Genomic DNA, 56,840 nt, shown 5'->3' on the forward strand with positions numbered 1-56,840 from the left:
GGCCCTCACCGCGTCCTCGCCGACGGCGCCCCGCGTCTCCACCGTGAGCGACGAGTCCCGGTACCCGATGCCCAGCTGACGGGTCGCGCCGCCGCGCCGCACCGCGCCGCGGTGGACGGCGGTCGACAGGTCCAGCATCTGCGCGGCGATCGGGCGCCGCTCCTCCTCGTAGCTGTCCAGGAGCGCGGCCGGGGCCTCGCCCTTCAGGACCGCGCCGAGCTTCCAGCCCAGGTTGTAGGCGTCCTGGACGCTGGTGTTCAGCCCCTGGCCGCCCGCGGGCGAGTGCACGTGGGCCGCGTCGCCGGCGAGGAAGACCCGGCCCGCGCGGAAACGGTCGGCCAGGGCCGCCCGCGGCCGGAAGTCGGAGACCCAGCGGACCTCCGTCACGTCCTCGGCGGCGATGTGCGAGCGCTCCGCGACGACCTTGCGGACGCCGTCCGCGGAGGTGACCACGTCCGCGCCCTCCGGGAACCGCGCCATCACCTGGAAGTCCTCGGTACCGGCCAGGGGGCAGACGGCGAGGAGGTCGGCGCCGTCGCGCGGCGGGAAGACGTGCCAGTTGTCGCGGTCCAGGCCCCGGACGCGGACGTCCGCCACCAGTGTCGGGCTCGGGTCGACGGTCTCGCCGGTCATGCCCACGCCCAGCGCGCGGCGCACCGCCGACCGGCCGCCGTCCGCGGCGACCAGGTAGCGGGCGCGCACCGCGGCGCCCGAGGAGAGGTGCGCGGTGACGCCGTCCTCGTCCTGCGTGACACCGGCGACCTCGTGACGGAAGGCGATCCCGCCGCCCAGTTCCGCGAGCCGCGCGGCCAGGATCTCCTGCGTGCGCCACTGCGGCACCATCCACGCCCTGTTGTACGGCGAGTCCTCGCTGGGCCCGGCCGGGTCGAACATGTGGTGCTCGCCGACCCGCTCGCCGTTCCGCCAGACCATGCCGACGGGGTAGGGGCCGCCCGCCGCGTGGAGGGCGTCGACGATGCCCAGGTCGTCGAAGACCTCCATGGTGCGCGGCTGGAAGCCCTTGCCCCGTGAGCCCGGGAACAGCTCCCCGGCGCCCTCCAGGACCAGCGCGTCCACCCCGCGCCGGGCCAGGTCGACACCGAGGGTGAGACCGGTGGGGCCCGCGCCGACGATCAGAACGCCCGTGTCCAGGACGTGCGCATCCACGACATTCACGGCAACTCTCCTTAACGTTGTTAAGTCCCGTTCGGGTCCGAGGATGGGCTTAACGCCGTTAAGCTGTCAAGTGTGAGTACGGAACGACGCGCCCCCCTCGACCGCCGACGGGTCGCGGACACGGCGCTGAAGCTGCTGAACGAGGTCGGTCTGGACGGCCTGACCCTGCGCGGCATCGCCAGGGAGCTGGACGTCAAGGCGCCCGCTCTCTACTGGCACTTCAAGGACAAGCAGGCCCTGCTCGACGAGATGGCCACCGAGATGTACCGGCGGATGGTCGACGGGACCCCCCTCGACCCGGCCGACACCTGGCGCCGGCGGCTGCTCAAGGCCAACCGCGGCCTGCGCGTCTCGCTGCTCGCCTACCGGGACGGCGCCAAGGTGTTCAGCGGTTCACGCTTCACCGGCGCGGTGCACGCGGAGCAGATGGAGGGGACCCTGCGGCTGTTCACCGCCGCCGGGTTCACCCTCGCGCAGGCGGTGCGGGCCACCACGACGACCTACCAGTTCACGCTCGGCTTCGTCACCGAGGAACAGGGCACCGAGCCCCTGCCCGGCGAGCGCCGGGAGGGCTTCGACGTGGAGGAACGCGCCCGCCTGCTGGCCGACTACCCCTTGACGGCCGCGGCGGGCGCGGAGATCTTCACGGACTACGACCGGCACTACGAGGAGTCGCTGGCCCTGGTGATCGCGGGCGTCGCGGCCACCTACGGCCTCGACTGAACCGCCCCGGCCGCCCCGCCCGCCTTCGCCCGCTGTGCCGCGCGGTACCGGCGCACCGCCCTCGTGACCAGGGGCGGCAGCAGGTCCAGGGCGAGGCGCCGGGCGCGGTCCCGCCCGGTCGACGGCCGGGTCGCCCGCGCCGCCGGACGCGCCTGCGGGGCGGGTCCGGGCACCGGCGCGGCCTCCGGCCGACCCGCCCCGATCGACGGGACCGGCGCCGGGTGGCGCGAGGCGGGCAGCGAGGGCGGCCGCAGCCCCTTGCCCCGGGCGCGGGTCCGCACCAGCCGGTGCCCGGCGGCCCGCTCCACGGTCACGGCGATGTCGTCGCGCCCGCGCAGCGCCGCCAGCAGCTCCTCTCGCACGGGCTCCGGGTCGCCCCAGGTGCCGTACAGCTTCTGGCTGCTCAGGCAGACCGGGCGCAGCCCGCGGTTGAGCACGGCCTCCCAGGCCGCGACGGCGACGCCCGGGGTGTGCTCGCTGCGGAAGTCGTCCAGGACGACGATGCCGTCGGGCCCCAGCAGCTCCCTGGCCGCGCCGATGTCGCCCTCGACGTGCTCGTACAGGTGCGAGGCGTCGATGTGGACGAAGCGGCAGCTGCCCGGCGCCACCTCGTCGACGACCGCGGAGCTGGGCGCCTGGACGATGGTCGGCAGGGTGTCGTGGAAGGCCAGGTAGTTCCGTTCGAAGGCCTGGCGGGTGAGCGAGGCGTACGACTTCGCCGCCTCGGCCCGGTTGGCCGCGTCCGGGGGCTCGGCCCCGAAGAGGTCGCAGACGGTGAGCGTCTCGCCGTCCCGCAGCCGGTGCCCGAGCAGGATCGCGCTCTTGCCCAGGTAGGCGCCCAGTTCCAGCAGGTCGCCGCGGGTGTCCAGCCGCTCCTGCCGCTCCAGGAACCAGGAGAACAGCACATGGTCGAGCGGCCAGAACCAGCCGGGGACGTCGTTCAGCTCACCGGGGTACTCGTGCGTGAGGTGCGCAGTGGCCATGAGGCGAGGATGCATCCTCGACGCCGGAAAGGGAGTCGGCACACGCGATCCGACGGTCAGAAAATCGCACGTATCGCCCAATGTGTCCGGGGCGGCACCCTGCGCAGCACGCTCAGGAAGCCCTCATCAGGAAGCCCGCAGGAAGGCCGAGTGGGCGGCCCTGCCGAGGAAGGTGAACCGGGTGCCGTCCTTCAGTGGTCGCCGTCGACGACGATCACGCCGTAGGAGCGGTCGGAGACGGCCGCACGGGGGGCGGGGGCCTCGGAGAGCCAGACTAGGGACGTCCGGCACCCGAAGCGCGGCTCCCGGAGGGGACCACGGGGCGAACTTCTGCGGAACGCCGGACGGCCGGGCGACGGACGCTCCCGGAGTTCACCGGGGGGTCACGCGCATGTCGCCGATGTTCATCCGCGGCGCCTTCCGGCGCTCACGGTGCTCTCATAGCCTGCACCGACGTGCGCCGCGCGGCGCCGCGGCTGCGAGCGCGCGCGACGCGGCACCTCGTCCCCCCGGCCCGGCCCACAGCGCCGGGCCCGCGCGTCCAACCCGGGAGTGACCACCCATCGCCGCCGAGCCCCTGACCGCCACCGAGCCCGTCCGCCCCGCCGCCCCCGGCACCGACGGGGCGCACCCGCCGCGCCCCCGCGGGGAGCACCGGTACGACGTCGACCTCGTCCGGGTCCTGGCCTCGGTCGGGGTCATCGTCTGCCACGCCGCCGGCGAACTGATGAAGGCCGTCGACCGCGACCCCGCCCGGGGCGGGCCCGTCTTCTGGACCGCGCTCACCGGGGACGCGCTGAGCCGCTGCGCCGTGCCGCTGTTCTTCGCGATCGCCGGCTGGGTCGTCCTCAGCGGGGCCCCGCCCCGCGACGGCGGGCAGGTCCGCAAACGGCTCACCCGCATCCTCGTGCCGCTCGCCGTGTGGACCGCCGGCTACCTGCTGTGGGACCGGGCCCGGGACGCCGACACCGAACCCACCGCCCAGCTCGCCCGGGACGCGGTGTTCGCCTCCGTACGGCCCGCCTTCCACCTCTGGTACCTGTACGCCTACGTCCCGGTGATCCTGCTGCTGTCGGTGGCCGTGCTGGTCAGGAACGGCAAACGGCCCTGGGGCGCGGGCGCCGCGCTGCTCGGCCTGGCTCTCGCCCCGACCCTCCTGGGCGATCTCGGACGCCTCTTCGACGTGCGCGTGCCCCCCTTCGCCTGGCAGTTCGGCGTCTACCAGATCGCGTACGCCGTCGCCGGGGCCGTCCTGCTGTCGCTGCCCGGGTCCGCGGTCGCGGGACGGGGCCGACGACTGCTGTGGCTGGCCGGCGGGCTGTGCGCGTGGGCTGCGGTCGCCCTCTACGAGCACCGGGTGCACTTCCCGAGCCCGTACGCCTCCGTGGTGGTGGCGCTGCTCGCCGGGACCCTGCTGATGGCGCTCGTCCGGATCAGGGTGCCCGAGCGGTTCCGGCCGCTCCTCGGCAGGCTCGCCGGGGCCTCCTTCGGCGCCTACCTGGTCCACCTGCTCTTCCTGGAGGCGCTCGCCCCTCGGCTGGTGTCGGCGGACGCGGGCTGGGCGGGCGCCGTGGGCGCACTCGCCGGTCTGACGGCCGTCACGGTCGTGCTGTCGTTCGCCGCCGCGTTGCTGTGGACGCGGCTGCGGCTGGGCCGCTGGCTGGGCTGAGCCGACTCGGGCAAGCGCGGTCCGGTGCGTGCGGGTCCGCCTGAGGCCGTACCGCGTTTGCGGTACGGCCCGCCGGACAGACCCGATCCCCCGCCGGAGCGGCGGGGGATCGGGCGTGCGGCGGGGGTCGGGCGGGCGCGGTCCGGCCCGGTCACTTCCCCCCGGTGCCGCGCCGTACCGCCCTGCGCACCACGCGCCTGGCCCGCCGCACCTGGAGCTTCGCGCGCAGCTGCGGGCGGCTGCCGGGCAGGCCCAGCTCGGTCAGCCGCAGCTCCGGGAAGTAGTAGCCGGGGGTGTCGCAGAGGTGGGCGCGCAGCCACTCCTCCGTGGGGCTGCGCAGCTCCGGGTACGTCTTGGGCTGCATGCAGAAGCCGATCGCCCGGACCAGCGGCGACAGGGACGCGGGCGCCGCGCCGACCAGCGCCGGGTCGGCGGGGCCCTCCAGGTCGGGCACCAGGTGGTCCACGACGGCCAGGGGGACGCGGTTGCTGTTCGGGTACGGCGTGAGCCGCTCCATCACCAGCGCCGTCCCGACCCGGGCGACGGGCACCCGGTAGTAGGCCGAGGCCGTCACCATCGCCGTGGAGAAGCAGCCGACGACGAGTTCCGGGGCGCAGTGGTCGTACAGGGTCTCGGCCAGCAGGGGCGCGTCCAGCACGGTGAGCCGCACGCCCGCGTCCGCCGCGGCCTTGCTCAGGGCCGCCGTGTAGCCGGCGGGCGCCGTCGGGTGCGGCTTGAAGACCACGGAGCGGTGCCCGGCCCGTGCGGCCCCGGTCAGCATGCGCACGTGGAGGTCCTCCTCCTCCCGCGCGGTCAGGATGTTGATCGCCGCCAGGTACTGGCCGAGCAGCACGGCCGTCGGCTTCTCCCCCACCACGGGGGCCAGTTCGGGGCCGTCGGCCGCTTCCCGGGAGATCTCGTCGAGCACCGCGCGGAACGCCGCGTCGGGCACGATCTCCGGCTCGACGCCGTACTCCGAGAGCAGCAGCGGCCTCAGACCCGGGATCAGGTCGAGGTGGAGCAGGCGGCGGATGCGGCGCGCGAGGGCCAGCGGCAGCTTCTCCCGGGTGGGGCCGTAGCTCATCAGGCCGTCGGCGTACACGTCGAGGCTCGCCTCGGAGAAGATCGCCGCCAGCGCGCGGGCCGGGTTGACCTGGATCGACTCGACGGCCAGCTCGATCAGGTCCCGCTCGCCGATGCCCCAGGCCAGCCGGAAGGCCTTCTGCCACAGGGACACGTCGTTGCCCCTGGGGCCCCAGGCGCTGGGGTGGTGCGGGCGGATCGCCTCGTTCCAGCTGATCACGGAGTCGAACCGGCTGGATATTCGCCCGTACCCGTGCATCTCGTCCAGGCGCAGGGCGGTCTCCGGTATCGCCGCGTTGTTGGACACCAACAGGACGCGCCGCACCTCCTCGCGCGGCCCGAACAGGCCCGCGTCGAGCGCCGCGGCGAGGGTGGCCGCACCGTAGAGGGTGGAGACCTGGAATATCTGGGTCTTGTGGGGCATGGATCAGGCAGCCTTCCGCCCGTCACGCAGGCGGCCGAGCAACCTGCTGCGAGTCCTGTCGATGGTCCGGAGGGTCTCCTCCAGCACGTGCTGGGGCATGCGGTGCAGCGCGTCCCGCGCCTCCCGGCGCAACCGCTGCGCCGCCGAGGTCTCGTACTCGCCCACCTTGCCGAGGTGGAAGGCGATCATGGCGCAGTAGGTCCGCACGGCCTTGGGGAGGAAACGCTCCGCCTCCGGGTCCGCCAGCAGGTCCGCCAGCAGCATGTCGTAGGCCGGGATGAAGTCCAGCTGCCGGGAGTCCTTTATCTGGGTGAGCGAGGTGGCCACGCCCCGCCGGTAGAACACCCCGTGCAGCCCCACCGACGCGTACGTCGCGGCCTTCAGGTGCAGGCGCCAGATCCACAACCGGTCCTCGGCGGTGCGCAGTTCGGTCGCGAAGCGCATGCCGCCGTCCTCGAAGAGGTGGCGGCGGTAGATCCCGGCCCAGACGAAGGGGTAGTCGACCATCGTCTCCATGTGCGGCGGCGCGATGCCGTCGCGCGGGTCCATCACGACGTTGCGTGCGGGGGCCGGGGGCCGCCGGATCACCCGCTCGGTGCCGGTGGCCTGCACATGGTCGGTGCGCGCGAAGTCGCAGCCCAACTCCTCGACCCAGCGCACCAGTTCGGCCAGGTATCCCGGTCCGTACCAGTCGTCGCCGTCGAGGAAGGTGACGAAGTCGCCGCGGGCCGCGTCGATTCCGCTGTTGCGTGCCTGGGCGATGCCCCGGTTCGTCTCGTGCCGGATCACCCGGGTGTCGGTGCGCCGGTCCGCCCAGCGTTCGATCTGCCACGACGTGGAATCCGTGGAGCAGTCGTCGACGAGCAGAAATTCGAAGTCCGGGTCCGCGTTGTTGGCGAGACTTCTCAGAGTGCTCTCGGCGAAGGATTCCACATTGTGCATGGGAACGACGACGGACAGTTTCGGCACGCGGGCCTCTCACGTTCGATGACGGCGAAGATGAAGGGGGATCCAGGGAACACGGGGAAGAGACGAGAGGAGATTGGAACAGGCTAGCGAGGTGCCCGGACCCGAAGGTGACCCAACGGGCTCGAAAAGGCGAACTCCGTTCGCAGCCGAAGTGAATTCTCTGCGGCCGCCCGTCACCGCCCGATCGAGCGCCGGATCGACCGGGCCCGGCGCACCACCCGGCGAGCGGTGGAGTTGTGCGGCAGGAACCCCAGCCGGGCCGGGATGCCGCCCGGCAGGCCCAGGGAGGTGAGCCTGCGCTTCTTGAAGTACCGCCAGGTGCCGGCGTCCAGACGCGCGCGCAGATACGCCTCCGCCGCCGGGCGCAGCTCCGGCAAAACCTTCGGCTGCATCGCGAACCCGACGGCCCGCACCAGGGCGGCGAGCGCCTCGGCGGCCACGTCCCGCCGCCCCCCGGCGACGGCGGCCGGGTCCGACAGGTCCGGCAGCAGCGCGTCCACCAGGGTGGCGGGCACCCGGTTGCTGTTCTCGTACGGCGTCAGCCGGTCGAGCAGCGTCTCGGTGCCGACCCGGGCGACCGGCAGGCCGTACAGCGCGGACGCGGTGAGCAGGGCCGTGGAGAAGCAGCCCACGACCAGCGCCGGACGCATCCGCTGGAACAGCACCTCGGCCAGCACCGGCGTCTCCACCACGGTGAGGCCGACCCCCAGCCGCGCGGCCTCAGCCTCCAGGACCCGGGTGAAGCGGGCCGGGGCCGTGGGGTGCGTCTTGAACACCACGCGCGTGTGCCCGAGCGCGGCGACGCCGGTCAGCATCCGCACGTGCAGGTCTTCCTCCTCCTCGGCGGAGAGGATGCCCAGCGCCGACAGGTACTGGCCCAGCAGCACCGCGGGCCGCTCCACGTCCGGCAGCCCGGCGCCGGTGTCCGCGGTCTCGGCCAGCACCTTGGTGAACGCCGGGGACGGCACCACCTCGGGCTCGACGCCGAACTCCGTCAGCAGCAGCGGCGCCAGCCCCGGCACCAGGTCCAGGTGGAGCAGCCGCTCCACGCGCGTGCCGACCAGCGGGGCCAGCTTGGTGCGGGTGGGCCCGTAGCTCATCAGGCCGTCCGCGTAGACGGTCAGGGGCGCGTCGGTGAAGATCTGCGCCACGCCGAGCGCCGGCTGCACGTGGACCGACTCCACGGTCAGTGCCACCTCGTCGTCGCCGAGCCCCCAGGCCAGCCGCAGGTGCCGCTCCCACAGCGGCACGTCCCCGGCCCGCGGCGACCAGTCGCCGGGGTGGAAGGGGTAGATCGCCTCGTTCCACGACACCACGTCGTCGAACCGGTCCCGCAGCCGCTCGAATCCCGGAGCGGCGTCCAGGGAGGGTGTCGTCTCGGGCGTCGCCGCGTTGTTGGTGACCAGCAGGATCCGCCGGTCGGCCGCGTCGAAGCAGCCCGCGTCCAGGGCCGCGGCGAGCGTGGCCGTGCCGTACAGCGTCGACGCCAGGAAGATCTGTGTGGTCATGCCGCCGCCCCCTCGGCCGGCCCGCCCGAGGCGGCGCGGCGGCGCAGCCGGCGCAACCGCGTGGCGCGCTCGGCGTCCATCGTGTCCAGCACCTCGTCGAGCACCTCCTGCGGCATCCGCCGCAGCGCCGCCGCGCTCCGCTCCTTCAGTATCCGGGCCACGGCGGGCTCGAACCGCGCGAGGGAACCGAGGTGGTGGGAGATGATCGCGCAGTACGTGCGGACCGCCTTCGGCACCAGCCGCGCGGCGTCCGCGTCCCCGGCCGCGCCCGCGAGCACCTCGTCGAAGGCGCGGATGAAGTCGAGTTGGCGCACATCGCCGATCTGGGTGAGCGAGGACGCCACCCCGCGCCGGTAGAAGACACCGAGCAGCCCGGTCACCGCGAAGGACTCCGCCTCCCGGTGCAGCTTCCAGATCCACGGCCGGTCCTCGGCCGTGCGCAGCCCGTCGGTGAAGTGCAGCAGGCCGCGCTCGGCCAGCCGGCGGTGATAGACCCCCGCCCACGCGTAGGCGTAGTCGACGGAGGTGGTGCGGTGCGCGGGCAGGATCGCGTCGCGCGGACGCAGGGCCGTGTTGCGGCGGCCGTGCGGGACCCGGTGCAGGGTGCGGTTGCGTCCCGTGCACTGCACGTGGTCGGTGCGCACGAAGTCGACGTCCAGCTTCTCGATCGCCGCCACCAGGGCCGCGCAGTGGCCCGGCGCCAGCCAGTCGTCGCCGTCCAGGAAGGCGAGGTACTCGCCGCGCGCCCGGTCGATGCCGGTGTTGCGGGCCGTCGCCAGACCGCCGTTGCGCTCGTGTATGACCAGCACCGCCCCCGGCAGCTCGCGCTCCGCGTGCGCGAGGAGGTCCGCGGTCCCGTCGGTGGAGCAGTCGTCGACGAGAATGAACTCGAAGTCGTCCCGCGCGTTGGCGCGCAGACTCCGCAGGGTGTCTGGGGCGTATTGCCGCACGTTGTAGAACGGCACGATGACGGAGAGCTTGGGCACGTGAGCGACGTTATGCGACGGTCCGGCATGAGGCTTTACCGGTTTCTTGACTCCCGGTGAACGCGGCGTGGCGAAGCGGTGAAGCGGATTCTTTTCCGGGGCCCGGGCGGGCCGATTCCCCATTCGGCGATGTGCTGTTCACCATTTGTTGGATTCCGGTTGGGCGGTTCCTAGGAATGGCTTCCTAGCGTCTGCGGCGTGCCAGCAAGTGCAACGAAGGCCCTCAGAGTCGCCGTCCTGGCGGACTCCGACACCCGGTGGAAATGGGGCGCGCTCACCGCGACCCGCGTCCGCCCCGGGGACACGGAGATCCACCTCGACGGCTACCTCCTGCGCGGCCGAGCCACCCCCACCGCCCGCCAGCTCCAGGAGGTCGGCGTCCGCGCGGACTCGCTCCGCGAGGTGACCGCCGTCGAGTTCCTGCGCGCCATGGCCGGCGCGCGGGGCGAGGACTCCTACGACGTCCTCGTCCTCGCCCTGGTCGGCGGCGGTGTCCAGGCGATGCTGCACGGGCTCGCCCGCGTCTGGCAGGACGTCGCCGAGCGGCCCGTTGTCGTCACCGGCTACGTCGGCGTTGTCTACGAGAAGCTCGCCGACGGCCTGCTGCTGCGCCACGGCGCCGACCTCGTGCTCGCCAACTCCCGCCAGGACGCGGACCGTTTCCGCGCCGTGTACGAGGGCGTCGGCGCCGACGCCGCCGCGGTGACCGAGGTCGCCCTGCCCTTCCTCGGCGGGGCCGCCTACGCCGGTGAACCGGGCGGGGGCGAGGGCCCCCGCACGGTGGTCTTCGCCGCGCAGCCCTCGGTGCCGGACAGCCGCAGGGACCGTACCTACCTCCTCGAACGGCTGATCCGGCACGCCCGCCTCCATCCCGAGCGCGAGGTGCTGCTCAAGCTGCGCTCCAAGCCCGGCGAACACACCACGCACATCGAGGAGCTGCCCTACCAGAAGCTGGTGCAGCGGGCCGATCCGCCGCCCAACTTCCGCCTGGTCTACGGGCACATGGGCGAGGTCCTGGACCGCACCGACCTGCTGGTCACCGTCAGCTCCACGGCCGCCCTCGAATCCCTGCACCGCCGGATCCCCACCGTCGTCCTCAGCGACCTAGGGGTGCGCGAGGCGCTCGGCAACCACCACTTCGTGGGCTCCGGCTGCCTCGCCTCCTGGGACCAGCTCGACGCCGGGCACCGCCCCGCCCCCGACCCCGAGTGGGTCGCCCGGCAGGGCGTGGCGGCGGACGGCGGCTACGAGACCGCCTTCGACGAGGCCCGGGAGCGCATCGCCGCCCTGCTGGCCCGGCCCGGCGGCCTGCCGCCGCTCGCCCCCTACTACAACCTCGTCACCGCGCCCGGCTACCTTCCCGGCATCCTCGCCCGCCACCACCTCGCCCCCGACGGCACCCCGCTGCCCGGAGCGCCGGCCGCCGACCGGGCGCCCGGCCCGGTGCGGCAGGTCGTGCGCCGCGCGGCCCGCGGCGCCTACCGGCACGGCGTCCAGCGGGTCGCCCCGGTGATCCGGCGGATGGGGGAGCTGTGACCGCCCCGGCACCCGGGCCGGACCCGACACCCGAGCCCCCCGCGGTCGCGCCCCCGCCCGCGGCACCCGCGACACCTGCGCAAGGAGCAGATCCCATGTCCCACCCGCAAGCCGGCCAGGGCGCTTCGGTGCGCCGGGTGCTCGCCGTGATCCCCGCCCGCGGCGGCTCCAAGGGAGTGCCCGCGAAGAACCTCGCCCCCGTCGGCGGCGTCCCGCTGGTGGTCCGCGCGGTGCGCGAGTGCCGGGCCGCCCGCCTCGTGACGGACGTCGTGGTCTCCACCGACGACCAGGCCATCGCCGCCGCGGCCCGCGAGGCCGGCGCCGAGGTCGTGCTGCGGCCCGCGGCCATCGCCGGGGACACGGCCACCTCCGAGGCCGCCGTGCTGCACGCCATGGACACCCACGAGGCCCTGCACGGCGCCGCCGTCGACGTGGTCCTGCTCGTCCAGTGCACCAGCCCCTTCCTGGTCCGCGAGGACGTCGACGGGGTGGCCGGCGCGGTCGTCGAGGACGGCGCGGACACGGCCGTCACCGTCGCCCCCTTCCACGGCTTCGTCTGGCGGGACGGCACCGACGAGACGGGCGGGGCCGACGGCGGCCACGGCGTCAACCACGACAAGGCGTACCGCCCCCGCCGCCAGGACCGCCCCCAGGACCTGCTGGAGACCGGCGCCGCCTACGCCATGGCCGCCCCCGGCTTCCGCCGGCACCAGCACCGCTTCTTCGGCCGCACCGAACTGGTCCGCACCGACCCGGCCCGCGTCCTGGAGATCGACGACCCGCACGACCTGGCCCGCGCCCGCGCCCTCGCGCCGCACTTCGACGCGGCCCGGCCGGGCGCCCTGCCGACCGCCGCCGACATCGACGCGGTCGTCCTCGACTTCGACGGCACCCAGACCGACGACCGGGTGCTGATCGACTCCGACGGACGGGAGTTCGTCTCCGTCCACCGCGGCGACGGACTCGGGATCGCCGCCCTGCGCCGCAGCGGCCTGACGATGCTGATCCTGTCCACGGAGGTGAACCCGGTCGTCGCCGCCCGCGCCCGCAAGCTCCGACTGCCCGTGCTGCACGGCATCGACCGCAAGGACCTCGCCCTCAAGCAGTGGTGCGAGGAACAGGGCATCGCGCCCGAACGCGTGCTCTACGTCGGCAACGACGTCAACGACCTCCCGTGCTTCGCCCTCGTCGGCTGGCCCGTGGCGGTCGCCGGCGCCCACGACGTCGTACGCGGCGCGGCCCGCGCGGTCACCACCGTCCCCGGCGGCGAGGGCGCCGTACGGGAGATCGCGACCTGGCTCCTGGGCCCCTCGCTGAACACCCCCGACCCGCTCGAAACCCCCACGCTCACCCAGTCCAAGTAAGGAACCCCCTGCCATGAGCACCAACTCCCGCATCCGCACCTTCGGCACCCGCGAGGCCGGCCCCGGCCGCCCCGTCTACATCACCGGCGAGATCGGCATCAACCACAACGGTGAGCTGGAGAACGCCTTCAAGCTGATCGACGCCGCCGCCGAGGCCGGCTGCGACGCCGTCAAGTTCCAGAAGCGCACCCCGGAGATCTGCACCCCGCGCGACCAGTGGGACATCGAGCGGGACACCCCCTGGGGCCGGATGACGTACATCGACTACCGCCACCGCGTGGAGTTCGGCGAGGACGAGTACCGCCAGATCGACGAGTACTGCAAGAGCAAGAACATCGACTGGTTCGCCTCCCCGTGGGACACCGAGGCCGTCGCCTTCCTGGAGAAGTTCGACGTCCCCGCCCACAAGGTCGCCTCCGCCTCCCTCACCGACGACGAGCTGCTGCGCGCCCTGCGCGCCACCGGCCGCACGATCATCCTGTCCACCGGCATGTCGACCCCGAAGCAGATCCGCCACGCGGTCGAGGTCCTGGGCAGCGACAACATCCTCATGTGCCACGCCACCTCCACCTACCCGGCGCAGGCCGAGGAGCTGAACCTCCGCGTCATCAACACCCTCCAGCAGGAGTTCCCGAACGTCCCGATCGGCTACTCCGGCCACGAGACCGGCCTGCAGACCACGCTGGCCGCCGTCGCCCTCGGCGCCACCTTCGTCGAGCGCCACATCACCCTCGACCGCGCCATGTGGGGCTCCGACCAGGCCGCCTCCGTCGAGCCCCAGGGCCTGACCCGCCTGGTGCGCGACATCCGCACCATCGAGGCCTCCCTCGGCGACGGCGTCAAGAAGGTCTACGACTCCGAGCTGGGCCCGATGAAGAAGCTGCGCCGCGTCACCGGCGTCGTCGCCGAGGCGGAGATCGCCGCCGCCGCCGGCGAGCCCGTCACCGTCTGACCACCGGCCACCGAGTCACTCACCACGGGACGGACCCACCGATGAGCCCCCGCGCCGGGAACGCCGGCCCCCGCACTCTCGCCTTCGTCGAGAGCCCGGTACAACTGCTGAACGTGCTGGAGTGGGCGCACACCCGCGCCCCCGGCGCGGAGCTCACCCTCGTGGTCCTCTCGCCCGTCGACCCGATGACCCGCGGCCAGCTGCGCCGCATGGCGGAACTGGCCCGCAAGGAGGGCCACGAGATCCGCTGGGAGGAGGCGCGCGGCGGTGCCACCGCGCCCTTCCGCACGGTCGGCGGCCTGACCGGCGCGCTGCGCCAGGCGGATCGGGTCGTCATGGGCGACCCGTTCTCCCGCTACGTGCAACTGCTCCTGACCATCACCCGCGCCCACGACCTGGTCGTCGTGGACGACGGCACCGCCACGATGGAGTTCGTCACCCAGCTGGCCCACGGCGAGCGCCTGGTGCGCTGGCACCGCAAGGGCAGCCGCCCCGGCCCCCGCGACCTGCTCTTCGCCCCGGTCTCCCGGTCGGCTCGCCGACGCCTCACCCCGACCCCCGGCCGGCAGGTCTCGGTCTTCTCCTCCATGCCCATCGAGGACGTCCCCGAAGGCGTCGGCGTCGCCGCGAACGACTTCGCCTGGACCAGGTCCCGCTTCGGACCGCCCCGCATCACCAAGGGCGCCGACATGGTCGGCACCTCGCTGGTGGAGACCGGCGTCGTCGACGCCGACCGCTACGTGGCGGCCGTACGCGCCCTGGCGAAGACCCACGGGGCCGCCCGCTACTTCGCCCACCGCCGCGAGAGCGCCGAGAAGCTGCACCGGCTGGCCGTGGAGACGGGCCTGCAGATCGTCCGCCCCGACCTCCCGCTGGAGCTGATCGCCCGCCGCGGCCCGATCGGCCGCACGATCCTCAGCTTCCCCTCCACCGTCGTCCACACCCTCCCGCTGGCCCTCGCCGGCACCGAGGTCCGGGTCGCCGTCTGCGACATCGACCCCGCCTGGCTCACCGAGTCGGCCTCACCGCGGGCCCGCGGATTCCTGAGCGGGGTCACCGGCTCGGCCCGGGACGTGCACCGGCTGCCGGCGGTGGTGAGCGCGGGATAGGCGGGTGCGGGCGGTCGCGGGGCGGAGGCGGCCCCGGGCGGCCGGCCCGGCCCGGCATACGGACGACTCCGGCGTGGCTCGGCCGTGGCGTGGTATGCGTGAGGGGAGCAAGTACACAGGAAGGACGGAGCCGGGTGCCGAGGCCGGAAACGGGCGAGCGTACCCACACCCGTTGAGAGCCATGCGCCGAGCGGCCAACTTTCTTCCCCTAACGGGCTGAAATTTTGTTGATCGAGGGGCAGTTGACTACCCCGGCGTCCTACCCTTCAGAGGGTGAACGTGTTGATGTCCCCAGAGTCCGAGGCCGACACTCCCGGTGAAGCCGCGCTGCCCGGCACCTTGCCGGACGCGCTGCGCGCGGAGCTCGTGGCCTTCCGCCGCGACCTCCACATGCACCCCGAGCTGGGCAATCAGGAGTTCCGCACCACCGCCGCGATCAAGGAGCGGCTGGAGCGGGCCGGTCTGAAGCCCCGCGTGCTGCCCATCGGCACCGGGCTCGTCTGCGACATCGGCACCGGCACCGAGTCGGGGCAGTGGTCCGGCGGGCCCCGCATGCTCGCCCTGCGGGCCGACATCGACGCCCTGCCCATCCCCGACACCAAGACCGAGTGCGCCTACCGCTCCCAGGTGCCGGACCGGGCCCACGCCTGCGGGCACGACGTGCACACCACCGTCGTCCTCGGCACCGGGCTCGTGCTCGCCGCCCTGCACGAGCGGGGCCTGCTGCCCCGGCCCGTGCGGCTGGTCTTCCAGCCGGCCGAGGAGGTGCTGCCCGGCGGCGCCGCCGACGCCATCGAGGGCGGTGCGCTGGACGGGGTGCGCCGCATCCTGGCCGTGCACTGCGACCCCCGGGTGGACGCCGGGAGGATCGGTCTCAGGGTCGGCCCCATCACCTCCGCCTGCGACCGCCTGGAGATCGCCCTGAACGGGCCCGGCGGCCACACCGCCCGCCCGCACCTGACTACCGACCTGGTCACCGCCGCCGCCCGGGTGGTCACCGACGTGCCCCCGCTCGTCGCCCGGCGCGTGGACAGCCGCAGCGGGCTCGCGCTGACCTGGGGACGGATCGAATCCGGCCATGCCCCGAACGTCATCCCGCAGCACGCCGAACTCGCCGGGACCGTGCGCTGCCTCGACCTGGACGCCTGGCGGCAGGCGCCCGACCTGGTGATGGGCGCCATCGACGAGATCGCCGACCTGTACCGGGCCAAGTCCGAGATCACCTACGTCCGCGGCGTGCCCCCGGTCGTCAACGAGGTCACCAGCACCGAGCTGCTCCAGGCCGCCATGGTCGCCCGGCGCGGCACCGACGCCGTGGAGGGCACCGAGCAGAGCCTGGGCGGCGAGGACTTCTCCTGGTACCTGGAGCACGTGCCCGGCGCCATGGCCCGCCTCGGCGTCCGCCCGCCCGGCGAGCGCACGGTGCGCGACCTCCACCAGGGCGACTTCGACGTGGACGAGCACGCCATCACGGTCGGCGTGGAGATGTTCACCGCGGCGGCGCTCATCGACGCCGTGCAGTAGGCGGTGAGGTGGGGGCCGCCGGGGGGGCGGTGCCACGGTAAGTCCCCCTTCGATCCGGTCGTTAACAGGGCGGTAACCGGCCAGCGGCACGAATGGATAACGGCGCCACGCAACCCCGTTCCCAGGAGGTTCTACGCGCGTTAATGTGCGCCGAACCGAGCGCCCGCTGCGGGGCTTTGGAGAATGGGGAACCTCAGATGCGTCGGATATCGAGACTGACCCGCGTCGCGGTGGGGGTCGCGTCGCTCGCACTCGCCGCCACGGCCTGCGGCGGCACCAGCGGGGAGAGCGGCGACGACGGCGGGGACGACAAGGGTCTCGCCCTCGCCTACGACGTCGGCGGCAAGGGCGACCAGTCCTTCAACGACGCCGCGTACGCCGGTCTGCAGCGGGCCCAGAAGGAGTTCGGCTACAAGACCGCCGACATCGAGCCCACCGACGGCGAGACGGACGCCGACAAGGAACAGCGTCTGACGTCCCTGGCCAAGCAGGGCTACAACCCGGTGATCGGCGTCGGCTTCGCCTACGGCCCGGCGATGAAGGCCGTCGCGGCCAAGTACCCGGACACCACCTTCGGCATCGTCGACTCCGTGGTCGAGGGCAAGAACGTCGCCTCCCTCGTCTTCGCCGAGAACGAGGCCTCCTACCTGGCCGGCGTCGCCGCGGCCAAGGCCACCAAGTCCAAGACCGTCGGCTTCGTGGGCGGTGTGGACGTCCCGCTGATCCACAAGTTCGAGGCCGGCTTCGAGCAGGGCGTCAAGGACACCGACCCCAAGGTCAAGGTGGTCTCGCAGTACCTCACGCAGACCGCGGAGGAGGGCGGCTTCTCCAGCCCCGACAAGGGCAAGGCCGCCGCCGAGGGCCAGATCGAGAAGAAGGCCGACGTCGTGTACGCGGCGGCCGGTCTCTCCGGCCAGGGCGTGATCGAGGCCGCCGCGAAGGCGAAGATCTGGGCGATCGGCGTCGACTCGGACCAGTACAAGCAGGAGGCCCTCGCGGCCTACAAGGACTCCATCCTGACCTCCGCCCTCAAGGACATCAACGGCGCGGTCTTCGCCCTGGCCAAGTCCGTCGAGGACGACAAGCCGCTGACCGGCACCCACACCTTCGACCTGAAGTCCGACGGCGTGGGCCTGTCCGACAGCAACCCGAAGTTCGCCGAGGTCCCCGGGGCCAAGGAGGCCGTGGAGAAGGCCAAGGCGGGCATCGTCGACGGCTCCGTCAAGGTCGCGACCGAGTAGCCGCACTCCCGCACACACCCGCACGAAGCGGACGGACACCTCCGGGTGCCCGTCCGCTTCCGCGTCCGGCGCCCGCCGCCGCCGGACGTCACCCTCCGCCACCCCCCGTTCGCGCCCGGCAAGCCCCGTACCTCCCTACGCGTCACCTTGCTCACGGGCGGATAACAAGGTGGACAGAAGGGGTTTTCAGGCAGGTCTACGCGCGTTAATCTGCGGCGAAGCCAGCGCCGCAGCCGAACCGTCCCCGGCGCTTGTACGACAGGAGCACCAGACATGCGCCGGATTTCCCGGATCACGGTCGCAGGCGCAGCGACCGCCTCCCTGGCCCTCGCCCTCGCCGCCTGCGGTGGTACCTCGACCGACTCCGGTTCGGAGTCCAAGGGGGACAAGGGCCTCGCCATCGCGTACGACGTCGGCGGCAAGGGCGACCAGTCCTTCAACGACGCCGCGTACGCCGGTCTGGCGCAGGCCAAGAAGGAGTTCGGCTACGAGACGGCCGACGTCGAGCCCACCGACGGCGAGACGGACGCCGACAAGGAGCAGCGGCTGTCCTCGCTGGCGAAGCAGGGCTACAACCCGGTCGTCGGCATCGGCTACGCCTACGCCTCCGCCATGAAGAACGTCGCGGAGAAGTACCCGGACACCACCTTCGGCATTGTCGACGACGCCACGATCGAGGCGAAGAACGTCGCGGACCTGGTCTTCAACGAGCAGGAGGCGTCCTACCTCGCCGGTGTCGCCGCCGCCAAGAGCACCAAGACCGACACGGTCGGCTTCGTGGGCGGTGTGGACGTCCCGCTGATCCACAAGTTCCAGGCCGGCTACGAGCAGGGCGTCAAGGACACCAACCCGAAGATCAAGGTCATCTCGCAGTACCTCACGCAGACCGCGGAGGAGGGCGGCTTCTCCAGCCCCGACAAGGGCAAGACCGCCGCCGAGGGCCAGATCGAGAAGAAGGCCGACGTCGTGTACGCGGCGGCCGGTCTCTCCGGCCAGGGTGTCATCGAGGCCGCCGCCGCCAACAAGGTCTGGGCGATCGGTGTCGACTCCGACCAGTACAAGCAGGAAGCCCTCGCGAAGTACAAGGACTCCATCCTGACCTCGGCCACCAAGGACGTCGCCAAGGCGGTGTACAGCCTTGCGAAGTCGGTCGAGGACGGCAAGCCGGAGACCGGTATCGTTCGGGGCGATCTGAAGTCCGGCGAGGTCGGTCTCTCGGACTCCAACCCGAAGTTCGCGGACGACGCCGAGCTCCAGGCAGCCATCAAGACGGCCAAGGAGAAGATCATCAGCGGCGAGATCAAGGTCAAGAGCAGCTGAACGGCTGAGTAGCACCAGCAACACCTCGAACAGCGTGTAACCGCGCCGGTTGCGCAGCGCGGCGGGGTACGAGGAGGGGCGGCCCGTCGGTCGCCCTCCTCGTACCCCGTCGCGTCGATGTGCCGCCGCCGCTTTGGATGCCGTAGGGGCGCTACGCGCGTAGACGGCCCCCGTCCCCAGGAGAGTGCGCCATCAACGCGTCCAGCAGCCCTCCGGCCGGAGCGGCGGTCAACGAACCGGTGACCGCCGTCGAACTCGCCGGGATCACCAAGCGTTTCCCCGGAGTCGTGGCCAACCACGACATCCACCTCACCGTCCGCAGGGGCACCGTCCACGCCCTCGTCGGAGAGAACGGCGCCGGCAAGTCGACGCTCATGAAGATCCTCTACGGCATGCAGAAGCCGGACGAGGGCACCATCGCGGTCGACGGCGAGAAGGTCTCCTTCTCCTCGCCCGCCGACGCCATCGTGCGCGGCATCGGCATGGTCCACCAGCACTTCATGCTCGCCGACAACCTCACGGTCCTGGAGAACGTGGTCCTCGGCAGCGAGAAGCTCCACGGCATCGGCGCCCGGGCCCGTCGCAGGATCAAGGAGATCTCCGAGCGGTACGGCCTCGGCGTGCGCCCCGACGTCCTCGTCGAGGAGCTGGGCGTCGCCGCCCGCCAGCGCGTGGAGATCCTCAAGGTCCTCTACCGCGGCGCCCGCACGCTGATCCTCGACGAGCCCACGGCCGTCCTGGTGCCGCAGGAGGTGGACGCCCTCTTCGACAACCTGCGCGAGCTGAAGGCCGAGGGCCTGTCCGTCATCTTCATCTCCCACAAGCTGGGCGAGGTCCTCTCGGTCGCCGACGAGATCACCGTCATCCGCCGCGGCACCACGGTCGGCACGGCCGTCCCCGCCGAGACCACGCCCCGCCAGCTCGCCGAGCTGATGGTCGGCAGCGAACTGCCCACCCCGGAGACGTCGGAGTCCACAGTCACCGACCGCGCGGTCCTCACCGTCGACACGCTGCGCCTGGCGGCCCCCGGCGGCAAGGCCCTGCTGGACGACATCTCCTTCACCATCCACGCCGGTGAGGTGCTCGGCATCGCCGGTGTCGAGGGCAACGGCCAGACCGAGCTGGTCGACGCGCTCATCGGCCTGCGCCACGCCGACTCCGGCACCATCCGCTTCCTCGACCAGGACATCACTGCCCTGCCCACCCGCAAGCGCCGCGAGCAGGGCGTCGGCTACATCCCCGAGGACCGCCACCGCCACGGGCTGCTCCTGGAAGCGCCGCTCTGGGAGAACCGCATCCTCGGCCACGTCACCGAGAAGCCCAACAGCAAGGGCGTCTGGCTGGACCTCAAGAGCGCCCAGCAGGACACCCGCCGCATCGTCGAGACGTACGACGTCCGCACCCCCGGCATCGACGTCACCGCGGCCTCGCTGTCCGGCGGCAACCAGCAGAAGCTGATCGTCGGCCGCGAGATGAGCCACAAGCCGCGCTTCCTCATCGCCGCCCACCCCACCCGGGGTGTGGACGTCGGCGCGCAGGCCGCGATCTGGGACCACATCCGCGAGGCCCGCCGCGAGGGCCTGGCCGTGCTGCTGATCTCCGCCGACCTGGACGAGCTGATCGGCCTGTCCGACACCCTGAGGGTGATCTACGACGGCAGGCTGGTCGCGGACGCCGACCCCGCGACCATCACCCCCGAGGCCCTTGGCTCGGCGATGACCGGCGCGGCCTCCGGACACCTGGAGGACGAGGAGAGCGCCCAGGCGCAGGCCGCCCGCGCCGGGGCGGCCGAGACCCCGAAGTCCCCGGACGCCCCCAAGCCACTCAAGTCCCCCGAGACTCCCGAGTCCCCCGAGACTCCGGAAGACGAGGCCCGCTGATGAAGAAGTTCGACAAGGAGCGCGTGCTCCTCGCGGTGGCCGGACCGGTCATCGCGCTCGCCGTGGCCTTCGTGCTCAGCGCGATCGTCCTGGTCGCCTCGGGCAAGAACCCGGTCGAACCGTTCGCCCTCATGTTCGAGCAGGCCGGGTTCTCCGACATCCAGGTCCTGATCATCAACCAGGCGTCGCTGTACTACATCGCGGCCCTCGCGGTGGCCATCGGCTTCCGGATGAACCTGTTCAACATCGGCGTCGACGGCCAGTACCAGCTCGCCGCCATGATGGCCGCGATCGTGGGCGCCCACGCCAACCTGCCCGCCGCCCTCCAGGTCCCGCTGCTGCTCCTGACCGCGGTCCTCACCGGCGCCTTCTGGTCCGGCATCGCCGGTGTCCTGAAGATCACCCGAGGGGTCAGCGAGGTGGTCGCGACGATCATGCTCAACGCCATCGCCACCTCCGTCATCGGCTACCTGTGGCTGCCCGACGTCTTCGGCGTCAAGATCGGCAACAACAACACCACCGGCGAGATGCACGAGTCCGGCTGGATCCCCGGCATCGACATGGGCGCCGCCGGCGAGGTCTACGGCCTGGTCGTCCTCGCCGTGCTGCTCGGCATCGGCTACTGGATCGTCCTCAACCGCACCCGCTTCGGCTTCGACCTGCGCGCCTCCGGCGCCTCCGAGTCCGCCGCCGCGGCCAGCGGCGTCGACCCCAAGCGCATGGTGCTCACCGCGATGCTCATCTCCGGCGGCCTCGCCGGTCTCGCGGGCCTGCCGATCCTCCTCGGCGACACCCACACCTACAGCCTCAACTTCCCCACCGGCATCGGCTTCCTCGGTATCGGCATCGCCCTGCTCGGCCGCAACAGCCCGGTCGGCATCGCCTTCGCCGCCCTGCTGTGGGCCTGGCTCGACAAGGCCAGCCCCGAGCTGGACTTCCACGGCTACGACAAGGAGATCGCGGTCATCATGCAGGGCCTGATCGTCCTCTCGGTCGTCGTCTCCTACGAGGCCGTCCGTGAGTGGGGCCTGCGCCGCCAGCAGCGCCGGGTCGGCGCGGAGCTGGCCGCCGGTCACGTCCTGGGCGCCACCGACAACTCGAAGAAGGAGGTGGCCGGCCGATGACCGCTCCGACCACAGCGACCGACGTCAACCAGCCGTCGCTGGAACACGCACCACCGGCCGGCCGCCGCATGTCGTGGCCCGTGCTGCTCCTGGTCATCGCCGGTGCCCTGGCGCTGACCTCGATCGTCCGCCTGATCACCGGCGCCAACGGCATCACCAACGTCAGCCAGATGTCCACCGCGCTCCAGCTCGCCGTGCCGATCGGCCTCGCCGGTCTCGGCGGTCTGTGGGCCGAGCGCGCGGGCGTCGTCAACATCGGCCTCGAGGGCATGATGATCCTCGGCACCTGGTTCGGTGCCTGGGCCGGCTTCCAGTGGGGGCCGTGGACCGGCGTCCTCGTCGGCATCGTCGGCGGCTGCCTCGGCGGCCTGCTGCACGCCATCGTGACGATCACCTTCAACGTCAACCACATCGTCTCCGGTGTGGCCATCAACATCCTCGCCCTCGGCGCCACCCGCTACCTGGCCCCGCTCGCCTTCGAAGGCCACCAGGGCGGCTCGGCCAAGCAGTCCCCGCCGGTCGACTCCCTCGGCCACTTCTCGATCCCGGGGCTGTCCGACTGGCTGGAGAGCCTCAACAACCAGCACTGGTTCTTCGTCTCGGACATCGCCGGCCTGCTCGGCGGCCTGGTCACCAACGTCTCCTGGCTCACCCTGCTCGCCGTCGCCCTGGTCCCCGCCACCTGGTGGATCCTGTGGCGCACCGCGTTCGGCCTGCGCCTGCGCTCCTGCGGCGAGAACCCGATCGCCGCGGAGTCCCTCGGCGTCAACGTCTACAAGTACAAGTACCTCGCCGTGATCATCTCCGGCGGACTGGCCGGCCTCGGCGGCGTCTTCCTGTCCATCGTGGCCAACCCCTTCTACCTGGAGGGCCAGACCAGCGGCCGCGGTTACATCGGCCTCGCGGCGATGATCTTCGGCAACTGGATGCCGGGCGGCCTCGCCATCGGCGCCGGCCTCTTCGGCTACACCGACAGCCTCAACCTGCGCGGCGGCTCCGCCAACGTGCACGCGCTGCTGCTGCTGGGCGCGCTGCTGCTGGTCGCCGGTGCCGTCTGGCTGGCGATCCGCAAGAAGTACGTCAAGGCCGCCATCACCTTCGTCGTCGGCGCCCTGGTCTTCGCCTGGTACGCCGGCACCAACGAGGTCCCCAACCAGGTCGTCTCCGCCACGCCGTACGTCGTGACCCTCGTCGTCCTCGCGCTGTCCGCGCAACGGCTGCGGATGCCCAAGGCGGACGGCATGCAGTACCGCAAGGGCCAGGGCAAGTGACCGGCGCCGACTGGGAGCGGCTGCGCACGGCGGCCCGGGACGCCATGTCCCGGGCGTACGCCCCCTACTCCGGGTACGCCGTGGGCGCCGCCGCCCTCGTCGACGACGGCCGCACCGTCACCGGCTGCAACGTGGAGAACGCCAGCTACGGCATCGGCCTGTGCGCCGAGTGCGGTCTGGTCTCCCAGTTGCAGGTGACCGGCGGCGGCCGGCTGACGCACTTCGTCTGCGTGGACGGCGAGGGCGAGGTACTCGTCCCCTGCGGGCGCTGCCGGCAGCTGCTGTACGAGTTCGGCGGCCCGGAGCTGCTGCTGGAGACCCCCGAGGGCGTCCTCCCGCTGTCCCGGATGCTCCCGCAGGCCTTCGGCCCCGACCACCTCACCAAGTAATCCCGCGATCCGTTAGGAAGGGCCAGGTATGGCCATGGACGTCATCTCCGTCATCCGCACCAAGCGGGACCGCGGCGAACTCAGCGACGAGCAGATCGACTGGGTCATCGACGCCTACACGCGCGGCGAGGTGGCCGACGAGCAGATGTCCTCCCTCGCGATGGCGATCCTGCTCAACGGCATGAACCGCGACGAGATCGCCCGCTGGACGGCCGCGATGATCGCCTCGGGCGAGCGCATGGACTTCTCCTCCCTGTCCCGCCCGACCGCCGACAAGCACTCCACGGGCGGCGTCGGCGACAAGATCACCCTGCCGCTCGCGCCCCTGGTGGCGGCGTGCGGCGCGGCCGTCCCGCAGCTCTCCGGCCGCGGCCTCGGCCACACCGGCGGCACGCTGGACAAGCTGGAGTCCGTCCCGGGCTGGCGCGCCCTCCTCTCCAACGAGGAGATGTTGGACGTCCTGGACACCACCGGCGCGGTGATCTGCGCGGCGGGCGACGGCCTCGCGCCCGCCGACAAGAAGCTGTACGCGCTCCGCGACGTCACCGGCACGGTCGAGGCGATCCCGCTGATCGCCTCCTCCATCATGTCGAAGAAGATCGCGGAGGGCACCGGCTCGCTGGTCCTCGACGTGAAGGTGGGCTCCGGCGCCTTCATGAAGACGATCGAGGACGCGCGCGAGCTGGCCTCCACGATGGTCGGCCTCGGCACCGACCACGGCGTGAAGACGGTCGCGCTCCTCACGGACATGTCGACGCCCCTCGGTCTCACCGCGGGCAACGCCCTGGAGGTCCGCGAGTCGGTCGAGGTCCTGGCCGGCGGCGGCCCCTCCGACGTGGTCGAGCTGACGTTGGCCCTGGCCCGCGAGATGCTCGACGCGGCGGGTCTGAAGGACGCCGACCCGGCGAAGGCACTGGCCGACGGCTCCGCGATGGACGTCTGGCGCCGCATGATCGCGGCCCAGGGCGGCGACCCGGACGCGGCCCTGCCCACCTCGAAGGAGCAGCACGTGGTGAAGGCCGCCTCCTCCGGCGTCCTGACCCGCCTCGACGCCTACGACGTCGGCGTCGCCGCCTGGCGCCTGGGCGCGGGCCGCGCCCGCAAGGAGGACCCGGTGCAGGCCGCGGCGGGCGTCGAACTCCACGCCAAGCCCGGCGACACGGTCACCGCGGGCCAGCCCCTCCTGACCCTCCACACGGACACCCCGGACCGCTTCGAGTACGCCCTCGCGGCGGTGGAGGGCTCGTACGACGTGGCCCCGGCCGGTACCGACTTCACCGCCTCGCCGGTGGTGCGGGAACGTATCGCCTGACCTGCGCCCGCGGCCGGAGGCCGCTGATGTCACAGCCCATTCTGGGAACGGGACCGGTGGACCACCGCCGGTCCCGTTCGGCATGCTGGGATCGGTGACGCACCGATAGGAGAACCGCCATGAGCGCACTCACCGTGAGCCAGGAGTCCGACCAGAACTGGGACGACCTCGTCCGGTTCTGGGAGGAGATGGATTGGCCCGAGGGCAGCAAGGTGGAGATCATCGAGGGGATCATCACCGTGTCACCTGCTCCCGGACTGCCTCACAACGACATCACCGAACGTATCCAGCGCCGCTTGTATTCGGTCATTCCCGGCCGTTGGGGGTCTATCAGACTCTGGCGCTCTCCGTGCCCTCCCGCCTCGGGATGCTGATCCCGGACCTCGTGGTGGCACAGTTGCCGGACCATTCGGAGTCGGACACCCACATCCCCGCAGCCCTCGCGGAACTCGTGGTCGAGGTCACCTCCAAGTCCAACGCCCGGCACGACCGCATCAGCAAGCCCGCCGCCTACGCCACCGCCGGGATCCCCCTCTACCTCCTCGTCGACCGCTGGGCACCCGGCGGCCCCACCGCGACGCTGTACGGCGAACCGAAGGGTGACGTCTACCGGGTGCTGAGCGCCGCGAAGTTCGGCGACCCCCTCACGCTCCCCGCGCCCTTCGGCCTGACCATCGACACCAGCGAGTTCCCCGAGGCCTGACTCATCCCAACACCGCCGCCACCCCCACCAGCACCGGCACGGACACCACCGTCGACACCAGGATCGCGTCGCGGGCCAAGCGCTCGCCCACCCCGTAGGTCGACGCGTACGTGTACAGGTTCTGCGCCGCCGGGAGCGCCGACGTCACCACCACGTCGAGCAGTTGGGGGCCCCGCAGGCCGAAGACTCCCGACGCCAGTGCCCAGGCCACCGCGGGCTGTCCCACCGCCTTCAGCGCGACCGCGAGCAGCACCGGCCGCCGTTCCACGCCGCGCAGCGGCATCGTGGAGCCGCACAGCCCGATGCCGAAGGCCAGCAGCACCGCCGGGACCGACATGTTGCCGATCAGCGTCACCGGGTCCATCACCGCGTCCGGCACCCGAAGGCCGCTCGCGGCCACCGCGACCCCGGCGAGCGACCCCAGCGCGATCGGATTGCGCAGCGGTGTCAGCAGCCGCCGCCCCAGGGTGCCCTCGCCGCCCCCGCGCGACAGGTCCAGGATCGTCACCGCCACCGGCGTCACCAGCACCAGCTGGAACAGCAGCACCGGCGCCACCAGCGAGGCGTCGCCCAGCACGTACACGGCGATCGGGATGCCGAGGTTGCCGGAGTTGACGTAGCCGGAGCAGAGCGCGCCGATCGTCGTACGGCCCACGCCCCAGCCGCGGGCGACGCCCACCGCGACGAACGCACCGGCCACCGCCACCGTGGACAGGGCCGTCACCAGCAGCCGGGCGGAGAAGACCACCGAGAGGTCGGCCGTCGCCAGCGTCGTGAACAGCAGGGCGGGGGAGGCCACGTGGAAGGCGAGCCTGGTCAGCACCTCGCGGCCCTGGGGACCGAGGTGGCCGCGCAGACCGAGCACGTAACCGACCCCGATCACCACCGCGATGACCGCGAAACCGGTCAGCACCCCCTGCACGGCGCTCCCTCCCGGAGACGGCGGCGGGTGCCGGGGGGCGCGCAGGCGGGGCAGGGTATGTGGGGCATACAGCGAACCCTCTGCGGGAGGGCACGCGCAGGTCAATGTGATCTTCGACGGCCCCCGCACCGATGAGTTCCGCCGGTCCGCCCGGTCTACCGCACGTGGACGCCGTGACACCCGCCGTACTCGTGCTGCCGGGGCCCGTCTCCCGAGGGGAGACGCCTCGGCTCTGTGCCGAGGTGCGCGCCCTGCTGGAGACCACCCGGGCCGGGGTGGTCGTCTGCGACGTCGGCGGTCTCGGGCCGCCGGGGCTCGCCGTCGTCGACCTGCTGGCCAGGCTGCAGCTCACCGCCCGGCGGGCCGGGGGCCGGATCAGGCTGCGCGACCCCGATCCGGCCCTGCCCGCCCTACTGGACCTCGTCGGCCTCCGCTTCGAGACGGAGCGGCAGGTCGAACAGCGGGAACCACCGCTTGGTGTCGAGGAAGCAGTGGAACCCGGTGATGCGGCCGTCTGAGATCTCCAGCACCTGGACCGCCCACGGCGAGAAACCGCCCGCCTCCGGGTCCGGCTTGTAGTGCGCGAAGGCCGGCAGCCCGTTGGCCCGGACCGGCAGCAGCCGGGAACCGGCGCACGCGGCGCCGAGCGTGGTCATGAAACCGGTGATGTCGGCCGGACCGGCCAGCCACAGGTCGAACGGCGGCATCGTCATGACCGCGTCCTCGTGCAGGAGCGCCGTCAGGGCCGTCATGTCATAGCCCTCGAAGGCCGCGACATAGCGCTCCAGCAGCTTCTGCTGCTCCTCGTCCAGCGGGTCCGACACCGCGGCGTCGGCCCCCCGGTCCGTCCGCTCGGCGAGCGTCGCGCGGGCGCGCTGCAGGGCGCTGTTGACGGAGGCGACGGAGGTGCCGAGCAGCTCGGCGACCTCGCTCGCCTTCCACGCCAGCACCTCGCGCAGGATCAGCACCGCCCGCTGCTTGGGCGGCAGCTGTTGCAGGGCGGCCATGAAGGCCAGCCGCACGGACTCCTTGGCGACCGCCGCCTCGGCCGGGTCGGCGGTCTGCGGCAGCACGCGGGCGTCGGGCATCGGCTCCAGCCAGGTGTGGTCCGGTCGCGGGGACAGGGCCGCCTGGGCGAGCGGGGTCGCTTCCGTCAGGTCCATCGGACGCGCCCGCTTGTTGCCCGCGCTCAGCATGTCCAGGCAGACGTTGGTCGCGATCCGGTACAGCCAGGAGCGCAGGCTGGAGCGGCCCTCGAACTTGTCGTAGCTCCGCCAGGCGCGGACCAGCGTGTCCTGCACCGCGTCCTCGGCCTCGAAGGAGGAACCGAGCATCCGGTAGCAGTACCCCGTCAGCTCGGGCCGGTGCTTCTCCAGTGCGGAGTCCAGCTCCGTCGTCACCGTGCCGTTGGTCATCGTCCACCCACCCCTGTGGCGTCCCGTCGTGCGCGTCTTCGCGCCTCGCACTTCGGAAGCTACCGCAGGGGACTGACAATGGCCTGTGCAGTCAAAGAAAGCGCAGGTGAAGGGAGGGGTGAAACCTCAGCGGGACAGGCCGAGCGCCTTCACCGGGGCGGCGCCGGCCTGTCGGCGGGCCGCCAGCGAACCCGAAACCGTGATCATCACGACGCCCAGCACCGCGAGGACCCCGACCCCGGCCGTCCCGGCCCAGCCGCCCCAGTGGAAGGCCACCGCGCCGACAGTACTGCCCGCGCTGGAGCCCACGTAGTAGGCGGACTGGTAGAGCGCCGAGGCCTGGGCGCGGCCGTGCCGGGCGGTCTTGCCGACCGCCGAGGAGGCCACGGCGTGCCCGGCGAAGAAGCCCGCCGTGATCAGCACCAGCCCCAGCAGGACCAGCGGCAGCGACGGCGCCAGGGACAGCAGCAGGCCCGCCGCGGTCGTACCCGCGCCCAGGTAGAGGGCCCCGCGGCGGCCGAGCCGGCCCACCAGTCGGCCCGCCGTCGAGGCCGAGACCGTACCGACCAGGTAGACCAGGAAGATCGAGCCGATCAGGCCCTGGGGCAGGGAGAACGGCGCCTGGGTCAGCCGGTAGCCGATCACCGTGTAGACGCCGCCGAACACCGTCATGAACAGCGCCCCGATCGCGTACAGGCGGCGCAGCAGCGGATCGGCGAGGTGGTCGCGGACCGTGCGGAGCAGCACCCGCGGGCGCAGCGAGCCCGCGGTGAAGTGCTTCGGCGCCGGGAGCAGCAGCCGGAAGGCCACCGCGCAGGCCACCGCGACGAGCCCGATGACCCCGACGGCGACCCGCCAGCCCCACTCCTGGGCGACCCAGCCGGTGATGACCCGGCCGCTCATCCCGCCCACGCTGTTGCCCGCCACGAACAGGCCGATCGCGGTCACCAGCGCCCGCGGCCGCACCTCCTCCGCGAGATAGGCCGTCGCCGAGGCCGGCAGCCCGGCCAGCGCCGCACCCTGCACCGCCCGCAGCGCGACCAGCGCGGGCAGCGACGGGGCGAAGGGCACCAGCAGCCCGACGGTCACCGCGACCGCCAGCGAGGCGGTCATGACCGTACGCCGTCCGAACCGCTCCGACAGCGCGCTCATCGGCAGGACGAACACCGCGAGGCCCCCGGTCGCGGCGGCCACCGTCCAGCTCGCGTCGCTCGCCGTCACGCCCAGGTCGCCCGAGATCAGCGGCAGCAGGGCCTGGGTGGAGTAGAGGAGTGCGAAGGTTGCGACGCCCGCCAGGAACAGCGCGAAACTCATGCGGCGGTAGCCGGGGCCGCCCGGGGCCATGCGCGAGTCGGAGGATTCGACCGCGTCGCTGGACTCGACCGCGTCGCTGGACTCGACCGCGTCGGTGGACTCGACCGAGGGGGTGGATTGGACGGAGGCGGCGGATGCGGCGTCCACGGCCGTGGACGCCCCGGTATCGGCGGGAGTCATGCCCCGAAGGTACGAAGCCCCTTACTCATCCGTCCAATGCATGGAATGGGCATAATCGTTCCCATGGTGCATCAGCAGAGCTCACGGCCTCGCCTGTCACCGTCCGGTGACACAGAAGACATCGTCGCGCTGCTCGCGCCCCGCCTCGCGCACTTCGTCGGGGTGGCCCGCACCGAGCACGTCACCCGCGCCGCCCACGAGATGAACGTCCCCCAGTCGACCCTCTCCCGCGCCCTCGTCCGCCTGGAGGAGGACCTCGGCGTCGACCTGTTCGTGCGCCGCGGCCGGACCCTCGCGCTGACCGTCGCCGGGCGCACCTTCCTCGGCTCCGTGGAACGCGCCCTCGCCGAGGTCGAGCGCGCCGCCGACGAGGTCCGCGCCGACGCCGACCCGGCCACCGGCAAGGTCGCCTTCGGCTTCCTGCACACCATGGGCGCCGAGACCGTCCCCGGCCTGCTGCACGCCTTCCGCGCCGACCACCCCCGGGTCCGCTTCAGCCTCGTGCAGAACTACGGCGAAGCCATGCTGGAGCGGCTGCGCGCCGGGGAGCTGGACCTGTGCCTGACCTCCCCGGTACCGGACGCCCCCGACCTGGTCGCCCGCCGCCTCGACGAGCAGAAGCTGCGCCTGGTCGTCCCGGCCGACCACGCCCTGGCCGGTCGCAGGCGCATCCGCCTCGCCGAGGCGGCCGACGAGAACTTCGTGACCCTGGAGCCCGGTTACGGGCTGCGCCGCATCACCGATGCCCTGTGCAAGGAGGCCGGATTCCGGCCCAAGGTGGCCTTCGAGGGGGAGGAGGCGGAGACGCTGCGCGGCCTGGTCGCGGCCGGACTCGGCGTCGCCCTGCTGCCGCCGCCCGCCGTGCCCCGCCCCGGTGTGGTCGAACTGACGGTCACCGCCCCGCGCGCCGCCCGCGAGATCGGCGTGGCCTGGCTGGCGGGGCGCACGGACACCCCGCCCGTCGCGGCGTTCAAGAACTTCCTGCTGTCCAGGAGGGGCGGCCTGCTGCCGTCCTGAACCGCGCCGGCGAGGCGGGCGCTACCGCCGCAAGGACTTGCCGAACCCCGCCGCCAGCGGCATCCGCAGGCCGAGCGGCGGGGGAGCGGCCAGGGCGTCCTCCACCGGACGCGAGAAGGACTGCCCGAACAGCACGCCCATCACGAAGTCCTCCGCCAGCGCGGCCACCTCGTCCCGGTACTGGCGCAGCCCGTGGCCGTCGGAGTGCACCTCGAACCGGCACACGGAGCGGTTCGCCTTCTTCGCCCGGGAGGCGAGCCGGAACGACAACTCCGGGTCGCTGCGCCCGTCGTTGGTGCCGTGCACGATCAGCACCTGGCGTCCGGCGAGCTGCTTCACCGGTTCGGGTGGCGCGGCCACGTCGTCCTCCGGCAGCCAAGGAGCGATCGCCATGGCCGAGTTGACGGCCTCGTGCCCGGCCGCCCGCAGCGCCGCCCGGCCGCCCATGCCGACACCGGCCAGGCAGACCGGCACGTCGCCGTAGCGCCGTACGGCCTCGTCGGCGGCCCATTCGGCGTCCCGGGCGAGGTGCGCCGCGGCGCCGTTCCAGCCCCGGTAGCGGTAGTGCACGACGTGCGTGGCCAGCCCCTCCGCCCGGCCCGCGCGCGCGAGTCTGCGTCCCCACGCGCGCACGGACGCGGCCGCGAGCAGCGCGGAGGGCCTGCGGTCGGACACCTCGTCACCCTCGGGGAGCAGCAGCACCACACCGCTCACCGCCGTCCCCTCCGGACCGAGCGTCCGCCCCAGCCGGGCCCGACGGACCGGCGTCGCTTGCTGTGCCATGGCAGAAGATTCTCAGAAGACCAGGTGTACGGAACCCGTCCGCGCAGTCACCGTTACATATCGGGGAGTCCGTACACCGCCCCCGGCATCGCCTTCCGCCGCGTCTCCGGTTCCGTACGGGTCCGGCCGTTCGCCCGGTGTTCTACGCGCGTAGGAGTTAGAGTGCGTAAATGACGAGCCAGAGCACCGAGAAGAGCGCCGCGGCGCACACCGGCGCGGGCCCGAGGACACCGTCGCCGGACCACATCCGCCGGGCGCCCAAGGTCCTGCTGCACGACCACCTCGACGGCGGGCTGCGTCCCGGCACGGTTGTCGAACTCGCCCGCGAGACGGGCTACCCGGGCCTTCCGGAAACCGACCCCGACCTGCTCGGCGCCTGGTTCCGGCAGGCCGCCGACTCCGGGTCCCTGGAGCGGTACCTGGAGACCTTCTCCCACACCGTCGGCGTCATGCAGACCCGCGACGCCCTGGTCCGGGTCGCCGCCGAGTGCGCCGAGGACCTCGCCGAGGACGGCGTCGTCTACGCCGAGGTGCGGTACGCGCCCGAGCAGCACCTGGAGAAGGGGCTGACCCTCGAAGAGGTCGTCGAGGCCGTCAACGAGGGCTTCCGGGAAGGCGAGCGGCGCGCCCGGGACAACGGCCACCGCATCCGCGTCGGCGCCCTGCTCACCGCCATGCGGCACGCCGCCCGCTCCCTGGAGATCGCCGAACTCGCCAACCGCTACCGCGATCTCGGCGTCGTCGGCTTCGACATCGCGGGCGCCGAGGCCGGCTACCCGCCCACCCGCCACCTGGACGCCTTCGAGTACCTGAAGCGGGAGAACAACCACTTCACGATCCACGCCGGTGAGGCCTTCGGCCTGCCGTCGATCTGGCAGGCCCTCCAGTGGTGCGGCGCCGACCGGCTCGGGCACGGGGTGCGCATCATCGACGACATCCAGGTCCACGAGGACGGTTCGGTCAAGCTCGGACGGCTCGCCTCCTACGTCCGGGACAAGCGGATCCCGTTGGAGCTGTGCCCCAGCTCCAACCTCCAGACCGGCGCCGCCGACTCCTACGCCGCGCACCCGATCGGGCTGCTGCGCCGACTGCACTTCCGGGTCACCGTCAACACCGACAACCGGCTGATGTCCCACACCGGTATGAGCCGGGAATTCGAGCACCTTGTCGAGGCGTTCGGCTACACGCTCGACGACATGCAGTGGTTCTCCGTCAATGCGATGAAATCAGCGTTCATTCCTTTCGATGAACGACTGGCCATGATCAATGACGTCATCAAGCCCGGATATGCGGAGCTGAAGTCCGAATGGCTGTTCCAGCAAACGGCTTCGACCAGCGGTTCTTCGCAGTCCGACGGCTGAGTGCGGGAAGACGGTAATACAGATACGCGGACCGGCTTTCACAATCCGTCCGCATTTCGATGTTTGCCGCCGGGGGGCGGGCGTGTTTACGGTCGAGGACCGCTCACATCCCCGTCACCCCATTACGAGGACGCATTCTCATGAAGCAGTCTGCTGCCAGGACCCTCGGCGTCGCCGCCCTCGGTGCCGCCTTCGCCGCCGCCGGCGCGGGCGCGGCCACCGCGGCCCCCCAGCTCCCCGACGCCGCGCAGACGGTGGACTCCGTCGCCCGCACCCTCCCCGCGGAGACCGTCTCCCAGGTCGCGCCCGGCGCGGGCAACGCGCTGGAGCAGGGCCGCAGGATCTCCCACACCGGTCTGACCGTCGCGCAGCCGGTCGTCGAGCAGCTGGTCGCCGAGCAGGTCGCCGAGGGCCCGACCGAGCCGGTCGCCAAGCTGCTCGGCGGAGTGCCGCTGAAGGGGCTCCCCACCCAGGGCCTGCCGGTCAACGGGCTCCCGCTGGGCGGCTGAACGCCCCCCCCCGCACGCCCCGACGGGGCGCACCCGGCGACACCGGGTGCGCCCCGTCGGCGTACCAGAGGGAGGTGCCCGTCTCACCAGGCCAGGCGCCTGTCTCACCAGGCCGTGCGGGCGGCCTTCTCCTCGGACGGGAGCAGGATCCACAGGGCCAGGTAGAGCAGGAACTGCGGGCCGGGCAGCAGGCAGGAGACCAGGAAGATCACCCGCATCGTGCCGTTGGAGGTGCCGAAGCGCCGGGCCAGCGCGGCGCACACTCCGCCGATCATGCGGCCGTGGGTGGGGCGGGCGAGGCGGGACATCGCGGCTCCTTCGTGAGCGTGTGGACGGGGCTGCCCTCCGGCTTCCCCTTCATCTGCCCTCCACGCTACGGAGACGAACGGCGCAAAGCGTCGCTCTACGGGGCGATACCGACCCTGGGAATCGTCGGGGTCCGACCCTGAGCGGGCTCCTCCAGGGGGACACCCGCCGGCCCCGTCTCCCGGTACCGGCGACGCAACCGGGCCCGCACCGCCGGGACCACGGCGAGGTGCGCCAGGGCCACGCCCACCGTGTTCAGCAGCACCGAGTCGATGTCGACGACCTGACCGGGCACCCCGGTCTGCAACAGCTCGATGCCCACCGACAGCAGCGCGGCCGCGGCCGTGGTGCGCAGCAGGGACGCCAGCGGCGAGACGTGCAGCCGTCCGCCGGCCACCGGCAGCAGGACGCCGAGCGGTGCCAGCAGCACCAGCGCCCCGCCCAGCGAACGGGCCGCCTCGCTCCCGCCCAGCGCCAGATCGGCGCGGATTGAGGCGAAGGGACGCAGGTTCGGGGGAAGCACCCAGGGAACGTCCAGCGGCCGCAGCGCGTACCAGGCGACGAACGCGAGATGTGCGACCAGGAGAACACTCCCGGTCGCACGGAGGCGGAGCGCGGCGCTGCCGCCGAGGAACCCATGACGCTGCACGTCCCCTCAGACGCGCCCTGCGCCGTGCGCGGTTCCGGGCTCCTCCCCGCACGGGTGAGGCTTGCGCCACACGGCCCCGTGCGGCACGCGCCCCCGCCTGCCGCACGGGGCGGCCGGTCAGCCGCCCGTGACCTCGTCGGCCGGCGGTTCGTTGCTGCCGGGCCTGGCCCGGACCTCGTCGGTGCACGAGTAACGGCGGGCGGTCCGGTCGGTGGGCCCGGCCAGGATCACCGAGCCGTCGCCCTCGGCCGCGGCGGAGGCGGAGAAAGTGCACACGACCTGTGCGAGGGCGTACGAGGTGAGGTCGTCGGGACCCGTGCTCAGCCGCAGCGTGTCCTCGGGGTCGCCGGAGCGCGGGCCCGACACCCTGATCCCGCGGCGCACGTCCGACGTGTACCCGGCCTCCTTCTCCGCGGCCGACGGCTGTGCCGCCAGCTCGTCCAGCAGCCCCTGGGCCACCAGCACGCGCCGCCCCGAGTCCGCGGCGCCGTCCGGCACCCGCACCGTGCGGTCCACGGCCACCAGCGACGAACCGCACAGCAGGAACACCTGCGCGGGCAGCCCCGGCGCGGCCTGCGTCGACACGTCCGGCTCGGCGAGCGAGCAGCGCACCCGCGAGGGCGCGGGGCCGTAGTCCGTGGGCACCTCGGTGGCGCGGATGCCGCACCCGGTCAGCAGCACGGCCAGTACCAGGAGCCCGGAGAGGGCCGGCAGCCGGCGTACGGTCATCAGACCTGTCCCTTCGCGTCCTTGCCCCTGCTCCCGTCGCCCGCGGCCCCCGCCGGTCCCTCGGCCTCCTCGTCGGCGGGCGGGGACGGGTCCTGCGGCAGCCGCAGCGTGAACACCGCACCGCCCTCGGGGGCGTTCTCGGCGGTGATCCCCCCGCCGTGGATGTGCGCGTTCTCCAGGGCGATGGACAGGCCGAGCCCGCTGCCCTCGGAGCGCGGCCGGGAGGCGCTCGCCTTGTAGAAGCGGTCGAAGACGTGCGGCAGGACGTCCTCGGGGATGCCGGGGCCGTTGTCCCGCACCCGGATGACGATCTCGTCGTCGGCGCGCGACACGGACACCCGCACCGGCGAGCCGCCGTGCTTGAGCGCGTTGCCGATCAGATTGGCCAGGATCACGTCCAGGCGGCGCGGGTCCAGCCGGGCGTGGATGCCGCGCCCGGCGTCCAGCTCGACGGCGTCCAGCCAGGCGCGGGCGTCGATGCAGGCGGTGATCTGGTCGGCGACATCCACGTCGTCCAGGACCAGTCGGGCGGTGCCCGCGTCGAAGCGGGTGACCTCCATCAGGTTCTCCACCAGGTCGTTCAGCCGCCGGGTCTCGCTCACCACCAGCCGTACGGCGGGCTCGACCATCGGGTCGAAGCTGCCGCCCTCGCCCTCGCCCGCGAACTCCAGCTCCTCCTCCAGCACCTCCGTCACCGCGGTGAGCGCCGTCAGCGGCGTACGCAGCTCGTGGCTCATGTCCGCGACGAAGCGCCGGGAGGCCTGCTCGCGGCCGGCCATGTCCGCGACCCGTTTCTCCAGGTTCTCGGCGGCGCTGTTGAAGGTCCGGGACAGATCGGCCAGTTCGTCGGTGCCGGACACCCGCAGCCGGGTGTCCAGCTTCCCCTCGCCCAGGCGCCGCGCCGCGACCCCGAGCCGGTGCACGGGCTTCAGCACGGTCGTCGCCAGGGCCTGCGCCAGCAGCGCCGAGCCGAGCAGGGCGAGCCCGGTGGCGATCCCCAGCGACCAGGCCAGCGAGTTCAGGTCCTTGGCCTCCGGTTCCAGCGACTTGAGCATGTACCCGGTCGGCCCGCCGCCGATCACTCTCGTGCCGGCCACCAGGTACGGGGTGCCGTCGTCGGTGATCCGCTGCCAGTACAGGTGGTACGGATGCTTGTTGGCCGAGGTGACCCGCTGCTCCTTGTTCACCGCCGTGCGCAGCGACTCGGGCACGTCGGACAGCGCGAAGCCGCCCAGACCGCCCGAACTGCCGTACACGGCACCGCCGTCGGCGTCCTCGGCCACCAGCAGCACCCCGAACCGCTGGCTGCTGCTGGCCATCTGCCCCGCGGTGTGCTGCACCTCGTCCTGCGTGGGATGCTCCGGCAGCGCGCCCGCCCGGTTCTGCATCTCCTGCTCGAAGTCGCGCAGCACGGCGTCCTGGGTGCGGGTCAGCACCGCCTCCCGGTTCAGCCAGTACGCGATGCCGGACGCGGACACGGCGGCGGTGAGCGCGACCAGTCCGAAGACGAGGACCAGCCTCAGACGCAGGCTGGTGAAGCGCAGTCCGGACCAGAATCCCTTGCGAGCCGCGGCCAGGCCGCGGCCACCCCCCTGGTGTTCCCGTGTCACTGAGGCGGATCCAGCCGGTAGCCGACACCGCGCACGGTACGGATCAGGGTCGGGGACGACGGCACGTCCTCGACCTTGGCGCGCAGCCGCTGCACGCACGCGTCCACCAGCCGGGAGTCACCGAGGTAGTCGTGCTCCCACACCAGCCGCAGCAACTGCTGCCGGGACAGGGCCTGTCCGGGCCGCCGGCTCAGTTCGAGGAGCAGGCGCAGCTCGGTCGGCGTCAGCTGGAGGTCCTCGCCGTTCTTCGTCACGGTCATCGCCGAACGGTCGATGACCAGACTGCCGAAGCTCGCCGAGTCGGTGGACTCCCGTTCCCCGCGCCGCAGCACGGCCCGGATCCGGGCGTCGAGCACCCGGCCCTGGACGGGTTTGACGACGTAGTCGTCGGCGCCCGACTCGAGACCGACGACCACGTCGATGTCGTCGTTGCGCGCGGTCAGCAGGATGATCGGCAGCTGGTCGGTGCGCCGGATGCGGCGGCACACCTCGAAACCGTCGATGCCGGGCAGCATCACGTCCAGCACGATCAGGTCCGGCCGCTGCTCGCGCAACAGCTTCAGACCGTCCTCACCACTGGCAGCGGTGGCCACCCGGTGGCCCTGGCGGGTCAGGGAGAGCTCCAGGGCCGTGCGGATGGCGTCGTCGTCCTCGATCAGCAACAGGGAAGGCACCCGCTCATTCTGGCCCATGAGGGGGTGGGTGTTCGACCTGTGGGTGCGGTTGGGGTCCCAGGACGCCGCCGGACCCTGTGAAGGAAGGGTGGCGCAGTCGTGACGGTCCCCTGTGACAGCTCTGTGACAGTCGGCGGACACGGCCATGAAGTCACCGCGGCAAGCTTCTCGGCACAGGCAACACCGGGCAGTCCACGACAGGGGGCGCGAGATGAACACGCTGAAGGGCACCAACACCAGCGCAGTGGTCACGCGCCTGCACGACGTGCACGGACACCGGGGTTCCGAGAAGTCCGGTGCCGATGGGGGTCCCTCCCGCGCGAGCGGATTCGAGCGTGGGGGAGGGCGGGGGTGCGCTCGCGGCACCGGGCGTCAGCACACCGTGTACATGGCGGTGGTTGACGCGAACACGGGGGAATCGGGGGGAACGGGGCCCGCGGAGGACCGGGGGGAGCGCCGGTCCCTGTCGGAGGCGGAGTTCACCGCCTACGTCCAGGAGCGCCGCTCCTCCCTGTACGCGACCGCCTACCACCTCACCGGCGACCGCTTCGAGGCCGAGGACCTGCTGCAGAGCGCGCTGTTCTCGACCTACCGGGCGTGGGACCGGATCAGTGACAAGGCGGCGGTCGGCGGATACCTCCGCCGCACCATGACCAACCTGCACATCAGCGCCTGGCGGCGCCGCAAGCTCAACGAGTACCCGACCGAGGAACTGCCGGAGACGCCCGGCGACATGGACGCGATGCGCGGCACCGAGCTGCGTACGGTCCTGTGGCAGGCGCTGGCCCGGCTGCCCGAGCTCCAGCGCACCATGCTGGTCCTGCGCTACTACGAGGGCCGCACGGACCCGGAGATCGCGGACATCCTCGACATCAGCGTCGGCACGGTGAAGTCCAGCATCTGGCGCTCCCTGCGCCGGCTGCGCGAGGACGAGGTCCTCAGCTTCGGCCGTGACCAGGAGGACGCCTTCGGCGAACTGGTCGCCTGAAGGTACGGGCCGGGGAGACCGGCCCGAGGGGGCGGGGCCCCGTGAAAAAAGTTCGAGCCGGGGTGTATCAGGGGGAGGGACCCGGGCTCTTACTCACGGGGAAGCACCACGGGGGGATCACGGGGGATCCACGGGGGACGGGGATCACGGGGGATCCACGGGGGAGCACGGGGGAGTGGAAAGGAAGCGGGACTGGAGGGCCGGGGGGTCCATCCAGTCCCGCTTTCGCGTGCAGGTGGAGGCGTCAGGCCACCGTACGGCTGGTCGCGCACCGGCCCGCCGCCGCGGCCGCCAGTCGGCCCATCGCCTCGTCCCGGTCGCAGGCGTGGGCACCCAGGGCCGTCTGCCGGGCGATGACGGACCGCTCCAGCCGCATCAGCCGCCAGCCCCGGCGCAGCAGGAAGGGCACGGACTTGCGGCCCTCGCGCAGGTCCCGCAGGAACCGGCGGCGGAAGGTCGTCACCGGGCCCCTGCTCAGGCACAGCGCGTCGGCCAGCACGCCCAGTTCCCGGCAGCGGTCCACCAGTTCCGCGGCGAAGATGCCCTCCGCGAGGAAGAGCGGCGTCCGCCCGATGTCGACGGTCTCCTCGCCGGTGCGGGCGCTCAGCGAGATGTCGTAGACGGGCACGTCGGTGCGCCCCGTGCGGCACAGCGCCTCGATGGCGGCGACCGCCGCGTCCGCGTCCCAGGACGCCGGGTGGTCCCAGTCGATGTCGGAGCTCTCGGGCACCGTCGGCAGCGTCGGGTCGGTGCCCTCCTTGTAGAAGTCGTCGAGGCGCAGCACCGGGAGGCCGGAGCGCGCGGCGAGGAGGGACTTGCCGGAGCCGGAGGGGCCGCAGAGCAGCACGACTCGCGTCGGTATGGGCGGATGGGAGCTCACGGGACACCAGTCTGAGGCATCGAACGGCCGCCGTACGACCCCGCGGGTGGACTTTGCAGCGTGCGTCACATCTCCGTCGCGCTGTGCGGTGACCTGATCACGGTGCGCGCGGTTATCAGGGCAGTCCGTAGCAATCCAGACCAAGAGGTGGCAGCAGCGATGGCCCGACACGCGTCCCCCCGCACCCCGCACGCACAGCGCGCCCTGGTCGCCCTCGCGACCGCCGGGGCCGCCCTCGCGGCAGGAGCGGCGACGGCTTCCGCGGACGGCGGCGAGACCATCGCCGGCCTGGCGCACACCCGGCCCACGTCGCTGGGCAACATCGACCCGCAGGCGGGCCTGGCGGCCGTGACCGGCACCGTCGGCTACGTCACCGGCCCGGCCGCCGACCTGAAGCCCAACCCGCTGGCCGGCACGGGCGTGGACCCGCTGGACAACGGCGTTGGCACCAAGGTCGCCGACTTCCAGCCGCTGACCTCGACGGCACTCACCGGGCCGGTCGCCCAGGCCCAGTCCCTGGGCGCCGTGCCGGTGGTGGGGCAGGTGACGGAGCTGCTGCGGTGACGCACTCCGCGTACGCCGGGTCGCGATTCCTCCGGGAGGGAGGTCGCGGCCCGTCTCTGTCGCCGCGAGCGTGGGTTGGCGTCACCCGTTCGTCACGCGGATTCCCCGGACGGGCCGTCTAATCTGTGGTGATCCACGTTTCGCGCAGGACGTGCAAGGGGGCCGGGTGCACAACGACGACGGATTCAACGGGGCCGACGGCGGTTCCGTCCCGCACACCGTGATCGAGGGGCGCTACGAGCTGCTGGAGCCGATCGGCAGCGGCGGCATGGGTGAGGTCTGGAGGGCCCACGACCGGCGGCTGCGCCGGTTCGTCGCCGTGAAGGGGCTCCTCGACCGCAGGGCCATGACCGCGGACACCGAGCAGGCGGCGATGCAGCGGGCTCGTCGCGAGGCCGAGGCGCTCGCCAAGATCGAGCACCAGAACGTGGTGACGGTCCACGACCAGATCGAGACCGCCGACCAGGTCTGGATCGTGATGAAGCTGCTCGAAGGGCGGTCGCTGGCCGACCTGCTGCGCCGTGACGGCGTCCTCGGTGTGCCCAGGGCCGCGGACATCGGTCTCCAGATGGCCCAGGGCCTGCGGGCCGTCCACGAGGCGTCGGTCCTGCACCGCGACGTCAAGCCCGGCAACGTACTGGTGCGGGACAGCGGTCAGGTGGTTCTGGTGGACTTCGGCATCGCCACCTTCGAGGGCGCGGACCGGGTCACCCGGTACGGCGGCGTCATCGGCACGCCCCCCTACCTGGCGCCCGAGCTCTTCGCCCCCGCCTCCCGCGGCCCCACGTCCGCCTCCGACCTGTGGGCACTGGGCGTCACCCTGTACGAGATGGTCGAGGGGCGCCTGCCCTTCGGCGGCAACGAGGTCTGGGAGGTGCAGGCGAACATCCAGCAGTCGCCCGACCCCGTCCTCCGCTACGCCGGCCCCCTCGGCCCCGTCATCCAGGGGTTGTTGGCCACCGACCCGGACAGGCGCCTGGACGCGGCTTCGGCGGAGGAGATGCTCCGGGAGGTCCTCACGGACCCGGGCACGCCGGCCCCCGCCCAGGCCGCCACCCCCGCACTTGCGCCCACCGCCCGGCCCACACCGGCGCCCTCCCGGCCCGCTCCGGCGGTGGACGCACCGGAATCCGTCGCGTCCTCCGCCGAAGCCGTGCCCCCCGCACCGTCGCCCGCGGCGTCGGGCGGAGGCCGCGGGCGGTTGTCCGGCTGGAAGGCGGCGGCGGCCGCGGCGTGTGTCGTCCTGCTCGCCGGGGGAGGCTGGCTCGTCGCGCAGAACGACTCCGGGGGCGAGCGGGACGAGGCCTCCGGGCAACAGGGAGCGGGAGCCGCCGGGGGCGACACGGAGCAGGCCTGGGAGCAGTGGCAGAGCACCAGGAAGAGGCTGACGATCGGCGCCAAGGAGGACCAGCCCGGGCTGAGCTTCTACGACGAGGACACCGGCGTGTGGAGCGGGTTCGACGTCGACATCGCCTACGCCCTCGCCAGCAGACTGGGCTACGGCAAGGAGCAGGTCGACTTCTACGGGGTGACCACGGCCAACCGGGCCAGCAAGCTGAAGAACGGGGAAGTGGACCTGGTCGTCGCCTCGTACAGCATGACGCCCGAGCGGGAGAAGCGGGACGGCATCAGCTTCGTCGGCCCCTACTACAAGGCGGGCAGCAGCCTCCTCGTGCGCAAGAACTCCGCGAAGTACGACCTCGACGAGGCCGTCGACGTGAAGAGGAACGAGGTCGAGGTGTGCACCGCGCGGGACTCCACGTACGCGGACAAGCTGAAGGAGGACGGCTACACCACGGGGAAGTGGCAGCCCGACACCTACAAGGAGTGCGTGGAGAGACTGCTGGACAAGCGCTCGAGCGTGTACGCGGTCGCCTCGGACGACGTTCTGCTCGCCGGGTACGCCCAGAACGATCCGGCGCATCTCAAGCTGCTGCCCAGCGGCGCGGGCACGGAGCCCTACGGGGTGGCGATGCGGAAGGACGACCCGCTCCTGAAGCGCAAGGTGTGCTCGGGGCTCCGGGAGATCCTGGCCGGCAAGGAGTGGTCGGAGATGTACATGAAGGACCTGTCCCCGCTGACGGGACGGAAGACCGCGCCGAGCCGGCCGGAACCGAGGCCCTGCTCGGCCGAGTGAAGACCGCGGCTCCTCCGGACGGGGAGGGGCCGCGGCCCGTCGGCGTCGGCGCCGGGTGACGGGGAGCCGGTCAGTACGACGAACCGGACGCGCCCAGTGCGCCCGTCGGGTGCCAGACCGTCTTCGTCTCCAGGAACGCCGTCAGGCGGTCGGTGCCCGGGGTCGCGGACCAGTCGGCGTCGTCCACAGGCTGTGGACGCAGGACGCGCTTGAGGTTGTCCGCCGCCGTGATCTCCAGCTCCTTCGCCAGCGTCTCGTCGGCCCCCGCGAGGTCGATCGCGTTGACGTCCTGGTGGGCGGCGAGCGGGGCGGCGATCTCCGCCGTACGGCCGGAGAGTATGTTGACCACGCCGCCGGGGAGGTCGGAGGTGGCCAGGACCTCGCCCAGGGACAGGGCGGGGAGGGGGGACTTCTCCGAGGCCACCACGACCGCCGTGTTGCCCGTCGCGATGACCGGGGCGAGCACCGACACCAGGCCCAGGAAGGACGACTCCTGCGGGGCCAGGACGGCGACGACTCCCGTCGGCTCGGGGGAGGACAGGTTGAAGTAGGGGCCCGCGACCGGGTTGCCGCCGCCGACCACCTGGGCGATCTTGTCGGTCCAGCCCGCGTACCAGACCCAGCGGTCGATCGCCGCGTCCACCTGTGCCGCGGCCTTGGACTTCGACAGGCCCTCCGCGTCGGCGACCTCCGCGACGTACTGGTCGCGGCGGCCCTCCAGCATCTCGGCGATCCGGTAGAGGATCTGGCCGCGGTTGTACGCCGTGGCGCCCGACCAGCCGCCGAACGCCTTGCGCGCGGCGACCACCGCGTCACGGGCGTCCTTGCGGGAGGAGAGAGGGGCGTTGGCCAGCCAGTTGTTCTTCGAGTCCGTCACCTCGTACACCCGGCCGCTCTCGGAACGCGGGAACTTCCCGCCCACGTACAGCTTGTAGGTCTTCAGCACGCTGAGTCGCTCAGACATCGAGGTAAGCCTCCAGGCCGTGGCGGCCGCCCTCGCGGCCGAAGCCCGACTCCTTGTAGCCGCCGAACGGCGACGTCGGGTCGAACTTGTTGAACGTGTTGGACCAGATCACACCCGCACGGAGCTTGTTCGCGACCGCCAGGATGCGCGAGCCCTTCTCCGTCCAGATGCCCGCCGACAGGCCGTACGGGGTGTTGTTGGCCTTGGCGACCGCCTCGTCCGGCGTGCGGAAGGTGAGGACGGACAGCACCGGGCCGAAGATCTCGTCGCGGGCGACGGTGTGCGCCTGGGTGACGTTCGTGAAGAGCGTCGGGGCGAACCAGTAGCCGGAGGAGGGGAGTTCGCAGGCCGGGGACCAGCGCTCGGCGCCCTCCGCCTCGCCCTGGTCCGCGAGGGCGGTGATCCGGGCCAGCTGCTCGGCGGAGTTGATCGCGCCGATGTCCGTGTTCTTGTCCAGGGGGTCGCCCAGGCGGAGCGTGGTGAGCCTGCGCTTGAGGGAGTCGAGCAGCTCGTCGTGGATCGACTCCTGGACCAGGAGGCGGGAGCCCGCGCAGCAGACCTGGCCCTGGTTGAAGAAGATGCCGGTGACGATGCCCTCGACGGCCTGGTCGATCGGGGCGTCGTCGAAGACGATGTTGGCGCCCTTGCCGCCCAGTTCCAGGGTGAGCTTCTTGCAGGTGCCCGCGACCGTGCGCGCGATCTGCTTGCCGACGGCCGTGGAGCCCGTGAAGGCGACCTTGTTCACGTCGGGGTGCGCGGTCAGCGCCGCTCCGGCGCGGCCGTCACCGGTGATGATGTTGACGACGCCCCTGGGGAGCCCGGCCTGGCGGCAGATGTCCGCGAAGAACAGGGCGGAGAGGGGGGTCGTCTCGGCGGGCTTGAGCACCACCGTGTTGCCGGTGGCGAGCGCCGGGGCGATCTTCCAGGCCAGCATCAGGAGGGGGAAGTTCCAGGGGATGACCTGGCCGGCCACGCCGAGGGGGCGGGGGTTCGCGCCGTAGCCCGCGTGGTCCAGCTTGTCGGCCCAGCCCGCGTAGTAGAAGAAGTGCGCCGCCACCAGGGGGAGGTCGGCGTCCCGGGTCTCCCGGATCGGCTTGCCGTTGTCCAGGGTCTCCAGGACGGCCAGCTCGCGGCTGCGTTCCTGGATGATGCGGGCGATGCGGAAGAGGTACTTCGCGCGCTCCGCGCCGGGCAGAGCCGACCACTTCTCGAAGGCCTTGCGGGCCGCCTTCACGGCGCGGTCGACGTCCGCCTCGCCGGCCTCGGCCACCTCGGAGAGGACCTCTTCGGTGGCGGGGGAGACGGTCTTGAAGACCTTGCCGTCGGCCGCCTCGGTGAACTCGCCGTCGATGAACAGGCCGTACGACGGCGCGATGTCGACGACCGCGCGGGACTCGGGTGCCGGGGCGTACGCGAACGCGGGGGAGGGGGAGGGGGAGGGTGCGGGTGCCATGTCGATCAGTCCACCGTCACGTAGTCGGGGCCGGAGTAACGGCCCGTGGTCAGCTTCTGGCGCTGCATCAGCAGGTCGTTCAGCAGGGACGAGGCGCCGAAGCGGAACCAGTGGTTGTCCAGCCAGTCCTCGCCCGCCGTCTCGTTGACCAGGACCAGGAACTTGATCGCGTCCTTCGCGGTGCGGATGCCGCCGGCCGGCTTCACGCCCACCTGGACGCCGGTCTGCGCGCGGAAGTCGCGGACCGCCTCCAGCATCAGCAGGGTGTTGGCGGGGGTGGCGTTGACCGCGACCTTGCCGGTGGACGTCTTGATGAAGTCCGCGCCGGCCAGCATGCCGAGCCAGCTGGCGCGGCGGATGTTGTCGTACGTCGACAGCTCGCCGGTCTCGAAGATGACCTTCAGACGGGCGGCCGTGCCGCAGGCCTCGCGCACGGCGGTGATCTCGTCGTGCACCTTCATGTAGTTCCCCGCGAGGAACGCGCCGCGGTCGATGACCATGTCGACCTCGTCCGCGCCCGCCGCCACGGCCTCGCGCACGTCGGCCAGCTTGACGGCCAGCGAGGCGCGGCCGGCCGGGAACGCCGTGGCCACCGAGGCGACCTTCACGCCGGAGCCGGCGACGGCCTCCTTCGCGGTGGGCACCATGTCGGGGTACACGCAGACGGCGGCGGTGGCCGGGGCCGTGCGGTCGGTCGGGTCGGGGCGGACCGCCTTGGCGCCGAGGGCCCGGACCTTGCCCGGGGTGTCCGCGCCTTCCAGCGTCGTCAGGTCGACCATCGAGATGGCGAGGTCGAGGGCGTACGCCTTCGCGGTGGTCTTGATGGAACGGGTGCCGAGGGAGGCTGCGCGCGCCTCCAGACCGACCGTGTCGACCCCGGGCAGTCCGTGGAGGAAGCGGCGCAGGGTGCTGTCGGACGCGGTGACGTCGGCGAATCCGTGTGCGGGTCCGTTTGCGGGGCTCTGGGCGGGTCCGTTCGCGGCGGGTGCAGTGGTGGGCATGGTCACCAGATGAGCATATCTACGCGCGTAGCAGTCTGTACAGCCCCCGGGCTCGTCCGGTGTACAGCCCCCGGGCTTGTCCGGTGTACCGGCACCGCGTGCGAGCGCCGGGCGGGCCGTCGGGCACAATCGGCAGCATGAGCACGCCGCAGCCCCAGTCATCCTCGCCGCAGCCGTCGGGACCCGTGTCCAAGGACCGGGCCTACCGCTCGCCCGCGGGTATCTCCGGCGGTGTGCTGGTACTCGCCCTCGTCCTGTGGCTCGGCATCGACGCCCTGGTCGCGGGCGACGGGAGCACCCGCTGGAAGGCGCTCGCGGCGCTGGTCTTCCTCGTGCCGCTCGTCGCCGCCTACACCGTGCGTCCCGCCGTCTTCGCGAACGACGACCGGATGCGGGTGCGCAATCCGTTCCGGGTGATCGTGCTTCCCTGGTCGCGGGTCGAGTCGTTCCGGTCCGCCTACACGAACGAGGTCTTCACCGAGGGCGGCGCCAAGTACCAGCTGTGGTCCGTGCCGGTTTCGCTGCGCGGGCGCAAGAAGGCCGCGCGGCAGGAGGATCGGCGGGCCGTCGGTGGTGCTGGCGGTGCCGGTGGGCGCAGGCGCGGGAGTGTGCTCGGCGGTATGGGGCAGTTCGGTTCGCGCGGCGACGGTGTCGGGTCGGGGGCTGTCGAGGCGGACGGGCCGGTGCGGGCCGAGGCCGACAAGGTCATGGACGAGTTGCGTGAGCTGTGGGAGGCGCGGCAGGCCGCCGAGGGCTCTCGGGGCGAGGTGACCGTGCGGTGGGCGTACGAGGTCATCGTGCCGGTGGTCGTCGGGGCGGTGGCGCTGGGGGTGCTGCTCGGGGTGGGGTGAGGTGGGGTGGGTGGTGGTGGGGGGCGCCTGGTGGCGTTGTGGTGGCCGTGGCCGTGGCCGTGGCCGTGGCCGTGGCGGTGGTGGTGATGTGGTCGGGGGCGCCCTTGAGCGCCCCCGGTTTTCCGGGTCCGGTTGTTGTTGCTAGATGCCGGCCGCCGTCGACACGTCGTGTTTGAGCGCCGTCAGCAGGTCCCTTGCCGTCGTCCGGGCGGCCGGGAGGTCGGCGCGCGTGGCGACCGGGACGACCACCTCCAGGTAGCACTTCAGCTTGGGCTCCGTGCCGCTGGGGCGGACGATGACCCTGGCTCCGTCGAGCGTGTAGCGCAGACCGTCGGTGGGCGGGAGGGTGTCCGTGCCCCGGGTGAGGTCCTCCGCCCTGGTGACCGGGAGGCCCGCGAGGGTCGCCGGGGGCTGCTCGCGCAGGCGGGTCATCGCGGCGGCGATGAGGGAGAGGTCCGCCACGCGCACCGAGAGCTGGTCCGTGGCGTGCAGGCCGTGCTCCACGGCGATGTCGTCGAGGAGGTCGAGGAGGGTGCGGTCGGCCTCCTTGAGGGTGGAGGCCAGCTCCGTGATCAGGAGGGCCGCGGTGATGCCGTCCTTGTCGCGGACGCCCTCCGGGTCGACGCAGTAGCCGAGGGCCTCCTCGTAGCCGTAGCGGATGCCCTCCACGCGGGCGATCCACTTGAAGCCGGTGAGCGTCTCGACGTGGGGGACCTTCGCCTTCGCCGCGATGCGGCCGAGGAGGGAGGACGAGACGATCGACTCCGCGAACGTGCCGTGCGCTCCGCGGGTGACCAGGTGGGCGGCGAGGAGGGCGCCGACCTCGTCGCCCCGGAGCATGCGCCAGCCTGCGGGGTCCGTCGCGTCCGGTACCGCCACTGCCAGGCGGTCCGCGTCCGGGTCGTTGGCGATGACCAGGTCGGGGGCGGGGTCGGTCGCGCGGGCCTTCGTGAAGGCCAGGTCCATCGCGCCGGGCTCTTCCGGGTTGGGGAAGGCGACGGTGGGGAAGTCCGGGTCGGGGTCGGCCTGCTCGGTGACGAGGGTGGGCCGCGGGAAACCGGCTCGGGCGAAGGCGGCGAGGAGGGTGTCCTTGCCGACGCCGTGCATCGCGGTGTAGACCGTGCGGGCGGTGCGGGGGGAGTCGGGGGCGAGGACGGCGTCCGTGCGGGTGAGGTAGGCGTCGAGGACGGCGTCGTCGAGGGTCTGCCAGCCGGTGTCGGGGCGGGGGACGTCGTGCAGGGTGCGTACGGCGTCGATCTCGGCGGCGATGTCGGCGTCGGCGGGGGGCACGATCTGGGAGCCGTCGCCGAGGTACACCTTGTAGCCGTTGTCGCGGGGCGGGTTGTGGCTGGCGGTGACCTCCACTCCGGCGACGGCGCCGAGGTGCCGGATCGCGAAGGCGAGGACGGGGGTGGGGAGGGGGCGGGGGAGTACGGCGGCGCGGAGGCCGGCGCCGGTCATCACGGCGGCGGTGTCGCGGGCGAAGTCCGCGGACTTGTGGCGGGCGTCGTAGCCGATGACGACCAGGCCGGCCGTGTCGGTCCCGTGGTGGGTCCCCTGCTTCTTGAGGTACGCGGCGAGGCCGGCGGCGGCGCGGATGACGACCGAGCGGTTCATGCGCATCGGGCCGGCGCCCAGTTCGCCGCGCAGGCCCGCGGTGCCGAACTGGAGGGTGCCGGAGAAGCGTGCGGTGAGCTCGGCGCGGTCCTCGGCTTCGATGAGGCGGGCGAGTTCCGCGCGGGTGTCCGCGTCGGGGTCCTCGGCCAGCCATGCCTTGGCTCGTGCGAGGAGGTCGTCGTCGTTGTTCACGTCTTGCACGTCGGTCAGCCTCTCGGGTGTCGGGTGGTGGTGCCTGCGGCGGCCTGTGCGGGGTGGGTGGGGGGTGCGGGTGCCTGCGGCGGCCTGTGCGGCTCCGGTGGGGGTGCGGGTGGCGCGGTGGGTTCGGTGGTGGGTCGGGGCCGCGCCGGGGGGTGTCCGTCCTCGGAACGGCGCGGAATCGGTGGGACAGGGATGTGGGACTCCGTTGACGCGCCAACCGCTGCGGGCGGACACCCCCCGACACGTCCCCTTCTCGCCGTACGCGGCTGCTGCCGCCCACGCCCCGCGTCCCCCGCTCGCCGTACGCGGCTCTCTCGCCGTGCGCGGCTGCTGCCGCCCACGCTCCGCGTCCCCCGCTCGCCGTACGCGGCTCTCCCGCCGTGCGCGGGTGCTGCCGCCCACGCTTCGCGTCCCCCGCTCGCCGTACGCGGCTCTCCCGCCGTTCCGCCCCAGCTGCGGGCAGTAGTCGTGGCGCGGCCCACCCCGCGACTGGCCTACAGGCGGCTCAGGACCTGGGTCAGCAGCTTCCCCATGCGGGCGGCGGAGTCGCGGCCGGCCTGGAGGACCTCCTCGTGGTTGAGGGGCTCGCCCGTCATGCCGGCGGCGAGGTTGGTGACCAGGGAGATGCCCAGCACCTCCGCCCCGGCCTCGCGGGCGGCGATCGCCTCCAGGACCGTCGACATGCCCACCAGGTCGGCACCGATGACGCGGGCCATGCGGATCTCGGCCGGGGTCTCGTAGTGCGGGCCGGGGAACTGGGCGTAGACGCCCTCCTCCAGCGTGGCGTCGACCTCCTTGCACAGTGCGCGCAGGCGGGGGGAGTAGAGGTCGGTGAGGTCGACGAAGTTGGCGCCGACGATGGGGGAGGTGGCGGTGAGGTTGATGTGGTCGCTGATCAGGACCGGCTGGCCGGGGCGCATGCCCTCGCGCAGGCCGCCGCAGCCGTTGGTCAGGATGATCGTCTTGGCGCCGGCGGCCACGGCGGTGCGGACGCCGTGGGAGACCGCGGCCACGCCGTGGCCCTCGTAGTAGTGGGTGCGGCCCAGGAACACCAGTGCGCGCTTGTCGCCGATGGAGTACGAGCGGATCCTGCCGCCGTGCCCCTCCACCGCCGGCTGGGGGAAGCCCGGCAGGTCGGTGACCTGGAGATCGGCCTCGGGGGCGCCCAGGGCGTCCACGGCCGGTGCCCAGCCGGAGCCCATCACGAGGGCGACGTCGTGGGTCTCGGCGCCGGTGAGTTCGCGCAGGCGGGCCGCGGCGGCGTCGGCGGCGGCGTAGGGGTCCGGAAGAAGAGATGCGTTCACGCCGAAGAGGGTAGCCGGTTTGCGGCTACGCGCGTAGATGCTGGAGGTCACGGGAAGGTGGTTTTTGGGTTGGAGGTTTCGACGAGGCGGTGCTCAGCAGGGGCGCTTGCGGAGTTCCATCACGTAGTCGTGGGGGGCGCCGGCCGATTCGGCGGCGTCCGCCACCTCGCCCAGGTAGCGGGCGGAGGGCAGGCCGCCCTCGTAGGCGTTCAGGACGTAGGTCCAGGCGCCCTCCTCGCCCTCCAGGGTGTGCGCGCGGACGCGGGTGCGGCGGTAGATGTCCAGGCCCACGCCCTCCCAGCGGTCCAGGGAGTCCTCGTCCATGGGGGCGATGTCGTAGAGGGCCACGAAGACCTGGGAGATCGGGTCCTCCACGAGGGTCGCCAGTGCGCCCTCCCAGCCCATGTGCTCGCCGCCGAAGGTCAGCCGCCACCCGTTCAGCCAGCCGGTGGCGCGCAGCGGCGAGTGCGGGGCGCGGCGGGTCATCAGCCGCGCGTCGAGGTTGCCGGCGTAGGCGGCGTAGAGCGACATGAGGGGAAGGGTACGGCAGCGCCGTCGGGCACCGCCGTCCTCGCGGTGGTGGACCCGGGCGGCCCTTCGTTGAAGGGTGCGGGACAATGGGGTACGTGACTCGGATCGTGATCATTGGCGGCGGACCCGGCGGATACGAAGCGGCCCTGGTGGCCGCTCAGCTCGGCGCGGAGGTGACCGTCGTCGACTGCGACGGTCTGGGCGGGGCGTCGGTGCTGACCGACTGCGTGCCGTCCAAGACCCTCATCGCCACGGCCGAGGTGATGACCACCTTCGATTCCTCCTACGAGGAGCTGGGGATCATCGTCGCCGACGACACCCCGCCCATGGAGCAGGCCGCCCGGGTGGTGGGCGTCGATCTGGGCAAGGTCAACCGCCGGGTGAAGCGGCTCGCGCTGGCGCAGTCGCACGACATCACCGCCTCCGTGACGCGCGCGGGTGCGCGGGTCGTGCGCGGGCGCGGGCGGCTGGAGGGCATGCAGGGGCTCGACGGGTCCCGCAAGGTCGTGGTGCGGGCCGCCGACGGGAGCGAGGAGACGCTGACCGCCGACGCGGTGCTCATCGCCACCGGGGGGCATCCGCGGGAGCTGCCGGACGCGCGGCCCGACGGCGAGCGGATCCTGAACTGGACCCAGGTGTACGACCTGGACGAGCTGCCCGAGGAGCTCATCGTGGTCGGCTCCGGTGTGACCGGTGCCGAGTTCGCCGGGGCCTATCAGGCGCTCGGGTCGCGGGTCACCCTCGTGTCCTCCCGGGACCGGGTGCTGCCCGGGGAGGACCCGGACGCCGCCGCCGTGCTGGAGGACGTGTTCCGGCGGCGCGGGATGAACGTCATGTCGCGGTCCCGGGCCCAGTCCGCCAAGCGGGTGGGGGACCGGGTGGAGGTGACGCTCGCCGACGGGCGGGTCATCACCGGGTCGCACTGCCTGATGGCCGTGGGCGCCATCCCCAACACGGAGGGGATGGGGCTGGAGGAGGCCGGGGTCAAGCTCAAGGACTCCGGGCACATCCGCACCGACCGGGTGTCCAGGACCTCCGCCCCCGGCGTGTACGCCGCCGGTGACGTCACCGGCGTGTTCGCGCTCGCCTCGGTGGCCGCCATGCAGGGGCGGATCGCCATGTACCACTTCCTGGGCGACGCCGTGACGCCGCTGAACCTGAAGACCGTCTCCGCCAACGTCTTCACCGACCCCGAGATCGCCACCGTCGGCTACTCGCAGGCCGACGTGGACGCGGGCAAGATCGACGCCCGGGTGGTGAAGCTGCCGCTGCTGCGCAACCCGCGCGCCAAGATGCAGGGCATCCGGGACGGCTTCGTCAAGATCTTCTGCCGGCCCGGTACCGAGATCGTGGTGGGTGGGGTCGTGGTGGCGCCGCGTGCCTCGGAGCTGATCCATCCGATCTCGATCGCCGTCGACAACAACCTGACGGTGGAGCAGATCGCCAACGCCTTCACCGTGTACCCCTCGCTTTCGGGGTCGATCGCGGAGGTGGCGCGGCAGTTGCACACGCGGAAGGCCGGCGGGGAGGGCTGAGTCCGGCGGGCGCGGCTTGAATCGACTCCCCGCCGGTCACGGGGAGTTGCGGCGCTTGCGCGCGGCATAGGCCGCCGTATACCACTTCCGGTGGTGGCATGCGAACAACTTCTGTTATTCGGCGCATACTGCTGAAAGCAGACGGTCGTTGGGGTTACTGTCAGTTTCGTGTTCGCTGCAGAACGTCGCCAATTGATCCTCGAAATGGTGCGAGCGAACGGGGCCGTGTCGCTCCGTGAGCTCGCCCGCGTCGTCCAGACCTCCGAAGTGACCGTACGGCGGGACGTGCGCGCACTGGAGGCAGAAGGACTCCTCGACCGCCGGCACGGCGGTGCGGTACTGCCGGGCGGGTTCACGCGAGAGTCCGGCTTTCCGCAGAAGTCTCATCTCGCGACCGCCGAGAAGACGGCCATCGCCGATCTCGCCGCGGGCCTCGTCGAAGAGGGCGAAGCCATCGTGGTGGGGGCGGGTACGACGACGCAGGAGCTGGCCCGCCGGCTCGCGCGGGTGCCCGGTCTGACCGTCGTCACCAATTCGCTGCTGGTGGCCCAGGCCCTCGCCCATGCCAACCGGGTCGAGGTCGTGATGACCGGTGGCACGCTCAGGGGGTCGAACTACGCCCTGGTGGGGTCGGGTGCCGAGCAGTCCCTGCAAGGGCTGCGGGTCTCCAAGGCCTTCCTGTCCGGGAGCGGGCTCACCGCCGAGCGGGGGCTGTCCACCTCCAACATGCTGTCGGCCTCCGTCGACCGGGCGCTGGTCCAGGCCGCGGCCGAGGTCGTCGTCCTCGCCGATCACTCCAAACTGGGCACGGACACCATGTTCCAGACCGTGCCCACCGACGTCATCACCCGACTGGTCACCGACGAGTCGCCGGGCCACGACGACCGCGCCGCCACCGAGCTCCAGGCCCTGGCCGACCAGGGCGTGCAGATCGCCGTGGCCGGGGCGTCGGGGGGTGGTACGGCGAACGGCACCGGGGCATCGGGGGCCTCGGGGAGTGAGGCCGTGGCACGTCAGCAGCGCCGGGACGTGCCGCTTCCGGGGCCGCGCCGTCAGGTCCCGGGTGCGGGGCTGCGTTCCGCCGCCGCCCTGGGCGAGCAGGGCGGCGGGGCGGAGCGGGGGGCGCGCGTCGCCGACCTGCGCCGCCGGTAGGTTCTCGCGGTCCCCTCGGACAGCGACGGGGGCGCCCGGCGGACCGTGTGATGCGGTCCCGCCGGGCGCCCCCGTCGTGCGCTGCGCGCGTCCTCAGTCCTTGATCTCGCAGATCGCGGCGCCCGAGGTGATGGACGCGCCGACCTCCGCGCCCAGGCCCTTGACGGTGCCGGACTTGTGGGCGTTGAGGGGCTGTTCCATCTTCATCGCTTCGAGTACGACGATGAGGTCGCCCTCCTGGACCTCCTGGCCCTCCTCGACGGCGATCTTCACGATCGTGCCCTGCATGGGAGAAGCGAGGGTGTCGCCGGAGGCGGAGGGGCCGGACTTCTTCGCCGCACGGCGCTTGGGGCGGGCGCCGGCCGCCAGGCCGGTGCGGGCCAGCGACATGCCGAGCGAGGAGGGGAGGGAGACCTCCAGGCGCTTGCCGCCGACCTCGACGACGACCGTCTCCCGGCCGCTCTCCTCGTCCGCGTCGGTCTCGGCGGGCGCGGTGAAGGGCTTGATCTCGTTGACGAACTCCGTCTCGATCCAGCGGGTGTGGACCGTGAAGGGGCCGGTGGAGCCGGTGAGTTCGGGGGCGAAGGCCGCATCCCGGACCACGGTGCGGTGGAAGGGGATGGCGGTGGCCATGCCCTCGACCTGGAACTCGTCCAGGGCGCGGGCGGCGCGCTCCAGGGCTTCCTTGCGGGTGCGGCCGGTGACGATCAGCTTCGCCAGGAGCGAGTCCCAGGCCGGGCCGATCACCGAGCCGGACTCCACGCCGGCGTCCAGGCGCACGCCGGGACCGGTGGGCGCCTCGAAGCGGGTGACGGTGCCGGGGGCGGGCAGGAAGCCGCGGCCGGGGTCCTCGCCGTTGATGCGGAACTCGAAGGAGTGGCCGCGCAGGGCGGGGTCGCCGTAGCCGAGTTCCTCGCCGTCGGCGATGCGGAACATCTCGCGGACCAGGTCGATGCCGGCGACTTCCTCGGTGACCGGGTGCTCGACCTGGAGGCGGGTGTTGACCTCCAGGAAGGAGATCGTGCCGTCCATGCCGACGAGGAACTCCACGGTGCCGGCGCCGACGTAGCCGGCCTCCTTCAGGATCGCCTTGGAGGACGAGTACAGCTCCTCCATCTGGGCCTCGGAGAGGAAGGGCGCCGGGGCCTCCTCGACCAGCTTCTGGTGGCGGCGCTGGAGGGAGCAGTCACGGGTGGAGACGACGACCACGTTGCCGTGCTGGTCGGCCAGGCACTGGGTCTCCACGTGGCGGGGCTTGTCGAGGTAGCGCTCGACGAAGCACTCGCCCCGGCCGAAGGCCGCCACGGCCTCGCGGACGGCGGAGTCGTACAGCTCGGGGACCTCTTCGAGCGTGCGGGCGACCTTGAGACCGCGGCCACCGCCGCCGAAGGCCGCCTTGATCGCGATCGGCAGGCCGTGCTCCTTCGCGAAGGCGACGACCTCGTCCGCGCCGGAGACCGGGTCGGGGGTGCCGGCGACCAGGGGGGCGCCGGCCCGCTGGGCGATGTGCCGGGCGGCGACCTTGTCGCCCAGGTCGCGGATGGCCTGCGGGGGCGGGCCGATCCAGATCAGCGAGGCGTCCAAAACCGCCTGCGCGAACTCCGCGTTCTCGGAGAGGAATCCGTAGCCGGGGTGGATGGCGTCCGCGCCCGACTCGCGCGCGGCTTTGAGGACCTTCTCGATGTCCAGATAGCTGGTCGCGGGGGTGTCACCACCCAGGGCGAACGCCTCATCAGCGGCGCGGACATGCAATGCGTCCCGGTCCGGGTCCGCGTAGACGGCCACGCTCGCGATCCCGGCGTCCCGGCAGGCCCGGGCCACGCGGACAGCGATTTCGCCACGGTTGGCGATGAGCACCTTGCGCACGATTGAGGCTCCCTCCTTGAAACAAGCCGAGTTTAGGGACTGCCGACACGGCACTTCGACCCGTCCCCAATGGTGAGCTTGCCCACACGGAGCGTGATGCGATGCTCGCCCGACCCGCGAAAGCCCTTGTAGTACCGCGTTGCGCAGGTCTCCTGGGGGAAACCCTAGCCCTCCGGTGTGGTCAAGGTCTCTGTAAGAGCGTGCTGCGGGCCACTCCGTTTCTTTGTGGAGTCCCTACTAATGGCCCAATGATTCTTTGCTCGGGCCGGAACCCTTGTGGCGCGGTTTACCCGTTAGTAGCGTTCGGATCGTCTCGAACGTACTTGGGGTAACAGCTGCCTTGGCGGCAGCGGTCGAAGGTGGGTGGGGACCGGTGTCCGTACGCAGACCGGTGGCGTGGACCGTGGCGGTCGTGCTCTTCGCGGAGGCGGTCGGCGTCGCGGCGCTGAACTGGTTCCTGGGGATCGTCGTCGACCGTCAGGACATGTCCCTGGCCGGTCTCGACCCCGACACCATGTCCGTGTCCTCGAAGATCGGCGGCGTCGTCTTCGGGCTGTACTTCGCGCTGTGCGCCCTGGTCGCCCTGCTCGTGGCGCTGCGCGACCGCGCGCCCGCGGGGCTCGGCCGGATCCTCCTGATCAGCGCCGCGGTGGTGCACGGGCTGCTCGGCGCCTTCACCTGGGGACTGGTGGGACCCGGCGCCTTCCTCTTCATGATCGTCGTCCTGGGCCTGATCGTGCTGCTGCTGATGACGTACGACTCCCGCGAGGAACCCGCGGCCGGGCAGCGGCCCGAGGGCGACGACGGCTCCCCCCTCAACCCTCCGCCGGCGCCCACAACTCCGTGATGCCGGTCCCGAGCTCGGCGAGGAGCCGCCGCAGCAGGGGCAGGCTGAGGCCGATGACGTTCCCGTGGTCGCCGTCGATGCCGTCGATGAACGGGGCCGAGCGGCCGTCCAGGGTGAACGCCCCGGCGACGTACAGGGGCTCCCCGGAGGCCACGTAGGCGGCGATCTCCTCGTCGGTCGGCTCGCCGAAGCGGACGACGGTGGACGCGGTCGCCGAGACGTAGCGGCCGGAGGCGGTGTCCCAGACGCAGTGGCCGGTCTGCAGCGTGCCCGCCCGGCCGCGCATCGCCTTCCAGCGGGCGGTGGCCTCCTCGGCGTCCGCCGGCTTGCCGAGCGCCTGGCCGTCCAGGTCGAGCACCGAGTCGCAGCCGATCACCAGGGCGCCGTGCACCTCCGGCTTCGCGGCCACCACGGACGCCTTGGCCTCGGCCAGGGCGAGCGCCAGCTCGGCGGGGGTGGGGGCGGTGACGGCCTCCTCGTCCACACCGCTCACGAGCACCTCGGGGGCCAGACCGGCCTGGCGCAGCAGGCCGAGCCGGGCCGGGGACTGGGAGGCGAGAACGAGTCGGCGGCGGGGCTGAGCAGCAGTCATGGGGTCAGGTTAGCGACCCGGGCGGGGCCGGCTCACCCCAGACCGAGCACGATCATCGCGAGGACCATCGCCAGCGCCAGGAAGACGCTCAGCCGCCGCAGCATGTCCTGCGTGTCACGCAGTTCCTCGGGCGGCTCGTCGTCGGGGTCGGACCACAGCATGTCACCAGCGTGCGGCTCGGCCGGGGGTGCGCGCTTGAGTACGGGTACTCATTCGGGGCGCGGGATTCCTCTTCCGTGCGCGGTGCCCCGCGCCCCTGGGTGGGCCGTCCTCAGCTCGGCCAGTAGGTGCGGCCCCACGAGGCCGGGCCCGGGTGGGGCATGCGGCGGGCCGCGATGCGGGACGGGTCGGACCACGCGTCCCGAGGACGCTCGGTGCCGGACGGCTCGGCGGCGGCCGCCGTCGCGGCGCGGGCCCTGACCACCGTGAGGGCGGCGGCCAGTTCTTCCGGGGTGGGGTTGCCCCGTACGACCTTGATGGTCACAGCGGCTCCTTCCGGGGATGGTCAGAGGGGGATGTTGCCGTGCTTCTTCGGGGGGAGGCTCTCCCGCTTGGTGCGCAGCTGGCGCAGGCCGCGGACGATGTGGCGGCGGGTGTCGGACGGCATGATCACCGCGTCGACGTAGCCGCGCTCGGCCGCCGTGTAGGGGTTGAGGAGGGCGTCCTCGTACTCCTGGATCAGGCGGGCCCGGGTGGCCTCGGCGTCGTCACCGGCGTCGGCGATGGTGCGGCGGTGCAGGATGTTGACCGCGCCCTGGGCGCCCATGACGGCGATCTGGGCGGTGGGCCAGGCCAGGTTGAGGTCGGCGCCCAGGTGCTTGGAGCCCATGACGTCGTAGGCGCCGCCGAAGGCCTTGCGGGTGATGACCGTGATCAGCGGGACCGTGGCCTCGGCGTAGGCGAAGATCAGCTTGGCGCCGCGGCGGATGATGCCGTCGTGCTCCTGGTCGACGCCGGGCAGGAAACCGGGGACGTCCACGAAGGTGAGGACGGGGACGTTGAAGGCGTCGCAGGTGCGCACGAAGCGGGCCGCCTTCTCGGAGGCGGTGATGTCCAGGCACCCGGCGAACTGCATGGGCTGGTTGGCGACGATGCCGACCGGGCGGCCCTCCACGCGGCCGAAGCCGGTGAGGATGTTCGGCGCGAAGAGGGGTTGCGTCTCGAAGAACTCGGCGTCGTCCAGGACGTGCTCGATGACGGCGTGCATGTCGTAGGGCTGGTTGGCCGAGTCCGGGACGATCGCGTCCAGCTCGGCGTCCTCGTCCGTGACCGCGAGGTCCGCCTCCTCCGGGAAGGCGGGGGGCTCGGAGAGGTTGTTGGACGGCAGGTACGACAGGAGCTGCTTGACGTACTCGACGGCGTCCTTCTCGTCGCCCGCCATGTGGTGGGCCACGCCCGAGGTGGAGTTGTGGGTGCGGGCGCCGCCCAGCTCCTCGAAGCCGACGTCCTCGCCGGTGACCGTCTTGATGACGTCGGGGCCGGTGATGAACATGTGGCTGGTCTGGTCGACCATCACCGTGAAGTCGGTGATCGCGGGGGAGTACACCGCACCGCCCGCGCACGGCCCGACGACCAGGCTGATCTGCGGGATCACGCCGGAGGCGTGGGTGTTGCGGCGGAAGATCTCGCCGTACGCGCCGAG

At 72.3% G+C, this 56,840-nt stretch carries 52 protein-coding genes and 1 pseudogene (2 of these 53 cut by a window edge); 26 read left to right on the top strand and 27 right to left on the bottom strand.

Annotation, left to right across the window (positions count from 1 at the left end):
* Positions 1-1,152 carry the 5' portion of an FAD-dependent oxidoreductase gene (locus IE94_RS0102165; protein WP_030145616.1) on the bottom strand. Its footprint begins 255 nt before the window's first position, so 1,152 of the gene's 1,407 nt are visible here — the first part of the coding sequence; it begins with the start codon at positions 1,150-1,152; its stop codon lies off the left edge, out of view.
* A gap of 96 nt (positions 1,153-1,248) precedes the next feature.
* Here IE94_RS0102165 and IE94_RS0102170 point away from each other — a divergent pair, with 96 nt between their 5' ends.
* Positions 1,249-1,899 carry a TetR/AcrR family transcriptional regulator gene (locus tag IE94_RS0102170; protein WP_030145617.1) on the top strand — a complete coding sequence of 217 codons (651 nt, stop codon included), beginning with the start codon at positions 1,249-1,251 and terminating at the stop codon, positions 1,897-1,899.
* Here IE94_RS0102170 and IE94_RS0102175 read toward each other — a convergent pair.
* Positions 1,884-2,882 carry a class I SAM-dependent methyltransferase gene (locus IE94_RS0102175; RefSeq protein ID WP_030145618.1) on the bottom strand — a complete coding sequence of 333 codons (999 nt, stop codon included), beginning with the start codon at positions 2,880-2,882 and terminating at the stop codon, positions 1,884-1,886. The two genes, IE94_RS0102170 and IE94_RS0102175, sit on opposite strands and share 16 nt — an antisense overlap.
* 577 nt (positions 2,883-3,459) lie before the next feature.
* Here IE94_RS0102175 and IE94_RS0102180 point away from each other — a divergent pair.
* Complete coding sequence (locus IE94_RS0102180; RefSeq protein ID WP_030145619.1) at positions 3,460-4,551, top strand: acyltransferase; 1,092 nt, start codon at positions 3,460-3,462, stop codon at positions 4,549-4,551.
* A gap of 151 nt (positions 4,552-4,702) precedes the next feature.
* Here the strand turns inward: IE94_RS0102180 and IE94_RS0102185 are convergent, their stop codons facing one another.
* From IE94_RS0102185 to IE94_RS0102200, 4 genes are all read right to left on the bottom strand, one after another.
* Positions 4,703-6,058, bottom strand: a complete 1,356-nt coding sequence (locus IE94_RS0102185; RefSeq protein ID WP_030145620.1) for a polysialyltransferase family glycosyltransferase — start codon at positions 6,056-6,058, stop codon at positions 4,703-4,705.
* A 3-nt stretch (positions 6,059-6,061) separates the two neighbouring features.
* On the bottom strand, positions 6,062-7,027 hold the full coding sequence (locus IE94_RS0102190; RefSeq protein WP_030145621.1) for a glycosyltransferase family 2 protein: 966 nt from the start codon (positions 7,025-7,027) through the stop codon (positions 6,062-6,064).
* A gap of 173 nt (positions 7,028-7,200) precedes the next feature.
* Positions 7,201-8,535 (bottom strand): polysialyltransferase family glycosyltransferase, encoded by a 1,335-nt coding sequence (locus tag IE94_RS0102195; RefSeq protein WP_030145622.1) that lies wholly within the window; start codon positions 8,533-8,535, stop codon positions 7,201-7,203.
* The gene (locus IE94_RS0102200) at positions 8,532-9,521 is read right to left on the bottom strand and encodes a glycosyltransferase family 2 protein (RefSeq protein ID WP_030145623.1); all 990 of its coding nucleotides are present in this window, start codon (positions 9,519-9,521) and stop codon (positions 8,532-8,534) included. Before IE94_RS0102200 ends, IE94_RS0102195 begins: the two co-directional genes overlap by 4 nt.
* Positions 9,522-9,719: 198 nt before the next feature.
* Here IE94_RS0102200 and IE94_RS0102205 point away from each other — a divergent pair, with 198 nt between their 5' ends.
* The 13 genes and pseudogenes from IE94_RS0102205 (at position 9,720) to IE94_RS35135 (ending at position 25,246) form a co-directional block, all read left to right on the top strand.
* On the top strand, positions 9,720-11,057 hold the full coding sequence (locus IE94_RS0102205) for a DUF6716 putative glycosyltransferase (RefSeq protein WP_030145624.1): 1,338 nt from the start codon (positions 9,720-9,722) through the stop codon (positions 11,055-11,057).
* Between the two features lie 95 nt (positions 11,058-11,152).
* Complete coding sequence (locus IE94_RS0102210; protein ID WP_030145625.1) at positions 11,153-12,421, top strand: N-acylneuraminate cytidylyltransferase; 1,269 nt, start codon at positions 11,153-11,155, stop codon at positions 12,419-12,421.
* A 13-nt stretch (positions 12,422-12,434) separates the two neighbouring features.
* Positions 12,435-13,373 (top strand): N-acetylneuraminate synthase family protein, encoded by a 939-nt coding sequence (locus IE94_RS0102215; RefSeq protein WP_030145626.1) that lies wholly within the window; start codon positions 12,435-12,437, stop codon positions 13,371-13,373.
* 41 nt (positions 13,374-13,414) lie between these two features.
* Positions 13,415-14,482, top strand: coding sequence for a hypothetical protein (locus tag IE94_RS0102220; protein ID WP_030145627.1), 1,068 nt, complete (start codon positions 13,415-13,417; stop codon positions 14,480-14,482).
* Positions 14,483-14,767: 285 nt separating this feature from the next.
* Positions 14,768-16,006: a M20 family metallopeptidase gene (locus tag IE94_RS0102225; protein ID WP_030145628.1), complete on the top strand. Its 1,239-nt coding sequence runs from the start codon at positions 14,768-14,770 to the stop codon at positions 16,004-16,006.
* A 197-nt stretch (positions 16,007-16,203) separates the two neighbouring features.
* Positions 16,204-17,247: a BMP family lipoprotein gene (locus IE94_RS0102230; RefSeq protein WP_030145629.1), complete on the top strand. Its 1,044-nt coding sequence runs from the start codon at positions 16,204-16,206 to the stop codon at positions 17,245-17,247.
* A gap of 273 nt (positions 17,248-17,520) precedes the next feature.
* Positions 17,521-18,567 (top strand): BMP family lipoprotein, encoded by a 1,047-nt coding sequence (locus IE94_RS0102235; RefSeq protein ID WP_030145630.1) that lies wholly within the window; start codon positions 17,521-17,523, stop codon positions 18,565-18,567.
* Between the two features lie 239 nt (positions 18,568-18,806).
* Positions 18,807-20,447, top strand: a complete 1,641-nt coding sequence (locus IE94_RS0102240; protein ID WP_030145631.1) for an ABC transporter ATP-binding protein — start codon at positions 18,807-18,809, stop codon at positions 20,445-20,447.
* On the top strand, positions 20,447-21,571 hold the full coding sequence (locus IE94_RS0102245; RefSeq protein WP_030145632.1) for an ABC transporter permease: 1,125 nt from the start codon (positions 20,447-20,449) through the stop codon (positions 21,569-21,571). Before IE94_RS0102240 ends, IE94_RS0102245 begins: the two co-directional genes overlap by 1 nt.
* Positions 21,568-22,842, top strand: coding sequence for an ABC transporter permease (locus tag IE94_RS0102250; protein ID WP_030145633.1), 1,275 nt, complete (start codon positions 21,568-21,570; stop codon positions 22,840-22,842). Before IE94_RS0102245 ends, IE94_RS0102250 begins: the two co-directional genes overlap by 4 nt.
* Complete coding sequence (locus tag IE94_RS0102255) at positions 22,839-23,231, top strand: cytidine deaminase (protein WP_030145634.1); 393 nt, start codon at positions 22,839-22,841, stop codon at positions 23,229-23,231. The genes IE94_RS0102250 and IE94_RS0102255 overlap by 4 nt, the downstream gene beginning before the upstream one ends.
* A 34-nt stretch (positions 23,232-23,265) precedes the next feature.
* Positions 23,266-24,543, top strand: a complete 1,278-nt coding sequence (locus IE94_RS0102260) for a thymidine phosphorylase (RefSeq protein WP_030145635.1) — start codon at positions 23,266-23,268, stop codon at positions 24,541-24,543.
* Positions 24,544-24,662: 119 nt separating this feature from the next.
* Positions 24,663-25,246, top strand: a pseudogene (locus IE94_RS35135) (Uma2 family endonuclease).
* Between the two features lies 1 nt (position 25,247).
* Here IE94_RS35135 and IE94_RS0102270 read toward each other — a convergent pair.
* Complete coding sequence (locus tag IE94_RS0102270) at positions 25,248-26,168, bottom strand: AEC family transporter (RefSeq protein WP_030145636.1); 921 nt, start codon at positions 26,166-26,168, stop codon at positions 25,248-25,250.
* Between the two features lie 131 nt (positions 26,169-26,299).
* Here IE94_RS0102270 and IE94_RS0102275 point away from each other — a divergent pair, with 131 nt between their 5' ends.
* Positions 26,300-26,686, top strand: coding sequence for an STAS domain-containing protein (locus tag IE94_RS0102275; RefSeq protein WP_078606374.1), 387 nt, complete (start codon positions 26,300-26,302; stop codon positions 26,684-26,686).
* Here the strand turns inward: IE94_RS0102275 and IE94_RS0102280 are convergent.
* Together IE94_RS0102280 and IE94_RS0102285 are read right to left on the bottom strand one after the other, a co-directional pair.
* On the bottom strand, positions 26,579-27,583 hold the full coding sequence (locus IE94_RS0102280; protein WP_030145638.1) for a sigma-70 family RNA polymerase sigma factor: 1,005 nt from the start codon (positions 27,581-27,583) through the stop codon (positions 26,579-26,581). The genes IE94_RS0102275 and IE94_RS0102280 overlap by 108 nt on opposite strands.
* Before the next feature lie 126 nt (positions 27,584-27,709).
* On the bottom strand, positions 27,710-29,077 hold the full coding sequence (locus tag IE94_RS0102285; RefSeq protein WP_030145639.1) for an MFS transporter: 1,368 nt from the start codon (positions 29,075-29,077) through the stop codon (positions 27,710-27,712).
* A gap of 63 nt (positions 29,078-29,140) precedes the next feature.
* Between IE94_RS0102285 and IE94_RS0102290 the strand changes: the two genes are divergently transcribed.
* Positions 29,141-30,094 (top strand): LysR family transcriptional regulator, encoded by a 954-nt coding sequence (locus IE94_RS0102290; protein ID WP_030145640.1) that lies wholly within the window; start codon positions 29,141-29,143, stop codon positions 30,092-30,094.
* A gap of 21 nt (positions 30,095-30,115) precedes the next feature.
* Here IE94_RS0102290 and IE94_RS0102295 read toward each other — a convergent pair whose 3' ends face one another.
* Positions 30,116-30,877 (bottom strand): alpha/beta hydrolase family protein, encoded by a 762-nt coding sequence (locus IE94_RS0102295; protein ID WP_030145641.1) that lies wholly within the window; start codon positions 30,875-30,877, stop codon positions 30,116-30,118.
* 170 nt (positions 30,878-31,047) lie between these two features.
* Here IE94_RS0102295 and IE94_RS0102300 point away from each other — a divergent pair, with 170 nt between their 5' ends.
* Positions 31,048-32,238 carry an adenosine deaminase gene (locus IE94_RS0102300; RefSeq protein ID WP_030145642.1) on the top strand — a complete coding sequence of 397 codons (1,191 nt, stop codon included), beginning with the start codon at positions 31,048-31,050 and terminating at the stop codon, positions 32,236-32,238.
* A gap of 140 nt (positions 32,239-32,378) precedes the next feature.
* Positions 32,379-32,747, top strand: coding sequence for a hypothetical protein (locus IE94_RS0102305; RefSeq protein ID WP_030145643.1), 369 nt, complete (start codon positions 32,379-32,381; stop codon positions 32,745-32,747).
* 104 nt (positions 32,748-32,851) lie between these two features.
* Here IE94_RS0102305 and IE94_RS0102310 read toward each other — a convergent pair whose 3' ends face one another.
* The 5 genes from IE94_RS0102310 to afsQ1 form a co-directional block, all read right to left on the bottom strand.
* Entirely contained in the window at positions 32,852-33,055 is a 204-nt protein-coding gene (locus IE94_RS0102310) for a PspC domain-containing protein (protein WP_030145644.1), read from the bottom strand.
* Positions 33,056-33,150: 95 nt separating this feature from the next.
* Positions 33,151-33,702 (bottom strand): VanZ family protein, encoded by a 552-nt coding sequence (locus IE94_RS0102315; RefSeq protein ID WP_030145645.1) that lies wholly within the window; start codon positions 33,700-33,702, stop codon positions 33,151-33,153.
* 117 nt (positions 33,703-33,819) lie between these two features.
* Positions 33,820-34,431, bottom strand: a complete 612-nt coding sequence (locus tag IE94_RS0102320; protein WP_030145646.1) for a hypothetical protein — start codon at positions 34,429-34,431, stop codon at positions 33,820-33,822.
* Positions 34,431-36,041, bottom strand: coding sequence for a two-component system sensor histidine kinase AfsQ2 (afsQ2, locus tag IE94_RS0102325; protein ID WP_030145647.1), 1,611 nt, complete (start codon positions 36,039-36,041; stop codon positions 34,431-34,433). The genes IE94_RS0102320 and afsQ2 overlap by 1 nt, the downstream gene beginning before the upstream one ends.
* Positions 36,038-36,715, bottom strand: a complete 678-nt coding sequence (gene afsQ1, locus IE94_RS0102330) for a two-component system response regulator AfsQ1 (protein WP_003974066.1) — start codon at positions 36,713-36,715, stop codon at positions 36,038-36,040. Before afsQ1 ends, afsQ2 begins: the two co-directional genes overlap by 4 nt.
* 211 nt (positions 36,716-36,926) lie before the next feature.
* On the opposite strand from afsQ1, the gene IE94_RS0102335 reads away from it, so the two are divergent.
* The gene (locus tag IE94_RS0102335; protein ID WP_030145648.1) at positions 36,927-37,703 is read left to right on the top strand and encodes a SigE family RNA polymerase sigma factor; all 777 of its coding nucleotides are present in this window, start codon (positions 36,927-36,929) and stop codon (positions 37,701-37,703) included.
* A gap of 244 nt (positions 37,704-37,947) precedes the next feature.
* On the opposite strand, the gene IE94_RS0102340 is transcribed toward IE94_RS0102335, so the two are convergent.
* A complete protein-coding gene (locus tag IE94_RS0102340) occupies positions 37,948-38,550 on the bottom strand; it encodes a nucleoside/nucleotide kinase family protein (RefSeq protein ID WP_030145649.1) in 603 nt (200 codons plus the stop codon).
* A gap of 192 nt (positions 38,551-38,742) precedes the next feature.
* On the opposite strand from IE94_RS0102340, the gene IE94_RS0102345 reads away from it, so the two are divergent.
* Positions 38,743-39,147, top strand: a complete 405-nt coding sequence (locus IE94_RS0102345; RefSeq protein WP_030145650.1) for a hypothetical protein — start codon at positions 38,743-38,745, stop codon at positions 39,145-39,147.
* A gap of 166 nt (positions 39,148-39,313) precedes the next feature.
* Positions 39,314-41,284, top strand: coding sequence for a bifunctional serine/threonine-protein kinase/glutamate ABC transporter substrate-binding protein (locus tag IE94_RS0102350; protein WP_030145651.1), 1,971 nt, complete (start codon positions 39,314-39,316; stop codon positions 41,282-41,284).
* Positions 41,285-41,354: 70 nt separating this feature from the next.
* Here the strand turns inward: IE94_RS0102350 and IE94_RS0102355 are convergent, their stop codons facing one another.
* The 3 genes from IE94_RS0102355 to deoC are packed head-to-tail and all read right to left on the bottom strand — an operon-like array spanning position 41,355 to position 44,702.
* On the bottom strand, positions 41,355-42,248 hold the full coding sequence (locus IE94_RS0102355) for an aldehyde dehydrogenase family protein (protein WP_030145652.1): 894 nt from the start codon (positions 42,246-42,248) through the stop codon (positions 41,355-41,357).
* On the bottom strand, positions 42,241-43,701 hold the full coding sequence (locus IE94_RS0102360; protein ID WP_030145653.1) for an aldehyde dehydrogenase family protein: 1,461 nt from the start codon (positions 43,699-43,701) through the stop codon (positions 42,241-42,243). Before IE94_RS0102360 ends, IE94_RS0102355 begins: the two co-directional genes overlap by 8 nt.
* Positions 43,702-43,706: 5 nt before the next feature.
* Positions 43,707-44,702 carry a deoxyribose-phosphate aldolase gene (gene deoC / locus IE94_RS0102365; RefSeq protein WP_030145654.1) on the bottom strand — a complete coding sequence of 332 codons (996 nt, stop codon included), beginning with the start codon at positions 44,700-44,702 and terminating at the stop codon, positions 43,707-43,709.
* 137 nt (positions 44,703-44,839) lie between these two features.
* Here deoC and IE94_RS0102370 point away from each other — a divergent pair, with 137 nt between their 5' ends.
* A complete protein-coding gene (locus IE94_RS0102370; RefSeq protein WP_030145655.1) occupies positions 44,840-45,553 on the top strand; it encodes a PH domain-containing protein in 714 nt (237 codons plus the stop codon).
* A gap of 141 nt (positions 45,554-45,694) precedes the next feature.
* Here the strand turns inward: IE94_RS0102370 and IE94_RS0102375 are convergent, their stop codons facing one another.
* From IE94_RS0102375 to IE94_RS0102385, 3 genes are all read right to left on the bottom strand, one after another.
* Positions 45,695-47,371 carry a phospho-sugar mutase gene (locus tag IE94_RS0102375; RefSeq protein ID WP_030145656.1) on the bottom strand — a complete coding sequence of 559 codons (1,677 nt, stop codon included), beginning with the start codon at positions 47,369-47,371 and terminating at the stop codon, positions 45,695-45,697.
* Positions 47,372-47,865: 494 nt separating this feature from the next.
* The gene (locus IE94_RS0102380; protein WP_030145657.1) at positions 47,866-48,675 is read right to left on the bottom strand and encodes a purine-nucleoside phosphorylase; all 810 of its coding nucleotides are present in this window, start codon (positions 48,673-48,675) and stop codon (positions 47,866-47,868) included.
* A 93-nt stretch (positions 48,676-48,768) separates the two neighbouring features.
* Entirely contained in the window at positions 48,769-49,206 is a 438-nt protein-coding gene (locus IE94_RS0102385) for a gamma-glutamylcyclotransferase family protein (protein WP_030145658.1), read from the bottom strand.
* Between the two features lie 86 nt (positions 49,207-49,292).
* On the opposite strand from IE94_RS0102385, the gene IE94_RS0102390 reads away from it, so the two are divergent.
* Both IE94_RS0102390 and IE94_RS0102395 read left to right on the top strand, forming a co-directional pair.
* Complete coding sequence (locus tag IE94_RS0102390; RefSeq protein WP_030145659.1) at positions 49,293-50,741, top strand: NAD(P)H-quinone dehydrogenase; 1,449 nt, start codon at positions 49,293-49,295, stop codon at positions 50,739-50,741.
* 168 nt (positions 50,742-50,909) lie between these two features.
* Entirely contained in the window at positions 50,910-51,893 is a 984-nt protein-coding gene (locus IE94_RS0102395) for a DeoR/GlpR family DNA-binding transcription regulator (RefSeq protein WP_078606376.1), read from the top strand.
* A 93-nt stretch (positions 51,894-51,986) separates the two neighbouring features.
* On the opposite strand, the gene IE94_RS0102400 is transcribed toward IE94_RS0102395, so the two are convergent.
* Positions 51,987-53,759, bottom strand: a complete 1,773-nt coding sequence (locus IE94_RS0102400) for an acetyl/propionyl/methylcrotonyl-CoA carboxylase subunit alpha (protein WP_030145661.1) — start codon at positions 53,757-53,759, stop codon at positions 51,987-51,989.
* A 373-nt stretch (positions 53,760-54,132) separates the two neighbouring features.
* Between IE94_RS0102400 and IE94_RS0102405 the strand changes: the two genes are divergently transcribed.
* Positions 54,133-54,606 (top strand): hypothetical protein, encoded by a 474-nt coding sequence (locus tag IE94_RS0102405; protein WP_030145662.1) that lies wholly within the window; start codon positions 54,133-54,135, stop codon positions 54,604-54,606.
* Here the strand turns inward: IE94_RS0102405 and IE94_RS0102410 are convergent.
* The 4 genes from IE94_RS0102410 to IE94_RS0102425 all read right to left on the bottom strand — a co-directional run.
* A complete protein-coding gene (locus IE94_RS0102410) occupies positions 54,575-55,198 on the bottom strand; it encodes a nucleoside triphosphate pyrophosphatase (RefSeq protein WP_030145663.1) in 624 nt (207 codons plus the stop codon). The genes IE94_RS0102405 and IE94_RS0102410 overlap by 32 nt on opposite strands.
* Before the next feature lie 32 nt (positions 55,199-55,230).
* Positions 55,231-55,359 (bottom strand): morphogenic membrane protein MmpB, encoded by a 129-nt coding sequence (gene mmpB, locus IE94_RS41515; protein WP_037921466.1) that lies wholly within the window; start codon positions 55,357-55,359, stop codon positions 55,231-55,233.
* A 110-nt stretch (positions 55,360-55,469) separates the two neighbouring features.
* Positions 55,470-55,682 carry an acyl-CoA carboxylase subunit epsilon gene (locus IE94_RS0102420; RefSeq protein WP_030145664.1) on the bottom strand — a complete coding sequence of 71 codons (213 nt, stop codon included), beginning with the start codon at positions 55,680-55,682 and terminating at the stop codon, positions 55,470-55,472.
* A 21-nt stretch (positions 55,683-55,703) separates the two neighbouring features.
* Positions 55,704-56,840 carry the 3' portion of an acyl-CoA carboxylase subunit beta gene (locus tag IE94_RS0102425; RefSeq protein WP_030145665.1) on the bottom strand. Its footprint extends 456 nt past the window's final position, so only the last 1,137 of its 1,593 coding nucleotides appear in the window; the start codon falls outside the window, past its right edge — the gene reads right to left on this strand; the stop codon is at positions 55,704-55,706.

Origin of the sequence: Streptomyces violaceorubidus, assembly GCF_000717995.1 — a bacterium.
GTDB lineage: Bacteria > Actinomycetota > Actinomycetes > Streptomycetales > Streptomycetaceae > Streptomyces > Streptomyces violaceorubidus.

Coding starts and splice junctions, on each gene's coding strand:
- IE94_RS0102175 (WP_030145618.1), bottom strand. CDS start 2,882: ATGGCCACTGCGCACCTCACGCACGAGTACCCCGGTGAGCTGAACGAC.
- IE94_RS0102185 (WP_030145620.1), bottom strand. CDS start 6,058: ATGCCCCACAAGACCCAGATATTCCAGGTCTCCACCCTCTACGGTGCG.
- IE94_RS0102195 (WP_030145622.1), bottom strand. CDS start 8,535: ATGACCACACAGATCTTCCTGGCGTCGACGCTGTACGGCACGGCCACG.
- IE94_RS0102210 (WP_030145625.1), top strand. CDS start 11,153: ATGTCCCACCCGCAAGCCGGCCAGGGCGCTTCGGTGCGCCGGGTGCTC.
- IE94_RS0102215 (WP_030145626.1), top strand. CDS start 12,435: ATGAGCACCAACTCCCGCATCCGCACCTTCGGCACCCGCGAGGCCGGC.
- IE94_RS0102220 (WP_030145627.1), top strand. CDS start 13,415: ATGAGCCCCCGCGCCGGGAACGCCGGCCCCCGCACTCTCGCCTTCGTC.
- IE94_RS0102225 (WP_030145628.1), top strand. CDS start 14,768: ATGTCCCCAGAGTCCGAGGCCGACACTCCCGGTGAAGCCGCGCTGCCC.
- IE94_RS0102230 (WP_030145629.1), top strand. CDS start 16,204: ATGCGTCGGATATCGAGACTGACCCGCGTCGCGGTGGGGGTCGCGTCG.
- IE94_RS0102235 (WP_030145630.1), top strand. CDS start 17,521: ATGCGCCGGATTTCCCGGATCACGGTCGCAGGCGCAGCGACCGCCTCC.
- IE94_RS0102245 (WP_030145632.1), top strand. CDS start 20,447: ATGAAGAAGTTCGACAAGGAGCGCGTGCTCCTCGCGGTGGCCGGACCG.
- IE94_RS0102250 (WP_030145633.1), top strand. CDS start 21,568: ATGACCGCTCCGACCACAGCGACCGACGTCAACCAGCCGTCGCTGGAA.
- IE94_RS0102260 (WP_030145635.1), top strand. CDS start 23,266: ATGGACGTCATCTCCGTCATCCGCACCAAGCGGGACCGCGGCGAACTC.
- IE94_RS0102275 (WP_078606374.1), top strand. CDS start 26,300: ATGAGTTCCGCCGGTCCGCCCGGTCTACCGCACGTGGACGCCGTGACA.
- IE94_RS0102280 (WP_030145638.1), bottom strand. CDS start 27,583: ATGACCAACGGCACGGTGACGACGGAGCTGGACTCCGCACTGGAGAAG.
- IE94_RS0102285 (WP_030145639.1), bottom strand. CDS start 29,077: ATGACTCCCGCCGATACCGGGGCGTCCACGGCCGTGGACGCCGCATCC.
- IE94_RS0102290 (WP_030145640.1), top strand. CDS start 29,141: ATGGTGCATCAGCAGAGCTCACGGCCTCGCCTGTCACCGTCCGGTGAC.
- IE94_RS0102295 (WP_030145641.1), bottom strand. CDS start 30,877: ATGGCACAGCAAGCGACGCCGGTCCGTCGGGCCCGGCTGGGGCGGACG.
- IE94_RS0102300 (WP_030145642.1), top strand. CDS start 31,048: ATGACGAGCCAGAGCACCGAGAAGAGCGCCGCGGCGCACACCGGCGCG.
- IE94_RS0102305 (WP_030145643.1), top strand. CDS start 32,379: ATGAAGCAGTCTGCTGCCAGGACCCTCGGCGTCGCCGCCCTCGGTGCC.
- IE94_RS0102310 (WP_030145644.1), bottom strand. CDS start 33,055: ATGTCCCGCCTCGCCCGCCCCACCCACGGCCGCATGATCGGCGGAGTG.
- IE94_RS0102320 (WP_030145646.1), bottom strand. CDS start 34,431: ATGACCGTACGCCGGCTGCCGGCCCTCTCCGGGCTCCTGGTACTGGCC.
- IE94_RS0102335 (WP_030145648.1), top strand. CDS start 36,927: ATGAACACGCTGAAGGGCACCAACACCAGCGCAGTGGTCACGCGCCTG.
- IE94_RS0102345 (WP_030145650.1), top strand. CDS start 38,743: ATGGCCCGACACGCGTCCCCCCGCACCCCGCACGCACAGCGCGCCCTG.
- IE94_RS0102355 (WP_030145652.1), bottom strand. CDS start 42,248: ATGTCTGAGCGACTCAGCGTGCTGAAGACCTACAAGCTGTACGTGGGC.
- IE94_RS0102360 (WP_030145653.1), bottom strand. CDS start 43,701: ATGGCACCCGCACCCTCCCCCTCCCCCTCCCCCGCGTTCGCGTACGCC.
- deoC (WP_030145654.1), bottom strand. CDS start 44,702: ATGCCCACCACTGCACCCGCCGCGAACGGACCCGCCCAGAGCCCCGCA.
- IE94_RS0102370 (WP_030145655.1), top strand. CDS start 44,840: ATGAGCACGCCGCAGCCCCAGTCATCCTCGCCGCAGCCGTCGGGACCC.
- IE94_RS0102385 (WP_030145658.1), bottom strand. CDS start 49,206: ATGTCGCTCTACGCCGCCTACGCCGGCAACCTCGACGCGCGGCTGATG.
- IE94_RS0102390 (WP_030145659.1), top strand. CDS start 49,293: ATGGGGTACGTGACTCGGATCGTGATCATTGGCGGCGGACCCGGCGGA.
- IE94_RS0102410 (WP_030145663.1), bottom strand. CDS start 55,198: ATGACTGCTGCTCAGCCCCGCCGCCGACTCGTTCTCGCCTCCCAGTCC.
- mmpB (WP_037921466.1), bottom strand. CDS start 55,359: ATGCTGTGGTCCGACCCCGACGACGAGCCGCCCGAGGAACTGCGTGAC.